The organism is Sphingobacterium sp. UBA3549 (genome assembly GCF_002376635.1).
Taxonomy (GTDB): domain Bacteria; phylum Bacteroidota; class Bacteroidia; order Sphingobacteriales; family Sphingobacteriaceae; genus Sphingobacterium.
In genome coordinates, this window is sequence record NZ_DFOE01000017.1 from 57,672 (window position 1) to 115,342 (window position 57,671).

The 57,671-nt window shown below is 39.5% G+C and carries 43 protein-coding genes (2 of these 43 cut by a window edge); 27 read left to right on the plus strand and 16 right to left on the minus strand.

What is annotated here, in order from left to right:
* The 13 genes from B2W36_RS08995 to B2W36_RS09055 all read left to right on the plus strand — a co-directional run.
* On the plus strand, nt 1–692 hold the 3' portion of the coding sequence (locus tag B2W36_RS08995) for a sensor histidine kinase (protein ID WP_293887539.1). Its footprint begins 625 nt before the window's first position; 692 of the gene's 1,317 nt are visible here — the last part of the coding sequence; the start codon falls outside the window, past its left edge; it ends in the stop codon at nt 690–692.
* Nucleotides 693–1,394 (plus strand): response regulator transcription factor, encoded by a 702-nt coding sequence (locus B2W36_RS09000; RefSeq protein WP_293887540.1) that lies wholly within the window; start codon nt 693–695, stop codon nt 1,392–1,394.
* A gap of 158 nt (nt 1,395–1,552) precedes the next feature.
* The gene (locus B2W36_RS09005) at nt 1,553–4,807 is read left to right on the plus strand and encodes a SusC/RagA family TonB-linked outer membrane protein (protein WP_293887541.1); all 3,255 of its coding nucleotides are present in this window, start codon (nt 1,553–1,555) and stop codon (nt 4,805–4,807) included.
* Nucleotides 4,808–4,825: 18 nt separating this feature from the next.
* Nucleotides 4,826–6,748, plus strand: a complete 1,923-nt coding sequence (locus tag B2W36_RS09010) for a RagB/SusD family nutrient uptake outer membrane protein (protein ID WP_293887542.1) — start codon at nt 4,826–4,828, stop codon at nt 6,746–6,748.
* Between the two features lie 157 nt (nt 6,749–6,905).
* Nucleotides 6,906–9,200, plus strand: a complete 2,295-nt coding sequence (locus B2W36_RS09015) for a GH92 family glycosyl hydrolase (protein ID WP_293887543.1) — start codon at nt 6,906–6,908, stop codon at nt 9,198–9,200.
* Between the two features lie 208 nt (nt 9,201–9,408).
* Nucleotides 9,409–9,771: a hypothetical protein gene (locus B2W36_RS09020; protein ID WP_209577455.1), complete on the plus strand. Its 363-nt coding sequence runs from the start codon at nt 9,409–9,411 to the stop codon at nt 9,769–9,771.
* Nucleotides 9,772–10,063: 292 nt separating this feature from the next.
* Nucleotides 10,064–11,170, plus strand: coding sequence for an efflux RND transporter periplasmic adaptor subunit (locus B2W36_RS09025; RefSeq protein ID WP_209577457.1), 1,107 nt, complete (start codon nt 10,064–10,066; stop codon nt 11,168–11,170).
* 13 nt (nt 11,171–11,183) lie between these two features.
* A complete protein-coding gene (locus B2W36_RS09030) occupies nt 11,184–15,734 on the plus strand; it encodes an efflux RND transporter permease subunit (RefSeq protein WP_293887544.1) in 4,551 nt (1,516 codons plus the stop codon).
* A 228-nt stretch (nt 15,735–15,962) separates the two neighbouring features.
* Entirely contained in the window at nt 15,963–17,609 is a 1,647-nt protein-coding gene (locus B2W36_RS09035) for a DUF6377 domain-containing protein (protein ID WP_293887545.1), read from the plus strand.
* A 254-nt stretch (nt 17,610–17,863) separates the two neighbouring features.
* Entirely contained in the window at nt 17,864–20,842 is a 2,979-nt protein-coding gene (locus tag B2W36_RS09040) for a SusC/RagA family TonB-linked outer membrane protein (protein WP_293882560.1), read from the plus strand.
* An 11-nt stretch (nt 20,843–20,853) separates the two neighbouring features.
* Entirely contained in the window at nt 20,854–22,371 is a 1,518-nt protein-coding gene (locus tag B2W36_RS09045; RefSeq protein WP_293882563.1) for a RagB/SusD family nutrient uptake outer membrane protein, read from the plus strand.
* A gap of 76 nt (nt 22,372–22,447) precedes the next feature.
* The gene (locus B2W36_RS09050) at nt 22,448–23,920 is read left to right on the plus strand and encodes a glycoside hydrolase family 30 protein (RefSeq protein ID WP_293882565.1); all 1,473 of its coding nucleotides are present in this window, start codon (nt 22,448–22,450) and stop codon (nt 23,918–23,920) included.
* A 57-nt stretch (nt 23,921–23,977) separates the two neighbouring features.
* The gene (locus B2W36_RS09055) at nt 23,978–25,315 is read left to right on the plus strand and encodes a DUF5125 domain-containing protein (protein WP_293882567.1); all 1,338 of its coding nucleotides are present in this window, start codon (nt 23,978–23,980) and stop codon (nt 25,313–25,315) included.
* Nucleotides 25,316–25,499: 184 nt separating this feature from the next.
* On the opposite strand, the gene folP is transcribed toward B2W36_RS09055, so the two are convergent.
* From folP to B2W36_RS09075, 4 genes are read right to left on the minus strand one after another with little or no spacing between them, the layout of a single operon-like run.
* Nucleotides 25,500–26,342 (minus strand): dihydropteroate synthase, encoded by an 843-nt coding sequence (gene folP, locus B2W36_RS09060; RefSeq protein ID WP_293882569.1) that lies wholly within the window; start codon nt 26,340–26,342, stop codon nt 25,500–25,502.
* Between the two features lie 31 nt (nt 26,343–26,373).
* Entirely contained in the window at nt 26,374–26,853 is a 480-nt protein-coding gene (locus tag B2W36_RS09065) for a DUF4920 domain-containing protein (RefSeq protein WP_293887546.1), read from the minus strand.
* A gap of 1 nt (nt 26,854) precedes the next feature.
* Entirely contained in the window at nt 26,855–27,433 is a 579-nt protein-coding gene (locus B2W36_RS09070; protein ID WP_293882574.1) for an L-threonylcarbamoyladenylate synthase, read from the minus strand.
* Nucleotides 27,434–27,460: 27 nt separating this feature from the next.
* Nucleotides 27,461–28,279, minus strand: a complete 819-nt coding sequence (locus tag B2W36_RS09075; RefSeq protein ID WP_293882576.1) for a 2,3,4,5-tetrahydropyridine-2,6-dicarboxylate N-succinyltransferase — start codon at nt 28,277–28,279, stop codon at nt 27,461–27,463.
* Nucleotides 28,280–28,641: 362 nt separating this feature from the next.
* Here B2W36_RS09075 and B2W36_RS09080 point away from each other — a divergent pair, with 362 nt between their 5' ends.
* Nucleotides 28,642–29,076, plus strand: coding sequence for an RNA-binding S4 domain-containing protein (locus B2W36_RS09080; RefSeq protein WP_293882578.1), 435 nt, complete (start codon nt 28,642–28,644; stop codon nt 29,074–29,076).
* 48 nt (nt 29,077–29,124) lie between these two features.
* Here the strand turns inward: B2W36_RS09080 and ytxJ are convergent, their stop codons facing one another.
* From ytxJ to B2W36_RS09105, 5 genes are all read right to left on the minus strand, one after another.
* Nucleotides 29,125–29,463, minus strand: coding sequence for a bacillithiol system redox-active protein YtxJ (gene ytxJ / locus B2W36_RS09085; RefSeq protein ID WP_293882580.1), 339 nt, complete (start codon nt 29,461–29,463; stop codon nt 29,125–29,127).
* Nucleotides 29,460–30,200 carry a hypothetical protein gene (locus B2W36_RS09090; protein ID WP_293882583.1) on the minus strand — a complete coding sequence of 247 codons (741 nt, stop codon included), beginning with the start codon at nt 30,198–30,200 and terminating at the stop codon, nt 29,460–29,462. The genes ytxJ and B2W36_RS09090 overlap by 4 nt, the downstream gene beginning before the upstream one ends.
* 289 nt (nt 30,201–30,489) lie before the next feature.
* On the minus strand, nt 30,490–30,978 hold the full coding sequence (gene ribH, locus B2W36_RS09095; protein ID WP_293882586.1) for a 6,7-dimethyl-8-ribityllumazine synthase: 489 nt from the start codon (nt 30,976–30,978) through the stop codon (nt 30,490–30,492).
* A gap of 82 nt (nt 30,979–31,060) precedes the next feature.
* Nucleotides 31,061–31,555 (minus strand): tetratricopeptide repeat protein, encoded by a 495-nt coding sequence (locus B2W36_RS09100; RefSeq protein ID WP_349676343.1) that lies wholly within the window; start codon nt 31,553–31,555, stop codon nt 31,061–31,063.
* A 260-nt stretch (nt 31,556–31,815) separates the two neighbouring features.
* Complete coding sequence (locus B2W36_RS09105) at nt 31,816–33,735, minus strand: polysaccharide biosynthesis protein (protein WP_293887547.1); 1,920 nt, start codon at nt 33,733–33,735, stop codon at nt 31,816–31,818.
* Between the two features lie 133 nt (nt 33,736–33,868).
* Here B2W36_RS09105 and B2W36_RS09110 point away from each other — a divergent pair, with 133 nt between their 5' ends.
* Together B2W36_RS09110 and B2W36_RS09115 are read left to right on the plus strand one after the other, a co-directional pair.
* Nucleotides 33,869–35,080, plus strand: a complete 1,212-nt coding sequence (locus B2W36_RS09110) for an alanine dehydrogenase (protein WP_293887548.1) — start codon at nt 33,869–33,871, stop codon at nt 35,078–35,080.
* 77 nt (nt 35,081–35,157) lie between these two features.
* Complete coding sequence (locus tag B2W36_RS09115; protein ID WP_293887549.1) at nt 35,158–36,009, plus strand: alpha/beta hydrolase; 852 nt, start codon at nt 35,158–35,160, stop codon at nt 36,007–36,009.
* 9 nt (nt 36,010–36,018) lie between these two features.
* Here the strand turns inward: B2W36_RS09115 and B2W36_RS09120 are convergent, their stop codons facing one another.
* From B2W36_RS09120 to B2W36_RS09130, 3 genes are read right to left on the minus strand one after another with little or no spacing between them, the layout of a single operon-like run.
* Nucleotides 36,019–37,065 carry an ABC transporter ATP-binding protein gene (locus tag B2W36_RS09120; RefSeq protein WP_293887550.1) on the minus strand — a complete coding sequence of 349 codons (1,047 nt, stop codon included), beginning with the start codon at nt 37,063–37,065 and terminating at the stop codon, nt 36,019–36,021.
* 23 nt (nt 37,066–37,088) lie between these two features.
* Complete coding sequence (gene tsaE / locus B2W36_RS09125) at nt 37,089–37,499, minus strand: tRNA (adenosine(37)-N6)-threonylcarbamoyltransferase complex ATPase subunit type 1 TsaE (RefSeq protein ID WP_293887551.1); 411 nt, start codon at nt 37,497–37,499, stop codon at nt 37,089–37,091.
* A gap of 12 nt (nt 37,500–37,511) precedes the next feature.
* Nucleotides 37,512–39,065: a PglZ domain-containing protein gene (locus tag B2W36_RS09130; RefSeq protein ID WP_293882606.1), complete on the minus strand. Its 1,554-nt coding sequence runs from the start codon at nt 39,063–39,065 to the stop codon at nt 37,512–37,514.
* A gap of 267 nt (nt 39,066–39,332) precedes the next feature.
* On the opposite strand from B2W36_RS09130, the gene B2W36_RS09135 reads away from it, so the two are divergent.
* From B2W36_RS09135 to B2W36_RS09175, 9 genes are all read left to right on the plus strand, one after another.
* Nucleotides 39,333–40,583, plus strand: coding sequence for an HD domain-containing protein (locus B2W36_RS09135; protein ID WP_293887552.1), 1,251 nt, complete (start codon nt 39,333–39,335; stop codon nt 40,581–40,583).
* A 33-nt stretch (nt 40,584–40,616) separates the two neighbouring features.
* Nucleotides 40,617–41,657: a UDP-3-O-(3-hydroxymyristoyl)glucosamine N-acyltransferase gene (gene lpxD / locus B2W36_RS09140; protein ID WP_293887553.1), complete on the plus strand. Its 1,041-nt coding sequence runs from the start codon at nt 40,617–40,619 to the stop codon at nt 41,655–41,657.
* 139 nt (nt 41,658–41,796) lie between these two features.
* Nucleotides 41,797–43,197, plus strand: coding sequence for a bifunctional UDP-3-O-[3-hydroxymyristoyl] N-acetylglucosamine deacetylase/3-hydroxyacyl-ACP dehydratase (locus B2W36_RS09145; RefSeq protein WP_209577816.1), 1,401 nt, complete (start codon nt 41,797–41,799; stop codon nt 43,195–43,197).
* Nucleotides 43,198–43,207: 10 nt separating this feature from the next.
* The gene (gene lpxA, locus B2W36_RS09150) at nt 43,208–43,996 is read left to right on the plus strand and encodes an acyl-ACP--UDP-N-acetylglucosamine O-acyltransferase (protein WP_293882618.1); all 789 of its coding nucleotides are present in this window, start codon (nt 43,208–43,210) and stop codon (nt 43,994–43,996) included.
* 17 nt (nt 43,997–44,013) lie between these two features.
* Nucleotides 44,014–44,643 (plus strand): ABC transporter ATP-binding protein, encoded by a 630-nt coding sequence (locus B2W36_RS09155; protein ID WP_313447683.1) that lies wholly within the window; start codon nt 44,014–44,016, stop codon nt 44,641–44,643.
* Between the two features lie 229 nt (nt 44,644–44,872).
* The gene (gene efp, locus B2W36_RS09160; RefSeq protein ID WP_209577505.1) at nt 44,873–45,433 is read left to right on the plus strand and encodes an elongation factor P; all 561 of its coding nucleotides are present in this window, start codon (nt 44,873–44,875) and stop codon (nt 45,431–45,433) included.
* A 252-nt stretch (nt 45,434–45,685) separates the two neighbouring features.
* Entirely contained in the window at nt 45,686–46,267 is a 582-nt protein-coding gene (locus B2W36_RS09165; protein WP_293887555.1) for a 5-formyltetrahydrofolate cyclo-ligase, read from the plus strand.
* A 174-nt stretch (nt 46,268–46,441) separates the two neighbouring features.
* A complete protein-coding gene (locus tag B2W36_RS09170) occupies nt 46,442–48,184 on the plus strand; it encodes a transcriptional regulator (RefSeq protein WP_293887556.1) in 1,743 nt (580 codons plus the stop codon).
* Between the two features lie 438 nt (nt 48,185–48,622).
* Nucleotides 48,623–49,357: a hypothetical protein gene (locus B2W36_RS09175; RefSeq protein WP_293887557.1), complete on the plus strand. Its 735-nt coding sequence runs from the start codon at nt 48,623–48,625 to the stop codon at nt 49,355–49,357.
* Nucleotides 49,358–49,500: 143 nt separating this feature from the next.
* Here B2W36_RS09175 and galE read toward each other — a convergent pair whose 3' ends face one another.
* Nucleotides 49,501–50,532, minus strand: coding sequence for a UDP-glucose 4-epimerase GalE (galE, locus tag B2W36_RS09180; protein ID WP_209577534.1), 1,032 nt, complete (start codon nt 50,530–50,532; stop codon nt 49,501–49,503).
* Between the two features lie 174 nt (nt 50,533–50,706).
* Between galE and B2W36_RS09185 the strand changes: the two genes are divergently transcribed.
* Nucleotides 50,707–51,951: a 3-deoxy-D-manno-octulosonic acid transferase gene (locus B2W36_RS09185; RefSeq protein ID WP_293887558.1), complete on the plus strand. Its 1,245-nt coding sequence runs from the start codon at nt 50,707–50,709 to the stop codon at nt 51,949–51,951.
* A 36-nt stretch (nt 51,952–51,987) separates the two neighbouring features.
* On the opposite strand, the gene B2W36_RS09190 is transcribed toward B2W36_RS09185, so the two are convergent.
* The 3 genes from B2W36_RS09190 to B2W36_RS09200 form a co-directional block, all read right to left on the minus strand.
* Nucleotides 51,988–53,436, minus strand: a complete 1,449-nt coding sequence (locus B2W36_RS09190; RefSeq protein WP_293887559.1) for a glyceraldehyde-3-phosphate dehydrogenase — start codon at nt 53,434–53,436, stop codon at nt 51,988–51,990.
* A gap of 137 nt (nt 53,437–53,573) precedes the next feature.
* Entirely contained in the window at nt 53,574–54,701 is a 1,128-nt protein-coding gene (gene hemW, locus B2W36_RS09195) for a radical SAM family heme chaperone HemW (RefSeq protein WP_293887560.1), read from the minus strand.
* A gap of 317 nt (nt 54,702–55,018) precedes the next feature.
* Nucleotides 55,019–56,896: a M1 family metallopeptidase gene (locus B2W36_RS09200; protein WP_293887561.1), complete on the minus strand. Its 1,878-nt coding sequence runs from the start codon at nt 56,894–56,896 to the stop codon at nt 55,019–55,021.
* A gap of 161 nt (nt 56,897–57,057) precedes the next feature.
* Here B2W36_RS09200 and B2W36_RS09205 point away from each other — a divergent pair, with 161 nt between their 5' ends.
* Nucleotides 57,058–57,671, plus strand: the 5' portion of a protein-coding gene (locus tag B2W36_RS09205) for a hypothetical protein (RefSeq protein ID WP_293887562.1). Its footprint extends 244 nt past the window's final position; the window shows 614 of its 858 coding nt (coding positions 1–614); the start codon lies at nt 57,058–57,060; the stop codon falls past the right edge of the window.

The following is a 57,671-nucleotide window of genomic DNA, read 5'->3' on the forward strand; positions in this document are numbered from 1 at the left end:
GGATGGCTGAAATGGCTTCCGACTTTATAAATAATGTTACTCACGAGTTTAACACTCCGTTAACAACCATCCGAATTGGTTTGTCGAATATAGCCGTGAAGGTTTCTAGCGATGATAAAATGAAAATATCAACCACTTTGGAAACCATGATGCGTCAAATAAAGCGTTTAGATAGGTTAGTTAATAAAGCGATTGATTTAAGTGTGTTTAATCAGGAAGAAGTAGTACTTGAAGAACATTTTTTGGCGGAACTGTTGGATCATTTGGAACGAGATCTGACAATTTTAGCTTCAGAAAGCATCGGAATTCAAACTTTTGTGGATGAAGAAGTAAAAGGGATTAAAGTACTTGTCAATCCATTTATGTTTGTTACAGCATTGAATAATATAGTAGATAATGGTCTTAAATATAATAATGAGTCCATAAAGCAGATTCGTATTCATGTAGGACTGTATGAAAACAATACAATCCTGATGACTATACGTGATAATGGAATAGGCATTTCAAATAACGAATTGCCACATATATTTACGAAGGGATACCGTGTTAAAAGAGACGCTTCTCCTAACGGTCTAGGACTTGGACTTTTTTTTGTTAAAGAAGTTATGCGGATTCACAATTGGAAAATTGATGTTAAATCAGATATTAACAAGGGGACGACATTTTTTATTTTGATACCAATGATAAAATAGATGATAGGAGAATATGGACATATATTGCTGATTGAGGATGACGTTGATCTAGCCTCGATGCTCATTGACTATCTTACAAATTTTGGTTTTGATGTTAGTCATGCATTATCTGCCGAAGAAGGAATTTTATATTACAAAATAAATAAGTATAATATTCTTATCGTCGATATACAACTTCCCAAATCGGATGGGTTTCAATTTGTCGAGTATATATCGAAATTAAATAAAAACCAATTTTTTCTTTTCCTTACGGCTAGGTTATCAAAAACAGACCGTTTGAAAGGGCTTCATCTGGGGGGGAACGATTATATCACAAAGCCTTTTGATGTGGAAGAACTCTCGCTGAAACTTCAAAATTATAGCATAAAGCAGAGCACAGTTTTACCAAGCCAGCTTAATATTGGAGATATTAAACTCAATCCTCATTTACTATCAATAGAATTTAGTGATAGATCAAAGCAGGTTGTTTCGCCACGGGAGTTTGAACTATGGGCTTTCTTAGCTAACAAACCAAACGTTGTGTTGAAGAGAGAAGAAATTTTATTAGCGCTATGGGGAGACAGTGACTATTTCTTAGGCCGGAGCCTCGATGTTTTTATATGCAAAATCAGAAAAATGCTTAAAAGATCACGCTTTGTTGAAATTAAAACTGTCTATAAAGTTGGCTTTATTTTAGAAGTCAATATCGATAATTGTCATTAACAATCGATTAACAACTTTCTTTTCTCTTTCTTTATAATTTTACTAAAACGAATTAGTTCTTAAGCTCGTTGTTGTTCCGTGACGCTTATTTTTGAAGCGAGCTACTAACTCATTGACGACCAATTGTTGATTTAGTAAACCAATAACTAATATTATTTATGAAAAGAAAGGTGATTCCATTATTTCTTACGATTTCTGTATGTGGTACTTTTAGTTCGCATATGGATTCAAAAGCTGCAGCTAGCTACACCAATTTCCAACAAGAAGGTATTATTGTAGAAGGAACAGTTGTAAACAGTTCGACAGGTAAAGTCTTGCAAGGTGTTACAATTATTGTTAAGGCAAGCGGGAAATCCACAAAAACCGACGCCGAGGGTCGATACCGAATTGAAATTCCTTATAAGGATGCTCTATTGACCTTTTCATACGTTGGATTTCAACCTCAACAAATTATTGCGGGAGGTAGGACAACTTTACAAGTTAGTCTTGTAGAGGATGTAAAAGCATTAGAAGATGTGGTTGTTGTCGGGTATACGACACAGAAGAAAAGAAATGTGGTCGGTGCTGTTGCAACGATCACGACCAAGGATCTCGTTCAAAGTCCTGCAGCAAATATTAACAACATGCTGGCCGGAAGATTGCCGGGCCTAGTTGTTAACCAATATGCAGGTGGCGAACCTGGTGTAGATCGTTCTGAACTGTTTATCCGGGGTAAGTCTACATATGGGAATCAATCCCCTATTGTGATAGTCGATGGAATTGAACGCGACATGAGTTATTTGGCGCCAGATGAAATTGAGACAGTTTCGATTTTGAAGGATGCAGCGGCTACTGCTCCGTACGGAATAAGGGGAGCAAATGGTGTTATCGTGGTTACGACAAAACGGGGGCAATCTGCTGATAAGGCAACTGTTGATTTTAAAGCTTCCTATGGTTTAAATACACCAGCACAGTTGCCGATGCTTTTGGGATCTGCTGATTATGCAACGCTTTATAATGAGGCTTTAACGAATGATGCAAGGTTATCGGGTGGAAATATTGATAATTTAAAATTATTTAGTCAGGAGGCGATAGATAAATTTAGAAGCGCAAAGGGGGATAATTCTGATGGTCGAGGTTATAATTGGGATTATTTTGATTATATCTTCAGAACAGCGCCTCAACATGAATACAATCTATCCATACGAGGCGGGAATGATGTGGCGAAATATTTCGTTATGGGTGGATATATGGGGCAGGAAAATAATTATGATCATGTTGATTTATCGAAATATAATGTATCTCCTAAATTTCAGCGCTATAATTTCAGATCCAATATTGACGTCAACATCACAAAAAACTTGTGGGTTAAACTCAATTTGGGTGCGCGAATTACCAATCGAACATCACCCGGAACTTCTGCTAGTAGATTAATGACACTGGCGATGACGCAGCCACCGTATTTGCCTATTGTTCTTGACGCCAATAGTCAGCCTTCTACGCAGGGCTATCTGTTGAATAATCCCTCTGGATTGCTGTTTGGCAATCAAATTTATCGGTTTAATGTTCTTGGTGAATTGACTAGGTCTGGATATCATACGGAGAAAAATACGTATCTGGAAGGGAGTTTTGCTGTTGGCTGGAATATGGATTTCATTACTAAAGGCCTTTCTGTCGATGGCATATTTTCTTATGATGCTCGTGAACAACAGTGGGTTCGACGTGAACTTGGGACGTATAGTGAAGGCTATAGGGTGTATCCTAACTACGCCACCTTTCAACCTACAGATGGTATAGATCTATTTATGAACCCACAATACTATGAAGGGACTTATAGAAATGGGAACAAGTATACAGTGGATCAAACTGTTGGGAACTCATTTACGCAAAGTAGTCCATTTAATAGAACGTTCATTCAAGGAAAAATCAATTACAACCGGCTATTTAATGATAAGCATAATGTGACGGGGATGTTGCTTTTCAATCGCTCAAGCCAGTCTGTCTATGATGCGACAAATTCAAGAGCAAGTGTTGATATTCGTTATCAAGGTATGACAGGACAGTTTACCTATAATTATCTCGAAAAATATTTAGCAGAATTTAACTTTGGTTACAATGGGTCTGAAAATTTTATCGAAGGAAAGCGTTATGGCTTTTTTCCTGCGGGAGCATTGGGTTGGGTAATTAGTAAAGAGAAGTTTATGTCCACTACGAAAGACTGGTTGAGCTTTTTGAAGCTTAGGGCATCTATGGGACTCGTTGGGAATGATAAAATGCCCGGTGATGCCCGATTTGGATACTTGGCATTTTTCCAGGGGGGGGATGGTTATAGCTTTGGCGAACAGAATTTTAATAATGGGCTAAGTGGTGTGCGTGAAGGGCGTTTGGCAAACGAAAATATAACATGGGAGAAATCTAGAAAAACGAATATCGGTCTTGATATGGGATTTTTAAAGAACAAAATTAATTTTAGCATGGATGTCTTTGAAGATTATCGTTATGACATTATTACCGAATTAGGATCGGATGATATTGGTTTTCCAGGTGTGGTTGGAAAAACATCACCATTGATCAATATTGGAAAAGTCCGAAATCGAGGTATTGATATTGAAATGAGTTATTCGGATATGATCGGGGATAATCTTCGACTTTCGGTGAAACCTAATTTTACCTTTTCGAGGAACAAGTTGATCTACCGACAAGAAGTTCCACGCCAGTATGAGTATAGGCAGGCAACAGGTAAGCGACTTTATGAAAATTTTGTCTATGTTTTTGATCATTTTGTTAAAGATCAAACAGAGGCGGATCAAATTAATCAGAGTAATTTTCAGCCTTGGGGAAAAGTGGGGCCAGGTGATGTTATCTATAAAGATTTGAATGGTGATGGTAAGATTACCGACTTAGGAGATCGCACTGTTATGGGGAATCCAAGGAGCCCGGAGATTCAATTTGGTTTACCCATCTCTTTACAATATAAGGGATTTGATTTTAGCCTTCTGTTTCAAGGTGCATTAAATTCCTCCATCTTATTAAAAGATGCTGCAGTGTGGGATTTTCCAACTTTTGATCAGGACAAACTCGGTTCTGTTCGACCAATTCATTTGGGACGCTGGACCCCAGAAACTGCTGCAACAGCTACCTATCCCGCATTACATATCGGTAACTCAGAGAATAACAAAAATAGCAATAGCAGTTTGTTTTTATATGACGCCAAATATTTGAGACTTAAAAATATAGAGATTGGCTATAATCTACCGAAGGATCTTATTAAAAAAATTGGTTTGAACCAATTGCGTGTTTACGCCCAAGGAATGAATTTATTTACTTGGTCAGGTCTTAAGGATTTAAGTATAGACCCAGAGATGGGGAATACAAGTGGTTACTGGTACCCGATTTTGAAAGTTTACAACTTTGGGCTAAATCTTAATTTCTAACCTTATGAATGTGTAAATATGAAAAGAATTCTTTTTTTTATGGCAGTTGTTGTACTTTCTTTAATCGTAGGCTGCAACAAATATTTAGATAAATTACCTGATGATCAAATCAGGGAAGATGAGGTTTTTACTCGTTATGAGAAAGTTAATCAGCTAGTTACAGATGTTTATGCTAAAGCTAAGGGCGTAAATCAGCCTATTTCTTGGTTCTATCATTTTTCGAGTGCTGCAATAACTGATGAGGCAGAGGGATCGACAGTAGAGGGAAATATAACAAACAGATATAACAATGGTGATTGGAATATCAACGAATTGCCAGGAGACAATGGACAGTTTTGGAATAGTATGTTTGACGGCATCCGTAGAACAAACATTATTTTGGAAGGGATCAAAAAGTATAGCACGCCCGACGACATTTTGGAGCCGGGGTCATTGCCTATGCGCGTAGGAGAGGTTTACTTTTTAAGAGCCTACTTTCATTTGATGGCTGTTCGTATATATGGTGAAATACCTTATATAGACCATGTCATCACGGCCACTGAAAATATGAATTTCGAAAGAGAGTCGGTACATAAAGTTATCGATAAAATTATTGCTGATGCGACAGTAGCATATAATGCTGTCCCCGAAAGATGGGAGGGACAGAATTTCGGGCGTATTGATAAAGGTGCATGTCTTGGGCTGATTGCGGAGGCCCGTTGGATGGCCGCTACACCACTTTGGAATGGAGCTGCGGCAAAAGGCTATAATGGGACACGTAAGTTTGAATCCGAATATGCCACATATGATCCGCAGCGTTGGGTGAAAGCTAAAGAGGCCGCTAAGGCGGTTCTGGACAGCAAGGTTGCTGGAGCAAAACGTTATAGTCTTTATCAAAAGTATTCAAATACCGATTTTGGCGATAGTGGGGGGCAAAATACTAGCAATTCAACGGTTTACACTCGTCTATGGCAAATGTTTTATGATATGGAGGCCTTCAAAAATGAGTATGTACTATTCTTTACCCGCTACAAGGGCGAAGGTTGGTTTGGAGATGTATACCCGCCAAGCCGCGGCGGGGGGGCTCGCCAAATGCCGGTGCAGGAGCAGGTCGATGAATATGAGTATCTCTCTCCTGATGGTTTTGGTTATCCTATTTATAGTGGCAAGGCGAAACAAGATGGTTATGATGATGGCAACCCATATACTTCGGTAAAAAGAGATCCACGTTTTTATCGTGATATTATATTCCATGGAGCTGCATTTCGAGGAGCTAACAATAATCCTTCTCAGACTAATATTGCCAGTGGTGCTGATCAGATTGGCGCTAATAATGCGACCCGAACAGGATATTATTTACGAAAATTTTTGCAGGAAGCTTGGAATAAGAATGGGAGTGTTATCATCAGTGCGCCTCCAGTATGGCGTTTACCAGACTTCATTTACATTTACGCCGAAGCAGTTAATGAAGTTGATGGACCAACACAGGAGATCTATGATTTAATTAATCAGGTACGAGCTAGGTCTTTTATGGCGCCCATGCCTTTGACAACACTTGCTGATAAAAATTTGATGCGTGAGTACATTTATCGTGAACGAAGGGTTGAATTCTTTTACGAGAACAAGAGAGCCTTTGATAGTCGTTTGTATCTAGAACCAAGTAGTTCGGCGGAGAAATCTAAATATCAAACCTTTACTGCATCAGGTAGTACGAATAACGAACGCAGTGTTAATTATTGGAAAAATGGTAATACAAGCTATCCGAAACTTCAGAATATGATTAATGGTATGCGGGCTGTCGAAGACGCAAATGGTAAAATTCAAATTGGAGATAAGCGTTATCGAATGGAGCGTTTCTTTGTAGAAAGTAGGGTCTTTACGGCGCCAACTCACTATCTGTTTCCTATATTAAATTCAGAGATCCAAAAGTCTCCCTCCTTGGGTCAGAATCCTGGATGGTAGTAGTTAAAATGAAAATCCCACATCATTTGATTGTGGGATTTTTTGTAACCATCTTGTGAAAAACAGCTGGTCAATCCGTTATATTTAAATTTCTTCCCTATATTTACTAATACGTTTTAGCTTTTTTCTTAATGACGTTCAACCCAAAAGCATAAATATGTTTAATATTAAAAAACTTACAGGTAGCATTCTTTTTCTATGCGCTATTCATGCAGCTATGGCGCAGCAGCCCTCACCGGTTGATTTTGTGAATCCTCTGATCGGTACCGAATCGAAGTATGAATTGTCTAACGGGAATACCTATCCTGCGATCGCAAGGCCATGGGGTATGAATTTCTGGACACCACAGACGGGCAAGATGGGAGACGGCTGGGTATATACTTACACTGCAGATAAAATCAAAGGGTTCAAGCAAACCCATCAACCAAGCCCTTGGAATAATGATTATGGGCAGTTTTCAATCATGCCTGTCACGGGAACTCCGCAATTTGATCAGGAGAAACGAGCAAGCTGGTTTTCACATAAAGCCGAAATTGCAAAACCTTACTATTATAGTGTTTATCTCGCAGATCACGATGTAACAACTGAATTGTCTCCGTCGCAACGAGCGGCAATCTTCCAGTTTACCTTTCCTAAAACAGATAGTGCTTATGTTATCGTCGATGCCTTTGATAAGGGCTCTTATATTAAAGTAATTCCTCAGGAAAATAAGATCATCGGTTATTCAACAAAGAATAGCGGCGGCGTTCCGGACAATTTTAAAAATTATTTCGTCGTTACTTTTGATAAACCTTTTTCCTACAAAGCTGCTGTTAAAAGCGGCGCGATAAGAACAGATGAATTGGAAATTCAGGATAATCACGCCGGAGCAGTCGTTGGCTTCCCTTCCCTAAAGAGAGGCGAGAAAGTCATTGCTCGGATCGCTTCCTCTTTTATAAGTTTTGAACAGGCAGAAATTAATTTGAAAGAAGTTGAGTCGAAGACATTTCAACAGGTTATTGACGAAGGTAAAGCACAGTGGAATGACGTTCTGGGACGTGTACAAGTTGAAGACCATAATATTGACAGGCTGCGTACATTTTATTCCTGTCTGTACCGATCAACACTTTTCCCTAGAGATTTTTCGGAGATCGACGCAAGGGGTAACCGTATTCACTATAGCCCCTACAATGGCCAGGTGTTACCTGGAGAAATGTTTACAGATACAGGTTTTTGGGACACATTCCGCAGTTTATTTCCGCTATTGAATTTATTATACCCTTCTATGAACGATCGTATGCAAGAAGGCTTGGTAAATGCTTATAAAGAGAGCGGTTATCTTCCTGAGTGGGCTTCGCCAGGACACCGCGCATCGATGATTGGAAACAATTCTGCGTCTATTGTCGCGGATGCGTTAATTACTGGTCGGAAGGGATATGATAAAGAGTTATTGTGGGAAGCATTGAAACATGGCGCCAATAATGCCTATCCCAAACACACATCTACTGGCCGTTTTGGTTATGAATACTATAACAAATTAGGCTATATACCCGCCGATGTAAAGGTCGACCAAAATGTAGCGCGTTCGCTGGAGTATGCGTATAACGACTGGTGTATCTATGAGTTTGGTAAAATGTTGGGTAAACCCCAGGCGGAAACAGCTATTTATGCCAAACGGGCAATGAACTATAGAAATCTGTTTGATCCAAGTACTAAACTGATGCGCGGAAAAAATGCCGACGGTTCATTCGTTCCCAATTTTGACCCGAGTGCTTGGTCAAGAGAATATACGGAAGGAAATGCTTGGCATTGGAGTTTTTGTGTATTCCACGATCCTCAAGGTTTAATTGATTTAATGGGTGGTAATAAGTCATTTGTATCCATGTTGGATACCGTATTTGTTATTCCGAGTTATGAGGGGATGAAGAGTCGCGGTATGATACACGAAATGCGTGAGATGCAGGTGATGAATATGGGGCAGTATGCGCATGGTAATCAGCCGATTCAACATATGCCCTACCTCTATAATTATGCTGCAGAGCCATGGAAAGCACAATATTGGGTACGCAAAATAATGGATAAACTCTATTTGCCCACACCGGATGGCTATTGTGGAGACGAAGACAATGGGCAGACCTCGGCGTGGTATGTTTTTTCTTCATTGGGATTTTATCCCGTCTCACCCGGATCAGGAGAATATGTGATCGGTTCTCCACAATTTGATAAGGTGACCCTAAGTCTTGAAAACGGTAAAAAAGTGCTGATTGAAGCGAAGCAAAAGGAGGGAAATCAGGTTTATGTGGACCAACTTTCCTGGAATGGAAAACCTTATGACAGGAATTATATCCGTTATAAAGACTTACTGCAGGGCGCCAACCTTCAGTTCAAAATGAGCGATGCCCCAAATAAAAATAGAGGTACAAAAAAAGAGGACGCTCCGTATTCCTTTAGTCGTGAAAAGATAAATAAGTGATAAAATTGCTACAGCAATAAGTTCGCTAATCCTTAATCTATACGAAAATTTAGCACTTCATTGAACGTTAAAAGTTCTTAACAATCGATGAAAATTGAGTTGTATTTGAAAACCATGATAGTTAATTTTGAGGCTGTCATGGTTTTTTTACATGAATACAATAATCTTGGGTATTTAAAATCATACCTTTGTGGTTCTTAATTAGAATATGTTAGGTAAAATATTTCATTTATTAATACTCTTTGCATACCTTAATTTGTTGACGTATGATTCTTTCTCGTCGGCAACGGGACAGGTTGTGCATGCGGGTGAGACTATTGTGGAGTATTTTTTAGATGATGTATTGGATTTGGATCCTATTCAATCTTCCCATGAGGAAAAAGTGCTGTTGCAGGACGATTATCGCATATTTGCCGTCAATAGTCAAGTGTTACCAATATTCATTTTTGTTTTCGGTATTGTTTTTACCGCTTTATGCTTTGCAAAGGATGACGAACATCCTTTTTACCGTTCTAAAACCATCTGTCGGCCGGGTTACTATCGGTTCCTATACCGGTTTCGACCGTTCTAACTATTTTCTATTTATCTTTTCATTTAAAGCTACATTTCATTAAAGTTGAAAAGTATGACAGTTTTTGTGCGTCATACGACCGAGGTTATAGCGTACAACTCAGACTTGATGAAGTTATCGTAGTCCCTTTGCTTACATGATCCCTTCAGTCATTGAAATTTAATGGCTAGCAAGAGAATTTAACATTTTACATTTTATTATCGTTTGAAATACCCATGTCTGGTAAACGCCTACATGGATGAAAATTAATTGGGTATTCCATAGTGACCACTAAAAAGAAGATTATTTCCCTATGAACAAATTACGGATACTGTGCCTTTTACTTGGTGCGGTTGGGATGCTGGCATCATGCCGCTCCTCTAATGCTAACGCTGATCAGAAAGAAGAACTCAAAAATATCCCTGTTGCATCTTTGATGGTGATGGACACCACTGTTTACCAGGAGTATATTGCTGATGTTCAAGCCTTAAAAAACGTCGAGATTCGCTCTAAACTGAATGGATTTTTGGATAAAATCTATGTTGATGAAGGCGTCTGGGTAAAGAAAGGACAGCTATTATTTAAATATAATAATGAGGAATACCGTTCAGAATTAGCCAAAGCCAAAGCACAGTATGATAATGCTATTGCCGAATCTCAAAAGATAAAACTGGAGATGGAACGAACTCAAAAATTGGTTGACAAGAATATTGTGAGCCCTTCGGAGTATAATCTATTAAAGATTCAGCTAAAAGCGTCCAATTCTAAAATAGAGGAAGCTCGTGCGTTGGTTAATCAGGCACAGACAAGATTGGATTATACGGTTATACGGGCTCCTTTTGACGGCCGTATAGACCGTATTTTACTACGTGAGGGATCTCTTTTGACCGAAGGAAGTTTGATAACAACAATCTCTGACCTCAGCAAAGTGAATGTTTATTTTGATATTTCTGAACGGGAGTATCTAGCACTTATGCGCGATAAGCTGAATGGCAAAGAAACGCAAAAGTCGGTGAAATTAATTTTAGCCAATGGTGAGCTTTATCCACATGAAGGAATTGCGCATCTTGTTGAAAGTGAGTTTGAAGCCAATACAGGATCGATTGCCCTTCGGGTCCAATTCCCAAATGCCGAACATATCCTAAAACACGGTGCAACTGGTAAGATCGCGGTACCTATGGAGACAGGAGAGCACACTTTTGTACATCAAAAATCAGTATTTGAGATTCAGGATAAGACCTATGTGTATACACTACAGGCAGATAGTACCGTTAAAATGACACCTTTTAGTGCAGGCCCCCGTGTGGGCCATTATTACATTGTGGACGGAGGTTTGGATTCCAATGCCAAAGTTGTTTATGAAGGAGTGCAAGGACTGCGGAGTGGAATGAAGATTAATCCAAAAATGAGGAAATTGTAGCGGAGGATAGATTATGTTTGAAACATTTATAAAACGGCCTATACTGTCGTTGGTTATTTCGGTGTTTATTACACTTTTGGGTCTGTTGGCCTTATTTACATTGCCCATTACACAATTTCCGGATATTGTTCCACCTTCTGTAGTCGTCAATGCCAATTACACAGGAGCTAACGCCGAAGTGAGTACAAATGCAGTTGCTATTCCTTTAGAAAAGGCAATTAACGGTGTTGCAGGGATGACTTACATGAACTCGGTGTCTACCAATAACGGGAGCACAGTGATTCAGATCTTTTTCGAAGTCGGCACGGATCCAGATATCGCTGCTGTAAACGTACAAAATCGCGTTACAACAGTATTGGATGAACTACCCGAGGAAGTAATTAAAGCAGGGGTTACTACAGAGAAAGAGGTCAATTCGATGTTGATGTATCTGAATGTTTTTACGGACGATGAAACGGCAGATGAAAGATTCATTTACAACTTCGCGGACATTAACATTCTAAAGGAACTTAAACGTATTGAGGGGGTTGGACTTGCTCAGATTATGGGGATGCGCGACTATGCGATGCGTGTTTGGGTTAAGCCTGACCGTATGGCAGCTTATAATATTTCTGCTGAGGAGGTGGTTGCTGCATTACGCAAACAGAATATAGAGGCCGCGCCAGGTCAAACAGGTATCAGCTCGGATAAAATGCGTAATATGCAACAATATGTTTTGCGTTATCCGGGTAAATTCACTGAAATTGAGGAATATGCTAACGTTCCTATTCGCGCCACGGCAAATGGCTCCATTATTCGTATAAAAGACGTTGCCGATGTTGAATTTGGCTCATTAGATTACGAAATGGTGTCAAAGACCGATGGTCGGCCCTCGGCTTCCATCATGTTAAAGCAATTGCCTGGATCAAACGCACAGGAGGTTATTCAGCGTGTGAAGGATCGGATGGCAGAGCTGAAACAGACCCAGTTCCCGACCGGCATGACCTATACGATGGGATATGATGTGTCGCGGTTTTTGGATGCTTCAATATCCTCTGTTATCAAAACCTTATTAGAGGCATTCCTTTTGGTTTTTATTGTGGTATTTATCTTTTTGCAAGATTTTAGAGCCACAATTATCCCTATTTTGGCCGTGCCCGTGTGTTTGATTGGCGCACTATTTTGTATGCAGATGCTCGGTTTCTCCATCAATCTGTTGACCTTATTTGCATTGGTATTGGCGATAGGAATTGTGGTAGATAATGGTATTGTTGTCGTGGAAGCTGTGTATGCCAAAATGGAAGAGGAACATCTCCAACCCATGGAGGCAACATTGGAAGCCATGAAAGAAGTTGGTGGTGCCGTTGTGGCCATCACCTTAGTTATGTCGGCTGTTTTTGTTCCAGTAGCCTTTCTTTCAGGACCGGTCGGAATATTTTATCGTCAATTTTCGCTGACACTCGCAGCAGCTATTGTTATTTCTGGAATCAACGCTTTAACATTGACTCCTGCGTTGTGTGCACTTTTCCTAAAATCGCCACACGACCGTAAACCAACGAATAACTGGTTGGACCGTTTCTTTAAAAAATTCAACCAAATCTATGATAAAACAGCCTTTGGCTATAAAGGTATTTTGGTAAAAACGAGTGCAAGGCGCGGACTGACACTTCTTTTGTTGGGAGGATTTTTTGTAGCAACTTGGGGCAGTAGTGCCATCTTACCCTCTGGATTTATTCCAACAGAAGATCAAGGGATGATCTATGTCGCGGTAACGACACCGCCGGGTGCAACTGTAGACCGCACAGAACGCGTTTTGGATAAAATTGACTCCGTATCAAGAAAGCTTGATATTGTTGAAACTGTTTCTACCTTGTCAGGATATAGTATTGGCACCGAAGTATCAGGAGCTTCCTACGGAATGGGTATGATTAACCTTAAGCCTTGGAAAGAGCGGGACCAGACTGTCGATGATGTCATTAAGGAGCTACGCGATAAAACCAAGGATTTTGCTGATGCACAGATTGATTTCTTTCCGCCGCCAACGGTGCCGGGATTTGGTAATTCGTCGGGTTTTGAGTTGCGACTTTTGGATCGAAGTGGTAATGAGGATCTCAATAAAACGGCGGAGGTGCTGCAGAAGTTTATGGACGATATGGAGAAAAGCGAGGTCCTTCAGGATATCAGCTCCAGCTTTGATGTGAACTTCCCGCAATATATGCTGAAGGTTGACTACGATATGGCTGCAAAAAAGGGGATATCAGTAGAAAATGCTATGAATACCCTGCAGACCTTGATGGGAAGTCTTTATGCAACAAACTTTATTCGCTATGGACAAATGTATAAAGTGATGGTTCAGGCTGGCCCCGAATATCGCCAACGGCCAGAAGATGTATTGCGCCTATATGTAAAGAATGAGACAGGTGAGATGGTACCTTACAATGCCTTTATTTCCATGGAAAGAATTTATGGGCCTGAACAAATAACGCGTTATAATATGTTTAGTTCAGCCATGATCACAGGGCAGTCTTCAGCAGGTTTCAGCTCAGGTCAAGCCATTGAAGAAGTGGAGAAAATTGCTTCTTCTTTGCCGCAAGGCTATAGTATTGAATGGTCGGGTATGACCCGTGAGCAAAAGATTTCTGGAAACCAGGCTTTGTATATTTTTGCCCTATGTCTTCTATTTGTCTACCTGTTGTTATGTGCGCAGTATGAAAGCTTTCTGTTGCCTTTACCGGTTCTCCTCTGTCTTCCGGCAGGGATCTTTGGTGCATTTATTTTCTTGAAAGTCTTCGGATTGGAAAACAATATTTATGCGCAGGTAGCATTGGTGATGCTGATTGGTTTGTTGGGTAAGAACGCTATCCTGATTGTGGAATATGCCAATTTGAAATATAAGCAGGGAATGGATATCGTGACAGCTTCAATTGAAGGAGCGGTAGCCCGTTTGCGTCCCATATTAATGACTTCCTTTGCATTTATAGCAGGTTTGATTCCTTTAATGATGGCCAGTGGAGCCGGAGCATTGGGCAATCGGAGTATTGGTACCGCTGCGGTAGGCGGGATGCTTATCGGAACCATACTTGGGATTCTTGTCATCCCTGGATTAGTGATTTTATTTTCAAAAAAGGATAATAAGAAACAAGTGGTCAAACAAGCGTCTTTAGTCATAGCCGCACTTATTTTATTGGGTAGTTGTTCGGTGCCTAAAAAGGCCCATCAGCCCGAGAAAGTAAATGTACCGACCTCATTTTCCAAAAACATTTCGCCGGATAGTTTAAATGTAGGCCGCAGGTCCTGGAAGGAAATCTTTAGGGATCCAAAATTAGTTTCTCTGATTGATTCTGCTTTGCTGAATAATATGGATATTCGTCAATCGATCTTGCGACTGGAATCTGCACAAGCTTATTTTAAACAGCGTAAGGCGGCATTAGGGCCAACCGTTGAAGCTGCAGTGGAAGGTGGAATACGGAAATATGGACATTATACAGAATCGGGAATAGGTAACTACGATTCAAATTTTTCGGAAAACCTGAAAAGTGATGAAAAATTGCCTGAGCCCTTTATTCCAGATTATTTTATAGGACTTCGCTCCTCCTGGGAGATTGACCTTTGGGGAAAGTTGAAGAGCCAAAAACAAGCAGCTTATTTTGGCTTTTTAGCTGAACAGGAAGGTAAGCGCCTTTTAGAAACAGAGCTGGTCTCCAATATTGCCACGGCTTATTATGAACTGATAGCGTTGGACCAAAAAATAAAGGTATACGATCGGAATATTGCCTTGCATAAAAATGCATTAGAAGTTGTTGAGGTAAAAAAGGATGCTGGTTATGCAACAGAATTATCTGTACAGCAATTTAAGGCTTTATTAGCCAACTCCAAAGCGGCCAAGGAGCAGTTACTTCAAGAGATAGCTTTGTGGGAACATCATATCAATGGATTACTGGGACGCTTTTATCAACCGATTGTAAGAAGTACCTATACCGAAAATGCAGATTTATATCATGCCATGCAATTTGGTACACCAGATGACCTCGTGAATCAACGTCCGGATATTAAAGCTGCCTATCTCAAGGTGATTGCATCGTCAAACAGCCAAGAAGCTTCACGTCTGGCATTTCTACCTTCTGTTGCAATAAGTCCATTTGTAGGATTACAGAGCTTTAGCTTTGGTAAGCTATTTAACTTGGATAGATCTATTGCTTATAATCTTTTTGGCGGTATCACACTTCCTTTATTTAATCAAAGACAGCTTAAAACGCAGTATGAGATTGCTAAAGCAGACTATGGAATAGCATTTGTGGACTATGAAAAAACGGTTTTAAATGCTTACAATGAGGTTTCTAATGTAATTATGACGCAAGAGGCAATCGTCAAACGACGTAATTTCGTAGATGAGCATGTTCAGGCATTGGAATTATCTATTGAAGCTGCCCAAGAGCTGTTTATTGCCGGGAGGGTGTCATCATTGGATGTTGTGACGGCTCAAAAAGAATCTTTGGAAGCCCAAGTTGGAAAAGTGGAGCTGGAGAAAGAGAGTACGTTAAACCAGATTCTACTCTATAAAGCCCTAGGAGGGGGCTGGCAATAAGATTTTTATTTCAATAGGAAAACTATTTTTCATGCGATAAAGAATTAACTTGTTAATTCTTGGACCCAAAAAGGTCAGGGAAAGAGGCCGTCGTGAGACGTCCTCTTTTTTTTCTGATAGTCCTTCATGTTAGAGGGTAGAAAGAACATTAAGTTTGTTGTCATTGCTAATGGTCGCTGCAAAGTCATGCATGTTTTGTAGTTATTTTTATGTAGTTTAGGCAACAGAATGTTGAACCGATTTAGTATGTTGCAGCGCATTTTTCTTTTCCTACTTTTCTTTCATTTTAGTATTTACCTATCTGCCCAAGTGACTTCGGATAGTATTGGCGTTTTACAACGTTTGGAATATTTAATGGACAACCAAAAGATTTACGTCAAAAATCGTGAAGATAAGCTGGAAAAACTGAAACAAGAAGCAAAAGCTCTCGAAAGTAATCCTGCTGAATTTTTGAAGAAAAACTACGAAATCTTTGAAAATTATAAGAAATTTGATTCTGACGCAGCACTTTCTTATATTTTACTGTGTCAAAAACTGGCTCCGCTAGATAATGATTCTTTACAGGCAGTGATTCATCTCGATTTGGCATGGGTATATTCCACTATCGGAAGATACATCGAAGCCGCACAATTATTGAAGCAAGTCGAGTCAGCTCATCTTGGCAGGGATCTCCTGGCAAAGTATTATGATACCTACAGCTCTTTCTATAGCCATTATGGTCAGAGCAATAATCGATCAGAGTATTATCAGGCAAGTGAAAAGTACCGTGATTCATTGTTGACGGTACTGCCAAAGTCTTCCTTGGAATATCGTACCACCATTGCCATAAAAACGTTGTTCAACGGTAATCGTGAGGATGCTAAAAGACAACTGTTAATGCTTTGGAATGAAAACAAGAAGGATGTTGAGCAGCGCGCCCTGATAGCGTATTTTATGGGACTCATATATAAGTATGAGAAGGATATAAAAAGTCAAATCTATTATCTTTCCATATCGGCGAGTGCTGATATTGAAATGGCTAATCGTGACAACGCATCTTTTCACGACCTCGCCCTAACATATTATGATCAGCAAGATTTTGACCGAGCTTTTCAGTTTATCGAAAAAGCAATTGACGATGCAATGTTATGTAAAGTCCGGTATCGGATTATCGAAGGTACCTCTTCATATCCTATCATCAATGCAGCCTATCAGCAGAAAATCAGTAGTCAAAATAAGCAGTTGGTTGGCTTAGTTGTTATCGTCAGTATTTTATTGATTGGTGTCATCATTGCACTCCTTATTATTTATAGACAGGTGCAACATTTGCGAAGAATACGATCACAGCTTTCAGCAACAAATCAGCAGCTTCGATCATTAAATAAAGAAATTAATCAGACTAACCTTAAATTATCGGAATCCAACCACATCAAAGAAGAGTATATTGCTCAATTTTTTGATATGTGCTCCAGCTATATCGATAAAATGGAAGATATTAGAAAGGTTTTATTAAAGAAAGCTACAAATCAACAATGGGATGCTCTTCGTGAGCAGTTGAAGTCAACACAAATGGAGGAACGGGAGGTAAAACAACTGTATGTTAATTTTGATCGTATTTTCTTAAACTTATATCCAACCTTTGTTGATGAATTCAATGCTTTGCTCCAGGAGGACGAGAAGATATACCCCAAAAAGACAGAGCTGTTAAATACCGAACTTCGCATCTTTGCCTTAATTCGATTGGGCATTGATGATTCGGTAAAGATTGCAAGCTTCCTGCGTTATTCTCTTCGGACTGTTTATAATTATAGAACAAAGGTACGTAATAAAGCTGCCGGAAATCGGGACGCCTTTGAAGCTGCTGTCTGCCAGATTGCGGTAATTGACCGTGCGTAGACGCAGTTTTCTATACCGAAAAACAGTTGATAATTCGATTCTTTCGCTTATTTAGGTACTTTTTAAAGCGCTCTGGTTTTTGTATTAATCTTATTATTAGGTTGTTGTGTTTTTTAACCGGTACTTTTTAAGTACTCGCTCTTTTTTCTGTATCAAGGCGACCTTAGTTTTGTTTTGAGCAATGAAGCAGGGGAAACTCATTGCCATTTTTGGAATAACCAAAAGATGAAACAATAACCAATTTTTTATTTCATATGATTTACTTTACACGAAAAGTTGCCTTTTCTATGGGGTTGGCTTTCCTGTTCACCTTGATGAATTTGGTGTTTGCCCAAGACCGGATCCAAATCAGTGGACGTGTCCTGGATGCCAATGATCAGAAACCACTTTCTGGGGTAACCATTACACAGAAGGGAAGTAGCAATGCAGTCTCCAGTAACGGAGATGGGCGTTTTCAAATGTCAGCTAGTACGGGCAGTACACTCCAATTTACATTTGTTGGATACGATACCAAAGAAGTGCCTGCCAATAGTACCATGGTGGTCCAATTAAACTCTTCTACCAATGTGCTTGAGGACGTCATTGTAATCGGTTATGGTAGTGTGAAAAGAAAAGACGTGACAACTGCAATTTCTTCTGTCTCTACCAAAGATCTAGAGAAGAGACCCGTTACTAATTTTGGCCAAGCTATTCAAGGCAAAGCGGCCGGGGTAACTGTTATTCAGCCGAGTGGTCAACCAGGTGCAGCACCTCAAATACAAATTCGCGGAATAACATCTTTTAATAGCAATACTACTCCTTTGTATGTCGTTGATGGGGTTCCTGTTGAGGATATTAAATTCTTGTCACCAAATGATATAGTGGATATCCAAATTCTAAAGGACGCTTCATCCGGCGCCATTTATGGTTCTCGCGGTTCGAATGGCGTTATTTTAGTAACGACCAAGTCCGGTAAAGCTGGTGAAGCAAAAATAACGCTTGGAACACAATGGACAGCCAATGTTGTCAATAACACTGTCCAGGTTTTAAATACCAGCCAATACAAAGATTTACAGGATGAGATCGGCCTAGTCAATCTTCCGGAAGGATTGTTGGATCAGACCGACTGGTTTAAAGAGACCTACAAAACAGGGATTCAGCAAAACCATCAAATATCAATTTCGGATGGTAATGAGAAAATCCGTTACTATCTGGGTGGCGGTTATTTGAATGAAAAAGGGACATTACAAGGCTCGTTCTTTAGACGGTATAATTTCCGTGCTAATATTGACAATCAGGTTCGAAAATGGTTAAAGGTCAATGCGAATATCAATTATTCGGATAACAATGATAATGGCATTACCTCGGGCTTGGGATCTAATCGTGGCGGTGTTGTTACCTCCGTGATTACAACACCCACTTATGCGCCGGTATGGGATCTAGCAAATCCGGATCGATTCTATAATAATTTCTATGGGATCAGCAACATCACCAGTCCTTTGGAAAACTTAGCGCGGACAAAAAATAATAATAACCGAGAAAATCGGATTGTCGCCACAGGAAGTGCATTGGTTTCTTTTATGCCCAACTTCACTTGGAAAACTTCGTTTTCATTCGATCGAAGATCGGGCATTATGACTACCTTCCTGGATCCTTGGACCACAGCATGGGGAAGAAATCAATTTGGCGAGGCCTCCGACATGCGTAATACAAACACCGTATTAACTTGGGATAATATCTTAACGTATAGCAAAAGCTTTGGTAAGCATAATCTGGAAGCAATGGGTGGTTCTTCCTGGACAGATTCTAAGTACGCTAGAAGTGAGATTTTTGGCTCAAACTATGCAAATGGCATCATTGAAACGCTGAATGCTGCCAATAAGATTTCTTGGGACAGGACAGGATCTACGGCATCAAACTGGGGAATTATGTCCTATTTTGCTCGCGCCATGTATAATTATGATGGCAAGTATTTAGTGACTGCGAATATGCGTGCAGACGGTTCGTCGAAGCTTAGCCCAGAACACCGTTGGGGATATTTTCCATCGGTTTCGGCTGCATGGAGAATTTCTTCGGAAGACTTTATGAAAGATATTGCCTGGATTAATGATTTTAAAATTCGCGGTGGATGGGGACAAACGGGTAACCAATACGGATTAGGCGATTATGCGTATCTGCAATTAAGCGGTATCCAGCGTCAACAGTGGTTTGTCGAAGGAAAAGAAAATTCATTGCCCAATATCAACAAACCAACAATCTTACGAGCGAAAGACCTGACTTGGGAAACAACAAGTACCACCAGCATAGGTTTTGATATCACCATGTTGAGCAATAGATTAACCGTCAGTGCAGATTATTACAACAAGGATACCAAAGATCTTTTAATGAATGCAAGTCTACCTGCAGGACAGCAAGCAAACACGATCCAGAGAAATGGCGGCCGTCTGAACAACCATGGTTTTGAATTTGCGGTGAATTCAAAGAATCTGACCGGGAATTTAACTTGGAACACAGATTTTAATATTTCTTTCAACAGAAATAAACTACAGCAATTGGATTTACAACAGGTGTATTATGATGTCAAGACAAACGATTATGTCAATGACTTCGTGGTAAAAAATGAGCCGGGGAGATCGCTTGCAGGATTCTACGGTTATCTATCAGATGGTGTAAATCCTGAAACGGGTGAACTCATGTATCGTGACCTGAATGACGATGGTAAGATTTCATCAAGCGACCGTACCTATATCGGTAATCCGCTTCCAAAGTTTGTGTACGGTATGACAAACAGCTTCTCTTATAAGAATTTCGATCTAAGTATATTCATTCAGGGGACTTATGGCAATGATATCTTCAATGCCAGTCGTATGGAAACAGAAGGAATGTATGACGGTCGCAATCAAACAACAGTGGTATTGGATCGTTGGCGGATACCTGGACAAATTACGCATGTTCCAAAAGCAGGTTTCGATATGAAAAACTCAAGCTATTTCGTCGAAGATGGCAGTTATCTGCGCATGAAAAATGTTTCTTTGGGTTATTCTATCACGCCTGAAAAACTGAAACGGATTGGTATCAACAAAATTCAGCCTTATCTATCCGTAAGTAATCTATTTACCTTGACCAAATATTCGGGCATGGATCCGGAAGTAAACCAATATTCTGGCGGATCCGATGCTAGAATCCAAGGTATTGATTGGGGAACCTATCCGCAGAATCGTTCATTTGTTTTAGGTCTTAATATTGAGTTTTAATTGTCTGTATCATGAAAAAATATATAAGTAATACGCTTTCTTTGCTAACGGGCTCTTTGTTTTTATTTTCCTGTTCGCTGAATCGTGATCCGCTTTCGGATTATTCGGATGTGAGTCAGGGTAAAACAGAGACAGGAACACAGGTTGTTTTTAAAAATAGGACCGAAGTGGAAACCTATTTGGCTGGAATATATCAACAGATGAAAGATCGACAAGAGCATTGGTACCTCGACCTGCTCTTGATTGGAGATTCGCACGCCGACAATTCCTATGCTGGAACGACCGGAGCGGAAGTTTTACCTTTTGAGAACAATTCTATTGAAGGTTCTAATTCTGTCGTTGACCGCGATTGGGGAAGATACCTGGAAGACGTTGGACGCGCAAATCGCTTGATCATTTATGTGGATAGTGTCGCCGATAAATCGCTGAGCGATACAGATATTAGAACGTATAAGGCACAAGCAAAACTATTCAGAGCATTGGCCATGTTTGATATGGTCCGTATATTCGGATCGATCCCTGTGATTACCACCATTGCCCCCGATATTACCGGAGATAATGTCAATGAAGTTTATCCACAGTATTTTCCAAAACAAGCTACCGAAGAAGAAGCTTATAAGCAGATTGAAAGGGATCTGCTAGATGGATTGGCTGATGCACCTACTAACAATAACGGCAATAAGACCTTATTTACTAAATCCGTAGCGCGTGCTATGTTGGCAAAGATCTATGCCGAAAAACCAATTCGGGATTATGGTAAAGTCGTTCAATTTGTTGATGCCCTGACTGCAGATGGCTTTGACCTAAATCCTAATTACTCAGATTTGTATGCGATGAACGCAAGCAATACGGATCTTGCACAACGTAATACGAAAGAATCTATTTTAGAAGCACAGTTTACAGCTGGAGGCGGTAATTGGGCCACCTGGATGTTTGGACGTGATTTGTCCAATTATGATAATAACTTTACCTGGGCAAAATGGGTAACTCCGTCTCGGGATTTGATACAGACCTATACGAATGAGGGAGATCAAATTCGTTTGGGCCAATCGATCGTTTATTATTCAACAACCTGGAGTAATTATTATCCTTCAAATAATTACCCATTCATGTTTAAGTTGCGGTCTGCATTTAATAGTATTGTTAAACTTCGTTACGCTGATCTATTGTTGTTGAAAGCAGAAGCATTAATTCAACAGGGATCAGATTTATCTGGAGCTGCCGACATTATAGACAAAATTCGTACGCGCGTTAAACTGCCTAAATTATCTGCAGCGGTACGTTCAAATAAGGATGCTTTATTGGATGCTTATTTGAAAGAGCGCCGACTAGAATTGGCTTTCGAAGGACAGCGTTGGTTTGATCTTGTGCGCTTAGACAAGGTAGAGCCAGTTATGAATGCTGTTTATGCAAAAGACGCAGGGAGAAAAGCTCAGGTATACCCTTTTACAAAAAACTCTTACCGCCTGCCGATCCCGCAACCAAAAATTGATCAGAACCCTAACCTCGTTCAGAATCCAGGCTATTAATTGATTTAACAATGGGAAGTCCCTTCCGATGGACGGGAAAAAAAACTAACAGATGAAACGCAATAATAAAAAAACTATGATATATACATTCTTGTTGTCCTGTCTCGTGACGGCAACATCTTGTAACCGTGACAGCTATACACCTTCACAAGGTGAAGATATTAAAAAAAGTGGTGATGTTACCATTTATACCACGACAGGCAGTCGGTCTTTGGATTTTGGAAAGCGCTTTGTTGATTTCAGCTCCAAATTTAATATGTCGCCCAATACAATTACGTTAGATCCAGCGAAGAAATTTCAGACTATGGATGGCTTCGGCGCAGCAATTACAGGTTCTACATGCTATAATCTAATGAAAATGAGTAAGGAAGATCGAACAAAATTTCTTACAGAGACTTTTTCCGATAAAGATGGGATGGGCATGAATTACATTCGTATTGCTATTGGATGCTCCGACTTTTCGTTGAGTGAATACACCTGCTGGGACAAGCAAGGGAAAGAAAATTTCGGCATGCAGATGGAAGAAACCCAATATATCATTCCGGTACTTAAAGAGATACTTGCTATCAATCCATCTATAAAGATCATGGGCTCACCTTGGACTCCACCGAAATGGATGAAAGTTAACAACCTGACTGATTTAAAGCCTTTTGATTCCTGGACTAGCGGACAGCTAAATCCAAAATATTACCAGGATTATGGTTGGTATTTCGTGCAATGGATCCAGGCAATGAAGAAAGAAGGCATTAATATTTATTCGATTACTGTTCAAAATGAGCCTTTGAATAGGAAGAATTCCGCGTCGCTTTATATGTCATGGCAAGAACAACAAGCTTTTGTAAAACAATCTTTAGGGCCACAATTAAAAGCAGCAAACCTGTCGACAAAAATCTATGCATTTGATCATAATTATAACTATGATGATATTGCTGATCAGACTGATTATCCTGTGAAGATTTATAACGATGCCGAAGCAGCCTCATTCTTTGCAGGAGCGGCGTACCACAACTATGGTGGTGATAAAGCAGAGCTAATAGATATCCATAATCAACGTCCGGATAAAGAACTGGTCTTTACAGAAACATCCATTGGGGAATGGAATGATGGCCGGAATCTTGAAAAACGTTTGATGGAAGATATGCGTGAAGTCGCCATTGGCACAGTTAACAATTGGAGTAAGGGTGTAATTGTCTGGAATCTGATGTTAGATACCGAAAAAGGACCGAATCGGGAGGGCGGCTGTCAGACATGTTATGGAGCTGTAGATATCAGTAAGGCGAATTATAAAAATATAACACGCAATTCGCACTATTATATTGTTGGTCATCTTTCTGCGGTGGTCAAATCAGGAGCGATACGGATTGGCACTTCTGGGTATACTGCGGAAGGCTTGGTTTATACGGCGTTTCAAAATACAGATGGAACCTATGCTGTCGTTTTATTAAATGACTCAGGCGATAGCCGCAAAATCACATTGGCTGACGGTAAAAATCATTTTAGCTATGATGTGCCAGCAAAGGCGGTTGTTTCTTACCGCTGGACTTATTAATTGGAGGACGATAAACCCTAAGCGCTATCTTGCCGATAGCGCATAAATTATGAATAAATGAAAAGATACTTCATCAATCTACTCTTGGCAACTGCTGCTCTTGCCGCAGTAAGTTCCTGTAAAAAGGATGAAAAATATACCTATCAGGTAGGGGATCCTAAAATCGAATTGAAATCACCTATCTCATCCGCAAATTTTGGTGATAGCCTAGAATTCCAAGTACACGTTTCCGATAACGAAGTTGCACTCTCTACGGTTAAAGCCCAGTTGTATTTTACAGATGACAAGGTAACAGAGACCGTGATCCGTACCAAAGAAAACGGAGACTACGCTGGAAAGATTTATGTTCCATTCCTGAAAGGTATTCCCGACGGAAAAGCAACATTAAAATTTGTTTTGCAGAATATAAGCCAGAAAACGAGCGAACAGTCTTTTGACCTAAGCCTCAGCAGACCTGACTTTCCGTATTTAACCTTGGTCACCGAATCCAAGTCCTATCGAATGGAAAAGGTAGGACGTAATCAATATGCAGCAAAAGAAAACTTTCCTGCAGAAGTAAAAGGCTATATCCAAGCGCCAAAAGTTGGTTCACAAGGAAATGCAATGAATTTTGGTTGGGTCAATAATGTTATTAATTTAGGTTCTACTGCCGAAATTCCATTCTCGAATTCGACTTCTGGTGTATATCCGATTCAATTTAATACATTGACCTTTCAGGCTTCTCCGTTTATTGTTGTTCTACTCAATGGATCGCAGTTTAGCCGACTAGATGATAAGCATTCCAAAGTTGAAATCGAGCTCGCGCAAGGAAAAGCGACAACCTTCGAAGGGATTGCGGATCTGCAAAATTGGTGGATTGATCCAGATTACTTTGCTCAAGCGGCCGATGGAACTCTTTCGTTTAAAGGAGCAACCGGGAAATACCGTGTTACCGCAGACTTTAACTTAAAATACTTTGTGGTTGAGGCGATGACAGGTAATGATTTGGCAAAACTACAAGATGACGGAACTGGTGCCATCTGGATTATTGGCGAAGGAATTGGAAAACCTAAGGTATCCAGTAATCAGGTAGGCTGGAATACGGATAAAGCGCTTTGTTTGGTTCCATTAGGTAATAAGAAATATCAGATAACGGTTAAGGCCGGAGAGTCCATAAATTCTGATAACATCAACTTCAAATTTTTCCATCAAAAAGGATGGGGAGGTGAATTTGGAGGTGCGGACATCACAACTACAAGTGATATTGTATTTGTGGGGGATGGCAATAATGGACGTGACTCGGGTAATCTTGGTATAAAAACCGGTAAAGTATTAGAATCAGGTAAGACTTATATTTTCACGCTGGATTTGACTGCCGGGAATAAGAAGGCTGTGTTGACCGTAGCAGCGAAATAAAATAAAACGAGTTTTGGAATTCCTGGGCAGTTTTTTTGCCCAGGAATTTTTATCTAAGCTTAACTTATTTGATAGATTTTAAGTCTTTCGGACCATTCCTATATAACAGTTGGACGATAGCAAGGAAAGTCCGTATCACACTGTGAAAATCCGATGATATGCTTTTTAGGAAAATAGAGCTAATCTATGAATAGAAGAGATCAACTAACTGTTTCGCTTCTTTTACATCATGTACACGTAGAATTTGTACGCCTCTTTCGAGCAGTAATGTATTCAAAGCGGTAGTACCGTTTAACGCTTCCTGGGCTGTGATCCCGATTTTTTTATAGATCATGGATTTGCGGGATATTCCGCCCAAAATTGGTAATTCGAAGTAGTGAAGTTCATTGACACGATAAAGCAACTCATAGTTCTGTTCGGCTGTCTTGGCAAAGCCAAAGCCTGGATCAAGAATAATGTCTTTCACCCCCATACTTCTTAGCACGGCGATGCGCTCACCCAAAAACGTGGCAACATCCGTTACAATATCTGTGTAGTCTGTTTTTTCCTGCATATTTTCGGGAATACCGCGCATATGCATAAGAATGTAAGGAACCTGGTATTTGGCTACTGTAGCAAACATATTATCGTCGAGTGTACCACCAGATACATCATTAATGATGTGAACGCCTGCTTCAACCGCTGCAGCTGCAACGTCGGCCCTGAAGGTATCAATCGATAAAATGGCGTCAGGAAACGCCGCTTTAATTGCTCGAATTGGGGGTAGAGCTCGATCCATTTCCTCCTGTGATGAAATTAATGGTGCGCCTGGACGTGAAGAATAGGCGCCAATATCGAGAATTTGAGCTCCCTCAAGCAATAACTCCTTTGCTTTCCCTACCGCACGTTCAACGGTCGTATTATCGCCACCATCGTAAAAAGAATCCGGAGTCACATTGAGTATGCCCATAATAATGGGCGTATCGAAGGTCATTAAGGTGCCATCGACTAGTATGGATTGACAGGGTGATGTTTGAAATCTTTTCATCGGAACAACGACAGCGTAAGCGTATACAACTTTATTTTACAACCAAAACACCATCAGCAATAATGCTTATGTCTTTTTTGGGTTGTGTAATTTGATCTATTTCAGCCTGTGATTTGCCAAGATCCTTTGCGGCATTTTGTAAAGATGCGACGGAAACTTCTTTTTTCTTTGCGCTCCCCTCCACGACAACCGTCTTACCGACAATGTTCGATGGCATAAAAAAACCATAGTCTTTAAAACGCACGGTAATAGGCTCTTGTCCGTCACGTTGTAAGGTCATGAAACAACCCTTTTTCTTACACACTTCTACCACCTTACCCGTTATCTTTCCATGGAAAGCATTCTTTTGTGTAAGCTCCTTTTCAAGCTTTGCCACTGAAATCGCATTGGAAGCAGAAATTTCTTTCCCATATTTTACTCCGGGCTTGGCTGCTGGAATATCCTTTTGTTGCCCGAATGAAAAGCGAGTGACGACAATGGCCAAAACAAGAAATAAAAAGATCTTTTTCATATTATTTTCTAATAAATTCGAATTTACCACTTGGGTCTAGTTTCATAACGGTAGATGATTTTCCATCTGTTGCTACATTCCTGTCGTAAGCGACAATATAGTCGACTCCAGCTTTAATGGTGTCAGCGATTTCATCAAAATCTTTTGCTGTAGGTTCACCGCTGATATTGGCCGAAGTGGAGATTATGGGTTTGCGAAAGCGTTGTAACAGCTGCTCACAAAAAGGATGTTTGACAATTCGAATGCCAATAGATCCGTCTTCCGCTATTGCATTGGGAGCAAGATTTTTGGCATTCGAATAAACAATTGTCAAAGGCTTTTCTGTGTATTCAATAAGTTGATAAGCGACTTCGGGAATCTCATTGACATAACTCGCCAGTTGATTGTCATTATGTAATAAGACTATCAGACTTTTAGATTTGTCTCTTCCTTTCAGTTGAAAGACTTTTTCTACCGCTTCAGGATTGGTAGCATCGCAGCCTATTCCCCAAATTGTATCCGTTGGGTAAAGGATCAGTCCACCATTTTTTAGCGTTTCCAAAGCCTTATTCAAATCTTCTCGATCTACGAATCCACTCATCTTTAATTTTCTATGCTAATTTTAATTTTAAACCGCAACATTGTGTTCACGTAAAGCGTCGTTTAATGAAGTCTTTTTGTCCGTAGACTCTTTGCGTTGTCCAATAATCAGGGCACAAGGAACCTGATATTCTCCAGCTGCAAATTTTTTCGTATACGATCCTGGAATAACAACAGAGCGGGCAGGCACATAACCTTTATATTCTACTGGCTCAGATCCAGTCACATCAATAATTTTTGTCGAGGCTGTTAGTACAACATTGGCACCTAATACGGCTTCCTTTTCTACGCGAATACCTTCGACTACAATCGCTCTTGATCCGATGAAAACATTGTCTTCAATAATAACCGGAGCTGCTTGTACAGGTTCCAATACACCACCAATGCCAACGCCACCACTCAAATGTACATGTTTGCCGATCTGAGCGCAAGAGCCGACAGTTGCCCATGTGTCCACCATCGTACCTTCGTCTACATAAGCACCAATATTAACATAAGAAGGCATCATAATAACCCCTTTAGCCAAATAAGCACCTAAACGAGCCGATGCCCCGGGTACAACACGCACGCCCGTATGCTTATAGTCTGTTTTGAGTTTCATCTTATCATGAAATACAAAAGGCCCAGCAGTCATTTCACGCATGTCATTAATAGGAAAGTACAAAATAACAGCTTTCTTGATCCAATCGTTCACGTGCCATCTGGTGCCAATCATTTCGGCGACGCGAATTTCACCGCTATCTAATTTCATGATGACCGTACGAATCGCTTCCGTATATTCTTTATATTCTAATAATTGCCTATCTTCCCAAGCTTCCTCAATCAGTTTTTTAAGTGGCTCTACCATATTATTTTTTTGCTTATTTGAATTAGTTTATTTTGATGTACAAACTTAGATAAAGTTGGACTTAAAAGCAACTTTATCCATTGTTCCTTGCGTTATACTTTCCAGATACCAACAGCGTACCAATTTATGATCAGCTCTTCACCGTACCCACAGTGTGCGCGCAGCGAGTTCACGTTGAATCCACCTGTTGAAGGTGCATTCACCATGCAATGCTCGTTTTAACAGTCCGCTTGCAATGAGGAGTTGACGTTTGGTTGGTGAGCGATTGAATAGGAGAAGGTTGATAATTGAACTCAGGTGTATGGATATTTTCTATAATTTCTTTTGGTTGTAATGGTTCTAAAAATAGCTATTTTTGTACTATGGCTGGAACATCAGAAAAATTAAGAATTGATAAATATTTGTGGTCAATTCGTTTATTTAAAACCAGAACCTTGGCGACCGAGGCGTGCAAGGCTGGAAGAGTTAAATTAAAAGGACAGAATATAAAACCATCTTACGAAGTAAAGTTAGGCGATGTATATCACGTTCAAAAAGGTATTGAGCGTAAAATCGTGCTTGTGACCGGCCTGCTGGACCGTCGTGTGGATGCAAAGACTGCTGTGCAATTCTACGAGGATCAAACTCCTGTTGAAGAGACGGTTGGATATAAATCTATGTTTCACGCTCCTGTCCTCAAAAGAGATCGTGGTACCGGTCGGCCTACTAAAAAGGACCGTCGGGAAATCGATGATCTGCAATCTTCAGAATGGTGGGAAAAGGACGATGAAATAAAAAATCCAGAACCAAAAAAATAGCTGTTTATTTTGATGGAATCCAAAAAGAATCCGACATGGACTATACTATTAGATTGCCACTAAGTATTTTTCGATCTCATCAAATTGGATATCGCCATGTGAAGCATCGTATATACTGTCTTTTCCTTTAATAATCAATATTTGAGGAGATTGATGTTCTACATTCCAGCGTTGAGCAATCTCATTCGAAAGAGAACGGTAGCGCAATAGGTCTAAGAGATAAATCGTATAATCGTGGTCTGATAGCGCAGACATTCGTTCAAGACTGCGTTTAGCCATATTACTGATACCACATGTTGTGCTATGTTTAAAAATAGCTGCAACTTTATCCGATTGATATAGTTCTTGTAGCTGTTCTTCTGTGTTTAATGCTATCCAATTGATCATAATTCTGTGAATTTTTTTTGTTCTACTTGTACAAAAGATGAAATAGAGGAGAATAGACAACTTCTCTGTTCGTTCGTTGTGCAATTGAATAGGCTTGGTAAACGTATACCGTCGCCGATCTCCTTATAATTGCTCACTTCATATGTAATTTTTTCTCCCTTATCTGTGTATTCATAACGCGCGATTTCCCCTGTATTTTGATCGATGTAAAGCAATCCGGCAATCCTGGTCCCAAAAATGGGGGTTGAAGAAAGGATATTGGATATCGTTAATTTTTGTCCTGCGCTAAAGCTTTCTTTCTGGTTTTTGAGCTGCACATTCTTCTGTCCAATGAGGGTGGGTAAAAGGAGCAAATTAAAATCCAAAAAGAGTTGGCTTTTGATTGATTTCTTAAGCTCTGCCTCGTCTGTGGATAAATTTCCGCCAATAAAGAGCTTATCACCCCCAGGGTTTTTAAAATTAAATAGGTAAGTCACTTGGTCTGTTCCTGTATACCCATCAAATCGACACGCTCCCGTTGTCCGATTGAACAAGAATTTTCGTTCCTCGTTAGCTAATTGGTCTGAAATGTTATTCCCTTTTGCAGAGAATGCTAAATACTGTAACGAATCCCACTTTTCTTGACCGCCAATACTTTGCCAAATCTGTTTATGTAGACTATCCTCTTGCGCTATTAAATTCAACTGACAGAACAAGGTCAGGATAACGATACTGAATACGTTCGATAATATTTTCATAACCCTATTTTTTTAAGAAACAATCATCAAGTGGACTATGCAAAAATTAAAGATACTCCACTTCATCATTGCATTATTTTCTGTGAGACTGGCGATTGTTCCGCTTACTTTATCCATGTGAGCCCATCAACGACAATTTATTCTGATGAAAAATAAAAATCGATTAATAAGATAATAGCATATTTTATTAATCGATTGATCACAAATGGAAGTACCTTACTTTAAACTATGTTCAATAAATACTTTCATCATTGACGTGTAAGTATAAGTAGGCAAAATTGATACCAAATTAGAATTTTTTGGCAATATGAGCCATTTGTATCGCTGTAATAGCAGCTTCTTCACCTTTATTCCCGTGCTTTCCACCTGCACGATCCAATGCCTGTTGGAGGTTGTCTGTTGTTAATACACCAAAAATTGCTGGCTTATTATATTTGAGCCCTACATTAGCAATGCCATTTGCAACTGCATCGCAGATGAAATCAAAATGTCTTGTTTCGCCCTGGATGACGCAACCTAAACAAATAACTGCGTCAAAACCCTGATTTCTCATTGCCAGATCCGCTCCTGAAATTAATTCAAAACTTCCAGGTACCTCTATAATTTGGATATTTTCTTCTTCAGCGCCATGCTCCTCCAGGCCCTTTATTGCACCATTCAATAATGCACCTGTAATTTCTGCATTCCATTGTGCAACAACGATTGCGAATTTGAATGGACTTGCATCCGCGACTTGGATATGCGAGAAGTCTGATAAATTTTTAATGCTACTTGCCATAATAGGAGCAAAGATAGTGTTTTAGATGGTCACAAAAAAAGAGGCTATCAAATAGCCTCTTTTTTTTGTGACATTGTATCGCTTATAAATGTGCCTGTACGCGACCTAATAAGCCGTCAATGGTAGCGGCCTCTTGGCTTTCAGGGAAATCTGTCTTAATCTTTTTGTAGGCAGTCTCTGCACCTTTGTAATCATTTTGTGCTTCATAAACAAGGCCTAATTTTTTTAAAAAGAGCGGTGTTGTGTAAGAATTGCTCGATTTTTCGGAAGCCTGTTTATAGTAATCAGCAGCTTTTTTGTAGTCTTTTAACTCTGAATATGCATCACCTGTTAAACCAATTACCAAAGGGTCAAGAATTTGGCTTCCAGTAGGAGAATATTTTTCAAGAGCTTTTACAGCCTCTTCGAATTTACCTTGGCGCAAATACAATCCCCCTAAATAAGCATTCGCTATATTTGCCGATTTTGTATTCGAATATTCATCCGCAATTTGTTTAAATCCAAGAAATGCACCATCCCCCATGATTGCTTTATTTTGCAAAGAATCAATTGTGGCAAGCTGTTCAGCTTTATACATACGGTTCGAAGCTTCCTCTGCTCTCGGATCTAGATACAGCTTTTGATATCCAAAATAAAGTAAGATCAATACAACGATACCACCTAAAATGAACACTACGCTTTTTTGGTTATCTTGGAAAAACGATCCTTTTGAAGGTTTGAAACCTTGATTTGTATTATTTGTGTTTTTAGACATTACTAATCAGTAAAATATGGATTGCAAAAATACACTTTTCGAGCAAAAATACAAGTTTTTTGCAATTTTAAAGTGAATTAAGTTTAGTTTTCTGACTTATTTGATAATTCGATTTCTCGATCCAGTTGCTCGTAGATCGAATTTTTGCTTTTGAATTCGGGTACAATGATTTTCATTTGGTACACCACTTCGTTTTTGTTTTGCGTTGCCAATCGTTGCTGCAGCTCTTCTATCTTCATGAGCACGATGTCGTAATTATTTTCTCTCACCTTAGCAATCATAATTTTTTCATGATGAGTCGGTAGGGTATTTTCTAGATCATTTAATAATTCCTCATACAACTTTTCTCCGGGACGCAATCCCGTAAACTTTATTTCAATATCTTCATTTGGCTTAAATCCTGAAAGACGAATCATTTTTTTAGCTAACTCGACTATTTTTACAGATTTTCCCATATCGAAGACAAAGATTTCGCCACCTTGTCCCATTGTTCCAGCCTCAAGAACCAATCGGCATGCTTCGGGAATGGTCATAAAATATCGTGTAATTTCTGGATGAGTAACCGTTACAGGGCCACCTTTTTGAATTTGATCTCTGAATCGTGGAATTACAGAACCATTTGAACCCAGTACGTTTCCAAAGCGTGTCGTAATAAATTTAGTATGGATACTTTCTTGCAATGATGCTTCCAAATGATTGTTCAACGACTGGACGTAAATTTCAGCAATTCGTTTCGTTGCCCCCATAATATTGGTGGGATTGACCGCTTTGTCTGTAGAGACGAAAACAAATTTTTCAACTTGAAATTCAACAGCTAAATCAGCAAGATTTTTTGTTCCCATCACATTCGTTTGTACCGCTTCCAATGGATGGTTTTCCATCATCGGCACATGTTTATAGGCTGCTGCGTGATAGACATAGTGTGGTTTGAACGTTTCAAAAAGTAATTGCATTCTTTTTGTACTTCGGACATCGGCTATGTACGTATGATATACTTGATTTGGAAATTCATCTTGAAGATCGAGTTGGAGATTATGTAAGGGGGACTCCGCCTGGTCACACAGTATAATCATCTGCGGTTCGTATCTTCCCAATTGGGTTGCGATCTCACTTCCTATAGAGCCTGCAGCACCAGTGACTAATATCCTTTTGCCTTTCGTTTGACTAAGGATGTGATCATCGTTGATCTTTATAGGTGCCCTTTCCAATAAATCTTCAATTTTTATTTTTTGGATCTGATTGGGATTAAGGTCGCCATTCATAATTTTCTTAACTGGGGGCAGCGTTAAAATATTAACATTTTTTTCCAGCGCGACGTCAGTGATTTCATTTTTGCGGTCCGAAGGAATATTATGGGAAGCAATAATGACCTCCTCGACATTTAACGTTTTGATCAGGTGGCTGAACTTCTGCGAAGAATATATCTTCGTTCCATCAATGACCTTATTTATTTTTTGTTCATTATCATCTAAAAATCCGACAATGGCATTTTTGGATCTTACATCATGGTCTAATGTTCTTTTTACAGCAATTCCCAAGTCGCCTGCTCCATAGATCAGCGTTTTTTTTCTGGAGCCACTAGCTTTTTTTGTGTATAGGAAAAAAATCTTAATAATCGTTCTATAGACTGTTAAGATTAGAAATGAAAAGAGTGCAAAGAAAATAATGAGGGCAGTTGGGATATTACGCTCGATCTCATTTGCTTGGATTATTATTTTTATAACAAGGAGAATGAAAACACTAAATGTTATCGTCGATAATATACGTATGGAATCGATCGCACTTGTGTAACGAACTATTCCGGTATACATTTTAAAAAGGTAGAATGAAAAAGAGCATACACCTATAAATAAAATATAACGTATACTAAAATCAATGTCAAGCAAAAAAGCGAAGTCAAAATCATAGTAAATGACATTTGCGAGCAGATAGGCGATGGATACGCTAAAGATGTCCAATAAAAAAATGATCCACCGCGGCACTATATTTACTTTACTGAGCATGGTATTATATCTGATTAATTTAGACAAATGTAGATAAATTTGTTTCATTCCAAAGGTGTGCCAAACCAAATTTATCTTCGTTTGATAAGATTGATTATTTATTGTAATTTTAGCTAACGATCAATTTGACAAGATGAATGAGTTAGGGAAGCTTGCTAGTCAAGCTATGATTTCTCCAAAAGAGATGCTTTTTGAAAAGAAAAAGAATGCAAAAAGTTTATTTATAGGTATTCCAAAAGAGATCTCGCTCCAGGAAAAGCGGATATGTTTGACACCATTAGCGGTTGCATTGCTGGTAGAGAATGGGCACGACGTTATCATTGAGACGGGGGCAGGCAGTGGAGCCAACTTTTTAGACCATCATTATAGTGAACAGGGGGCTCGGATCGTATCTTCCCGCGAAGAAGTATACCAAGCGGATTTGATTATCAAGGTCGGTAGCCCTACTGCGTCAGAAGTAAAGTTGATGAAAGAACGCCAACTTTTATTGTCTTCTCAGCAACCCTCACTCATGAGCTTAGATGTCTTAAAGGCATTAATGCATAAAAAGATTACAGCAATTTCTTATGAGTATTTAAGAGACGAGGGTGGGTGTTTAGCGGTCGTTAGGGCCATGAGCGAAATTGTGGGAGCAACGGCAACCCTGATTGCTGGCGAATATCTGAGCAATGCGTTTGGCGGAAAGGGGCTGATGTTAGGCGGTGTGACCGGGGTAGCCTCGACGGAAGTTGTTATTATCGGCGCTGGTACCGTTGGTGAACAAGCCGCCCGAACAGCTTTAGCTTTAGGCGCACAGGTAAAGGTTTTTGATAATTCAATATATAAACTTAGGCGTTTACAGAACAATCTTGGCAGCCGTGTTTTTACATCTGTTATACAGCCAATTATTTTAAATAAGGCTGTTATCAGTTCAGATGTCGTGATTGGTGCTTTGCGGGCACGCAATGGAAGGTCTTCTTGTTTGATTTCGGAAGAAACGGTATCTAAAATGAAGCCCAATTCCGTTGTTATAGATGTAAGTATCGATCAGGGCGGGAATTTTGAAACTTCAGAAGTGACCTCACATGATCAACCCGTTTTCCGAAAATTTGATGTTATTCATTACTGTGTCCCCAATATCGCTTCTCGTGTGGCACGAACAGCAACCTATGCCATGAGTAATATTTTTACTTCAATTTTGCTCGATTTTGCTGAGCTTGGAGGATTGAAAAACGCAATTTGGAAAAATCCCGGAATCCGAAGTTCCATTTATTTGTATCAAGGTAATCTTACAAATGCTGATATGGCATCAAGGTTCAATATGACTGCCAAAGATTTGGATCTTTTAGTCGTTTCGTCTTTATAGATGATGTGTCTAAAGCGGATCTCGGAAGTGTACCTCTGGGAAACAATTGTTCGAATTATTTTTAAATTATTAGGCTAATGAAAAGAATTTTTATGATTTTATGTTCGTTGATTTCACTCGTTAAGGCGCAGGAAACAATCAATCTTTATGCAGATTCCATTCCAAATTCCACGGATAAAGAGCAAGTGAAGTTAGAAAAAAATGTTCCTAGGTTATTTGCTTATCCGGCAGATAAAAGTAGTGCTAAGAATATCGCTGTACTGGTGATTCCGGGAGGTGGGTATTCTCATATCGCTATGGATCATGAAGGGCATGCTGTTGCAAAAGAGCTTGTAAAAAATGGTTATTCGGCTTTTGTTTTACAATACCGTTTACCTTCGCCAAATATTATGCGTAACAAATCAATAGGGCCTCTTCAAGATGCTCAGCGAGCGGTCCAATTGATCAGAACGTTGCACCCTGAACTTCGCAGGGTTGGCGTTATTGGCTTCTCTGCAGGCGGGCATTTGGCCTCTACTTTAATTACCCAATTCAAGAAGGACTATATAGCGAATTCTCAGCATGTATCCCTAAGACCTGATTTTGCTGGATTAATTTATCCGGTCATCTCCATGGAGAATGATATCACACACAAAGGATCAAGAATTAATCTGATCGGAGAAAATCCATCAGAAGATCTGGTCAGATCATTTTCTTCTGAATTACAGGTCTCTCGGGAAGTTTGTCCGGTTTTCTTTGTACATGCCAAAGACGATATGGCGGTGCCGATAGAAAACAGTTATCGAATGATTGCTGCTTTGGACAAAGCAAAAGTGCCCAATAAGCTTTATGTCTTCGAGCAGGGGGGGCATGGTTTTGGGTTAATTAACAAAACTTCGGATAAATTGTGGTTTGACGCATTTTTGTCCTGGCTAGCTACACTGGATTAGCACATCAAATTAATGGTCAAAAGAAATCCAATGGGATATCGTCAGATCGACTGCTTGTTGTCTTGGCGGAATGATTTGAGACGTTGTAATGGTATGTAAGTTAATCGCATTATTCCCGACAACGATTTCATAATAAAATCCTCTAAATCGCACATCTTTTACAAAAAAAGTAGACTCTTGTGAAGGACTTATAGCAATCCATTCTTGATGGATTGCTATAGGTTTTTCGGTTGTTATACCTAAATTTTGAGCTTGCTGGATAGTTAAGATATTGCTTTTCGCCAACAATTGGGCGGTATAAGGGTGTGAAGGGGTGTCATAGAGTTGATGTGGGTTGTTTTGATCTAGGATTTTACCTTCTTTCATCACGATAAGATTATCCGCTAAAGCAAGTACTTCGGTCGGATCGTGAGAAACGAGTATAACAGTTAACCCGGTTTCTTTGACTATATCTTTTATGTCTTGTTGGAGCGTATCGCGAAATGAGGCATCAACCTGATTAAAGGGTTCATCCATAAGTAGAACTTCAGGCTCATTGATGAGGGCACGGCAGATTGCAACGCGTTGCTTTTCGCCGCCACTGATGTCTGCTACTCTTTTTCGCCCAAGGTGGTCTATCCGCAGACGTTGCAGTATTTCCGCAGTTTTATCTTGTTTACGTTTGATATTTGTATTCGGCAATTGTGAAGCAACATTGTCCCACACGTTGGCATATGTATTTAAATCGTCAAAACCCTGCGAGACTAATTTCATCGCATCGTGACCGGGAATTAACTTATCCTTTCGTGTTGGTACCTGCCAGCCTTTATAGCGCACCACACCTTCTGTTGGTTCCAATAATCCATATATCAGTCTCAATAAGGTGCTTTTCCCGCTCCCGGACTCACCTATAATAGCTGTTATTTTTCCTTCTTCAATGTCGAAGGAACTGTTTTCAACAGCAAATTGCATGCTGTTCTCATGAAAGGAAAAGCTAAGATTTTCGGCGTGTATAGCAGATAATCCGGGCACATGAATATCAGATGGAATATATTGACAAGAGGATGATTGAGCCATATTGGGAAGTCGAAAAAGGTAAGTTAATGAATAGAGATTTGACGTGTTGTTGCATCTATGATGCTGATATGTATTTCCTTTGCTTCTTCAGGAAGTAAATTTGGAATTTTCTCTGGCCACTCAACAAAGCAGTATGCTCCAGAATAAAAGTATTCCTCATAGCCAAAATCAAATGCCTCCTGTTCCTCCTTGATACGGTAAAAATCGAAGTGATATACGGGGCCACTGGCAGATTCGTATTCATTTACGATGGAGAATGTCGGGCTAGATGTGCTGTCTTGGACATTTAATTGTTTGCAGAGGTATTTCACAAAAGTTGTTTTCCCGGCCCCCATTGGACCATATAGCAGAAAAATTCGGACCTCTGGAAAACTAGTTAAAAGTGTCTGAGCTGCTTGCGATAAATCTGCGGTCGAATTTACAATAATTTCCATGGTGCAAAATTACTATTTCGGCAAGTATGTCGCAAAGGGGATAATCATTTCTTCCAAAGAGATTCCGCCATGTTGAAACGTTCCATTAAAGTAATTTACAAATTGGTTGTAGTTGTTGGGGTACACAAAATAGGTGTCCTCCTTGGCGAATACGTATGTTGAGCTCACGTGAAGTTTGGGCAATTGTGCCTCATGTGGGTTTTTGATAGCGAAGACGTCTTTGTCGATATAATTCAAATTTTTCCCTTGCTTATATCTTAAATTTGTATTTGTATTTCGATCTCCCACAATTTTACTTGGCTTTTTTACACGGATCGTGCCATGGTCAGTGGTGATAATTACGCGAACCTTTTTTTGGGAAAGCCATTTGATAGCCTCCAATAAGGGGGAATGCTCAAACCATGACAAGGTGAGGGAACGGTATGCTGCCTCGTCGTTTGCTAATTCCCGAATCATAGAGCTATCTGTACGTGCATGAGATAGCATATCCACAAAATTATACACTAATGCATTGAGCTGATTGTGCATTAAATTTCCGAGATTGTCTACAACGTCTTTTCCTTGTTCCAGCGTCAGAATTTTTGTGTAGGAGTGTTTTATGGGCTTCCGATAAAGGCGCTTAATCTGATCCTCCAAAAATTTATCCTCGTATAGATTTTTACCACCTTCGTCTTCATCATTTTGCCATAATTTCGGAAAACGTTTTTCCATTTCTAAGGGAGTTAGTCCACTAAAAATGGCATTTCTAGCATATTGTGTTGCCGTTGGCAAAATACTGAAATAGTTTATTTCCTCTTCCAGTCTAAAATAGTCGGTAATAACCTCATTAATGATCTTCCATTGGTCAAACCGCAAATTGTCTATTAAGAAGAAAAATGTAGGTACATCATCTTCCAGCGTAGGGAACACTTTCTTCTTAAACAATTGATGGGACAGTATGGGGCCATTTTCGGGACGATTAATCCAATGGATATAGTTGTTCTCTATGAATTTTGAGAACTGCATGTTAGCCTCAGATTTTTGCATGGTCAGAATTTCATGCATATTGTTATCTTCAAGCTTTTCTAGAGATAACTCCCAGTACACAAGTTTTTTATATACTTCCGACCATTGGTCATAATCTAGGTTTTCGTTGAGGATCATCCCTAAATTACGGAAGTCCTGCTGGTAGGCCATGGATGTTTTTTCATTGACGAGGCGCTTGTTTTCAGTCAATTTCTTTATCGTCATCAAGATTTGTTTGGGATTGACCGGCTTGATCAGATAATCATCTATTTTAGAGCCTATCGCATCTTCCATGACATGTTCTTCTTCATTTTTAGTCACCAGCACAATAGGGACAGAAGGATTGATAGACTTCAGTATACCGAGTGTTTCAAGTCCGGTTAAACCGGGCATATTCTCGTCTAAAAAAACGAGATGGAAAAAACCATTTTTAAAGGCTTCAACAGCATCATTTCCATTATTGACGGTGTCAACTTTATATCCTTTGCTTTCTAAAAATAGGATATGTGGTTTTAGAAAGTCAATTTCATCGTCAGCCCAGAGAATATGTGTTTTTTGCATCTGCTATATATGTGTTTAATTACTAGAGGAGGACCGTGTTTCTATGAATGAAATAGTGTAAAAGAACAACTCTTACCTATTTAACGGATTTTTGATCTCATGCTAACTTAAGCAAATATCGTGCTTTAGATTTTATTTTTAACATTTCTTAACGATGAACTAACTATCTTTGTTTTAAGTTTATACTGATGTTAACCCAGCGTTCGGGATTTAAGAGCCAGGTTTCATAATTTATAGTGTTGATGATCGCATTAATTTGTCGCCGCCTTGAACAAAAATAAAATTATAAATGATCCGGTATACGGGTTTGTTTCGATCCCCACAGGATTGGTCTTTGATTTGGTACAGCATCCTTATTTTCAGCGACTCCGCTATATCAAGCAGGTGAGTATGACACATCTCGTCTATCCAGGTGCATTACATACTCGTTTTCAGCACGCCATTGGATCGATGCATTTGATGGCGATGGCTTTGGAAACCTTAAGAAGCAAGGGTGTATTCATTTCGGACACGGAAGAGGAAGCAGCTCTTTCAGCTATTTTACTCCATGATATTGGGCATGGCCCCTTTTCCCACTCATTAGAACATAGTTTAATTGAAGGCGTTTCGCATGAGTTGTTGTCTTCGTTGTTAATGGATCGAATCAATCAGGATTTAGACGGAAGGTTGAGCCTTGCAATTACCATTTTTAATAACAAATACGAGCGGAAATTTCTTCACCAATTGGTGTCGAGCCAGTTGGATGTTGATCGGATGGACTATCTCAATAGGGATAGCTTTTTTACTGGAGTATCTGAGGGAGTGATCTCATTTGATCGTATCATAAAAATGCTCAATGTGGTAGCGGATGAAATTGTTGTGGATTATAAAGGGCTATATTCAGTAGAGAAATTTCTGATAGCACGGCGACTGATGTATTGGCAAGTATATCTGCACAAAACCGTTATTGGTGCTGAGCAGTTACTGATTAAAATTCTGCAGCGGGCAAAATATTTGACGGCTGCTGGCTATGAACTCTTTTCTACTCCAGCTTTTCATTGGTTTTTAAGCCAGCAAATCAATAAAAGTAATTTTTTGGACAACCCGTTGCATTTAGACTGGTTTACTCGTTTGGATGATACAGATATTATGTCTGCCATAAAAACATGGGAGTGTCATGAGGATCATATTTTAAGTACAATGTGTCAACGGGTAATGAAGCGTGATTTATATCGCTCTGTATTGAGCAACAAACCTTTTTCGCGCGAATATATTGATTTGGTGAAAGCAAAAGTACAGGCGGAAATCGGCGTGGCGATGGAGGATATTCACTATTATGTATTTACTCAGGAAATTCAGAATCGCGCGTATAATTCATCCCAGGATCAAATAAAAATTTTGTTAAAATCGGGCGAACTTGTCGATATAACGGAGGCTTCTGATCTGGGGAATTTAGAAGCACTGTCGAAAAATGTCGCTAAATATGCTTTGTGTTATCCAAAAGAGGTGAGATATGTTGCAATTCCTTCCACCAAGTAGTTATTTTTTAATAAAAAAACATAGATTTGTACCATGCAATTTACTGCTCAACAAATAGCGACATTATTAGAAGGACGGATTGAAGGAAATCCAGCGGTTGCGGTAGGTAACCTTGCCAAAATTGAGGAAGGTAAAAAAGGTGATCTTTCTTTTTTGTCGAATCCAAAATATGAGCATTTCATATATACTACTGATGCCTCGATTGTTATTGTTAATGAAGATTTGCAATTGACACATTCGACTAAACCTACATTGACGATTATACGGGTTAAGAATGCCTATGCTGCTTTCTCTACTGTCCTAAATATGTATAATGAGTTTCGCCTTGACAAAAGTGGACGAGAGGAACCTCATTTTATACACGACGAAGCTGAAATCGGCCAAGGGGGGTACATCGGTGCTTTTGTATATATTGGCAGAGGAGCATCGATCGGTGATCATGTGAAAATTTACCCACAGGTTTATATTGGAGATAAAGTTACGATTGGAGATAATACAACGCTCTACCCAGGAGTGAAGATTTATCATGATTGTAAGATCGGTAAAAATGTGGTGGTACATTCAGGTGTTGTCATCGGATCAGATGGATTTGGATTTGCACCACAAGAAGACGGAACATATAAAAAAGTTCCTCAGATTGGCCATGTTCAAATAGAGGATAATGTTGAGATTGGCGCAAATACGGTAATTGACAGAGCAACCATGGGAGCTACCATTGTGCGTGATGGCGTGAAGTTGGATAATTTGATCCAGATTGCCCATAATGTTGATATTGGAAAGAATACTGTCGTCGCGGCGCAGACTGGTATTTCCGGTAGTTCAAAAATCGGAGAGCATGTGGTATTGGGCGGTCAGGTTGGTGTAGTTGGGCATATTGTTATTGCTAAGGGATCCCAAATTCAGGCCCAATCCGGAGTGAATAGATCGATCAAAGAAGAGGGTAAGAAGTGGGGCGGTACACCGTTGATGCCTTATCAGCCACAATTGAGATCCAATGTAATTTTTGCTCGTCTTCCTGAATTGGAAAAGCGAATCCAGGAATTAGAAAAATTAGTAGAAAAAAAATTAAAATAATTATTTTTCATTGAAAATAAGCTGTTCTTTAATTGTGATGAAACAGTAGTTTATCGTAGCACTATATCATTAAAGGGTATAGCACAATCAATAAATGTTTTGTCAAAAGAAGTTTTGATTTAAAAATATGTTATTAGAAATGAATGTAAAACAGCGAACCATCAAAAACGAGGTTGAGATTTCGGGGGTAGGTCTTCATACAGGGAAAATTGTATCGATGACCATTAAACCAGCTCCGGAAAATCACTGGTTTAAGTTCAGACGTGTAGACTTGGAGGGGCAGCCAGAAATTTTGGTTGATGCAGATAACGTGACAGACACTTCGAGGGGGACGACAATTACTCAGAATGGTGCAAGTGTTAGTACAATTGAACATTTGATGGCGTCGTTAATTGGTTTACAAATTGATAACGTCCTGATTGATATAGATGGTCCCGAGATACCTATCTTAGATGGAAGTTCAGCTATTTTTGTAAAGCTGCTTGAAGAGGCAGGGTTTGAGGAGCAGGATGCTGACAGAGATTATTATGAGATTTCCAATAATATCCATTATGCAGAGCCTGATCGTAAAGTCGAGATATTGGGGATGCCGATGGATGGCTATAGGATGACCTGCATGATCGATTTTAACTCGCCGGTGTTGGGAAGCCAACATGCTGCGATTACTTCAATTGACGATTTTAAATCCGAAATTTCATCTTCACGTACCTTTTGCTTTTTGCATGAGTTAGAAATGTTGGTGGATCATGGGCTTATTAAAGGCGGTGACCTAAGTAATGCCATTGTTATTGTGGATAAGGAGACTTCACCTGAAGAATTACAGAAATTAGCTCATCTTTTTCATAAAGAAACCGTAGCAGTTGCCAAAGAAGGAATATTAAACAATAATCAATTACGCTACCAAAATGAACCTGCCCGACATAAACTGTTGGATATGGTTGGAGATTTGGCACTCGTTGGGCGACCGCTGAAAGGCCATATTATGGCTGCTCGGCCGGGGCATGCCGCCAATGTTGCCTTTGCGAAAAAGATAAAGGAGCAGATTAAGAAAGATAAAACACGTAAAAAAATTAAAGTTTACGATCCTAATATGCCAGCATTATACGATACGGTAGAAATTATGAAGATTTTGCCGCATCGTCAACCTATGCTTATGGTGGATAAGATTCTTGAATTGACCGAAACACATGTGGTGGGCTTGAAGAATGTTACCATGAACGAAGATTTATTTATGGGACATTTTCCTGGAGCGCCATTATTTCCAGGCGTATTGCAAGTAGAGGCTATGGCGCAGACAGGAGGAATTTTGGTTCTTAAAACAGTTCCTGATCCGGAAAATTGGCTGACTTTATTTCTGAAAATTGAAAATGCCCGTTTTAAAGCGCAGGTAACCCCCGGAGATTCTGTTATTTTTAGATGCGATTTGATGGAGCCGATTCGAAGAGGTATCGCAAAAATGAAAGGTGTGGCCATGGTAGGAGAGAAGATCGTATGTGAAGCCGAGCTTATGGCTCAGATCGTAAGAGTAAATAACAACTAAAGTAGTATAGATGATACAGCCATTAGCTTATATTCATCCTGAAGCAAAAATTGCTAAAAATGTGGTCATCGAACCATTTGTAACCATTTATAAAGACGTCATCATTGGTGAAGGCACTTGGATAGGCTCAAATGTGACGATTATGGATGGAGCACGAATAGGAAAAAATTGTAAAATATATCCCGGTGCCGTAATTTCTGGAGAGCCTCAAGATTTAAAATTTGATGGTGAGATTACAACAGCGGAAATTGGTGATAATACGACCATACGGGAGTGTGTAACAATCAATAGAGGCACCAAAGATAGATATAAAACAGTCATTGGGAAAAATTGTCTAATTCAAGCATATAGTCATGTTGCGCATGATTGTGAAGTAGGTGATAATTGTGTTTTCTCAAATAACAGTACGCTTGCAGGACATATTACCGTGGGTGATTATGTCGTACTGGCTGGGATGGTAGCTGTTCATCAATTTGTCAAAATTGGTTCGCATGCATTTGTTACCGGTGGTTCATTGGTACGTAAGGATATCCCCCCCTTTGTTAAAGCGGCGCGCGAACCTATTTCTTATGCAGGGATTAATTCGGTTGGATTAAGAAGAAGAGGATTTTCGGAAGATCAGATCGCCGAAATTCAGAACCTCTATCGAATTCTTTTTGTCCAAAATAGAAATTTAGCGAAGGCTATAGAAATTATAGAGGCTGAATATCAAGCAACAGAAATTCGGGACGAAATTTTGGATTTTATTCGGAATTCGGGCCGAGGTATCATGAAAGGATTCAATAATAGAGCGATGTAATCGCATTATCGGTTCTTGTGAATTTGAAAATTACATTAAAGGATATTGGTAGGAGGTATAATAATGAATGGATTTTTAGGCATATAAACTATACCTTTGAGTCCGGAAAGAGTTATGCCATCCTCGGTCATAATGGCTCGGGAAAATCTACTTTTCTGAAAGTGCTTTCGAGTAGTTTGACACCTTCTGAAGGTGAATTGGTCTATAACTATGGAGACGAAGTCTTAGGTGTGGATCAAGTATATCAGCAACTTTCTCTTGCAGCTCCATACGTTGAATTGATAGAGGAATTTACTTTAATGGAGCTGATTGATTTCCATTTTAAATTTAAAAGCTATCTTCCTTCTTTTGATAAAGAAACTGTTATCAGCTTATTGGGACTGGAACATGCGCTTGACAGAGAGATACGTTTTTTTTCATCCGGTATGCGACAGCGGGTAAAGTTGGTACTAGCATGTTGTTCCGCATCTTCGTTGGTCATGTTGGACGAACCTACAAGTAATTTGGATAGTTCCGGTGAAGAGTGGTACTTAACTTTAATCGATCGCACGAAGTTAAAATCTAGAATTCTTGTCGTCTGTTCGAATCAGAAAAAAGAATATGCGTTTTGTGATGAACATATTTCAATTCTGGACTTTAAAATCTAATTATTACGGGTTTCCATAACCCTTTCCTTCACCTCGATCGCTGTGTACATAAACCCTAAAAAAATGCATTTTTAGTGTATTTACCTTCCGAACGCTAACGCTGATTTTTCTTCCTATTGAAAATAGCTTTTTCCATAAAAAGTAGTGAAGGAAATTTTTATAACACAATTAGTTTTTGTATTTTTGACGACTCAATAATGAGATAACCGTTTAAAGTTCAATTCAAAGAATGGCTAAGGCATCAGAGGTAAAATCAGGAAATATTTTAAGATTTAACGGAGAATTAGTTTCCGTGGAAGAATATATACACCGTACACCAGGCAATTTGCGCGCGTTTTATCAAGCTAGAATGCGCAATGTTAAAACGGGTAAATTAGTTGAGTATCGTTTTAGAGTTGACGAATCTGTGGAAATTGCACGCGTAGAAACAAACGATTATCAGTATTTATATGAAGATGGTGAATTCTTCGTTGTAATGGATAATAGTACCTACGAGCAATTTAATATTCCTAAGTTTTTGTTTGGTGATTCAGCCCGTTTCTTGAAAGAGGGAATGACTGTCATTATTGCTTTTGAAAGTGATGAACCTATCATGGCAGAAGCACCGAAAAGTGTTGAATTGGAAATTACATATACCGAACCGGCAGTAAAGGGAGATACGTCTACAAATGCATTAAAAAAGGCAACTGTAGAGACAGGTGTCGAGATTATGGTGCCGTTGTTCATTAATCAAGGTGAGAAAGTAAGAGTTGATACGCAAACTGGTAACTATATCGAGCGCGTAAAATAACATAAAGATTTTAGGTTTAGGTTGATTATTCGGTCTTGTTAGCGCTCGCTACAAGGCCGTTTTTTTATCCTTATAAAGTTCAATAAAGTAGACCATTGGACTTTTTAGTCTTTGGGGAGGTTCGACTTGATCTTATAGCTTATGTGAATGCAATGGATGATGGGGTATCTTTGTTTATGGTTGAATGAGCCCAATGGAATGCCATCTTTAAGTTATCGATAGGAGTTGTTTTGTCATGAAAAAATTATTTAGATGAAATCGAAGAATGAGCTTAGGCATACATACAGAGCGAAGAGATGTCAATTGTCTATCGCTAGAGAGACAGCCCTCAATAGCATGCTTCTGAACCAATTTATGAAAATTGATCTCTCCAAAGTAAATCTTTTACATGTTTTTATTCCTATTGAAAAATATCACGAGCCAAATACGTATGCTATCATAAATTACGTTCAAGAATTTCATCCTCAGATAAAAATCGCTGTTTCAAGATCTAATTTTGAAGACTATTCGATGAAGCATTATCTATTTGATAAGCAAATGAGATTTGAAAAGAATGCATGGGGAATATCAGAACCAACTGCAGGTGCTGAAGTTGCTCCGTCGGATATCGATATGGTTCTTGTGCCCTTGTTGATCTTTGATCTTTTTGGCTATAGAGTGGGATATGGAAAAGGCTTTTATGACCGTTTCTTTTCTCAATGTAAAGTTGATGTTCAGCGTATTGGATTGTCTTTTTTTGAGCCGATTGACGTTATTACGGATCGAAACGAACATGATGTTCAGTTAACTCAGGCGGTAACACCCTATCATATCTATCATTTTGTCAATGAATAGGATTTAGTTGAAATAATCAGGCCCTATCCTGCGCATATCACTAGTATACGATCTGTTTTCTATAATAGCCTACGGTAGGTGGATCATCCTCCAATTTTGGTTTGATTTGGCCCCATGGTGATTTAATTAAAATTATTTTTTATTTTTAATGCGATTTTCAATGCCTGCGCCAATATGTCTAGATTTTTTCTAATTGTTTTTTTGTTAGCGATTATACCGTTTCACATTGCTCGTGGAATGGGGCTGATGAGTTCAAACTCCTCGATGGAAGAAAAAAATTTTTATGAAACAATCATAAAAGAATCCACGAAACATCAATCTTCCAATTTGGCGTTGAGTAAATATCTAGCACCGTATTTTAGCCAAGCTGTACGAAAAAATGATAAGGCGCTTCTTGCAATCTATTATTGTTTGCTGGCCGACCAGTCTTTTAATGATGAAGGAAAGCGAAATAGCTTTAGCGATAAATACTATCTTAAAGCATTGGATCTAGATGGGGGATACAGTTATCAAAATGTGAAAACTTGGGTGAAAGTCATGTATGGCTTTTATCTTTATAGATGTTTAAAAGCATCTGAAGCTTTGCCATTTATTCTTGAAGGCGAAAAAGGCCTTGAAGATATACCGAAAGAACTGGTGTTGGATATCATACAGACCTATAAAAAGCTTGGTTATTTTTTTGGGACCTTGGGTGATTATACGTCTGGAATCAAGTACTTGACCTTAGGCCAACAACAGGAAACAATTCCGCCTAGATTGAGGGCCGAAATTCTAGACAATTTAGGGATGTTGACGCTTAAAAGTGGGGGGGATACAGTGCAGGCCATGAAAAATTTTGAGCTCGCTCAATCCTTGGCTCTTGCGGAGAATGATTCATTGCGCTACGCGAAGATTTTGGGCAATCAGGCCGCTGTCTTCGAAGGTATGAAAGACTATCGTAAGGCCTTATCACTGTTGGAGAAGGATCTTGAAATTTCTAGATCAATAGGTGATAAACGAAATACGATTTTTGCCTTAATGATGCAGATTAGACTAAATATTGCCAGACAAGAAATAACTGATGTTCCTCACATGATTAGCGAGGCCGAGTTGCTTTTATCAGGTTCAGATGATAAGAAGACAATATTGGAACTTGAAATTCATAAATTACATTTGGCCATTCATAATCGGGAAATTGGGCATGAATTAGATGCACGTAGGAGGATTGAACGCCTGCAGGACTCGTTACGATTTCTCGATGGAGATCCTGTATTATCCCAATTGAAATTTATGGCAGATAAACAGAAATATGCGGATAAATTATCTTTAGCGCAGGCGGTAATTAAGAAAAAGCAAGCCGAAAGAAGATTATGGCTCATATTAAGTTTATTGGTGTTGGTGTTATTTTTCTTTGTTTACAACGCCGTTCGCTATCGGGCAAGAAAACGTATTCGCGATTATGAATATCAGCTACTCAACCTGAAGTATACAAAGGCTGAATTAGATAGGGAACTAATGAGTTCAAAAAGTCAGGTTGAAGAATATGTGGCTTATCTTAAGCGAAACAATGAACAGATCAATGTGCTCTCAGCATTACTAGCGGAAAAGGGCAACAATGTTGAAAGAGATCGCGAGGAGCTTAAAATCTTATTGCAGTCGCACTTGATTACAGAGGAAAAATGGCAGGAATTTAAGCTGCTGATTATGAAAGAATTTCCTAATCTATTACAAGAAATACAATCTAAATTTTCCGATATCACCGAATCCAATTTACGTGTAATTGTACTGATGAAACTGGGACTTAATAATAAGGAAGTCGCCAATGTTTTAGGGGTTACTCCAGATGCGATCAAAAAATCGATGCAGCGTTTGAAAAAGAAACTTGGAGATCAGGCTGGGGTGCTTATGGAATACATTTCCGACAAAGAATTTGTTTAAATGGGCGCGATCACTAGTGGAGGAGTTTAAATTAATTCGCTTCTTGATGAATCATATGAATACAGATGACTCAACTATGGGATCTCTCAAAAAGCTATAGTATAGCGTAGTTGGGGCACTCTAGTTTCGGCCTTCGGATGACAGAGCCGTTTGATAGGGGGCAAGTTAAGACCATGTTATTGCCAAGTTCGCCCTGTAAGCAGCTTGAGTGTACAGTGAGTCCACCTTGAGTCCACCTTTTAAGGTGCTTTCACTGTGCCTGCATGTTTTTTACTACTCGGGAGCAGGGCGAGCACGGGGCGAAGTTGTCCATACGCTATTCACAACAAAGTCCCCTGAAAATTACAAGATTTACAATTGTCATTTTACTCAAATTTGGAAATCCTTAAAAATCAACAAGATGCTTGACAACAGGGCTTTACTGTGGTATCTTTAGGTATGGGAATAAATGATAATGGATTTATCAGGGGCCTGGTCGGTCCGCTGGTGAATAGAAAAGTTGGCAATAAAAACTACCTGCAGAGCAGACCACATCGTGTCAAACAGACTGATGATACCAAAAGAGCTAGTAAAGATTTTGGAAATGTAAGTCGTGCTGGCGCACTGATCCGGATGTGTTTCGGCGAAATACATCAAGGGCTTCATGATGGGCAGATGGGCAATCGGCTAAATAGGCAGATCTACCGGGCAATAAAAACAAATCATGATTGCGAAAAGGGAAGCCGCACACCGAGCAACAGCATATTGGATAGATTGGTGAATTTTCAGTTCAATGAAAACTGTCACATGCAGGATTATTTTTTTATCGATCCGGTAGTTTCCCTGAACAAGAAGAAAGATCTTAAAATATCATTCCCGGAGTTTGATATCAAAAGAGCGCTGGCCCTTCCTGACAAATGCAATGCGGTGGTATTCAAATTTCATGCCTTCTCATTTGATTTTGATGAGTTTGAGCCCACAGAGATAAAAGAGGTAGAGTGGGAATACGATATTAAGTATAGAGAGAATGTGATACCGGCAAAAAACTTGATCATTAAATGTGGCGATTTTGTCGGTAGTTCAATATTTGTTGGGTTTACGATGCTCTATCTGGAAAAAGGGAGCTATCGGTCAAATGTACTCAATGAAGTAAATTTTAATCCAGCTTCTATTATGGCTGCTTTTCAGCTTTGAGACGGATAAGATGAGCTGCGGATCGGGGAGTTTTTTCTGCAAAAAGAGAAAGGAGCCAAACAATCCAATTTACTATGACCAAAAATATGACCGTCTCAGTGCCCTGGACGGTCATATTAAATGTAGAGCTCAATGGGGCCTATTTAATCCAGTGGATTTTCTTTCAGATTTTTTTCCCAAGCCCAAGCAGAAGCCATCATTTCATCAATTCCCAGTTCGGCTTTCCAATGCAGTTGTTCCGCAGATTTGGTCACATCACCATAAACCTTGATGACATCACCATCCCGGCGTGGGCCAATTTCATAATTCAATTTTTGACCGGATGCTTTTTCAAACGCTTTGATGGCTTCGAGTACTGAATACCCCTTGCCGGTACCCACATTGAATACATCATATTTCCCGTTCGGATTTCCTTTGTCCAATAAGTTGATTGCTGCAACGTGTGCTTTTGCCAAATCAACCACATGGATATAATCCCTTACGCACGAGCCATCTATGGTGTCGTAATCGTCACCGAAAACTGTTAGTTTTTCTCTTTTACCGATTGCGGTCTGTGTAATGAATGGTAATAAATTCTGAGGCACACCGTTTGGCAATTCGCCTATCAGTGCGGACTCATGTGCTCCAACGGGATTGAAGTAGCGCAATGCAATAATATTATAGTTATCGTATGCAGTAGCTGTTTCTTCGAGAATTTCCTCCGCAATTTGTTTGGTATTACCATAAGGGGAAGTCGCTCTTTTGACAGGTGCACTTTCATTGACAGGAAGTGTATCTGGTTCGCCATATACAGTACAGCTTGAAGAGAAAACAAAATTAATCGGCTTATTTTGATAAGCTTCTAACAAATTGATTAATGAGAAAAAATTGTTGTGGTAATATTTTAAAGGTTTTTTGACAGATTCGCCTACAGCCTTTGACGCGGCAAAGTGGATAATCCCTGATATATCCGTATTTTCTTTAACAAATTCGTTCACACGGTTTGTATCACACAGGTCAAATTGGTGAAATTCGGGTTTAACCCCGATAATCTTCTCAATCTGATCCAAAATCTTGATGTTTGAATTGGATAGATCGTCTATGATGACAGGTATGTATCCTGCTTGATGTAGTTCGACTACGGTATGCGAACCGATGTAACCCGTTCCTCCTGTGACTAATATTTTTTTGTTCATTATTGTTGATTATAGTAAGTAAAGTCTTTCTGTCTTGCAGGTAAGGCAAAATATAAGATATTGTTCCCTATGCTTCGGCACGCGGATAATTTTGATTTTTATTTTCCACTCATGGCTTCCTTTTAATGAAATGGGTTTAATATCTTTGACTAAGATAAACATTATTTTAAAAACATGCGTTTGCTTTATTCAATTGGAATCGTTCTTTATGGACTCTTACTGCGTATTTTAGCTCCTTTTCATGGTAAGGCCAGGCTCATGGTAACAGGGCGGAAAGACTGGTATCAAAGGATGAAACAAACGGTTGATTCTACCCAAAAACATATCTGGTTTCATTTTGCTTCGTTGGGAGAATTTGAGCAAGGAAGACCTGTTTTGGAGTCTGTAAGAAATACGTATTCTGATCATAAAATAATTGTAACATTTTACTCTCCCTCGGGCTTTGAGATCCGAAAAAATACGGCTTTGGCCGATTATGTGTTTTATCTTCCCTATGATACGGCGCAGAATGCGCGACTTTTTCTTGACCTCATCAACCCAAGCTTCACCGTATTCACGAAATATGAATATTGGTATTATTTCTTTGAGGGTCTGTATAGACGGGGCATTCCTTTGTTTTTGATCTCAGCAATATTTAGACCCGATCAGATCTTTTTTCAGACATATGGTAACTTTTTTCTTAAGATTTTAGGCTATGTGACTTACTTTTTTGTGCAAAATGAAGAAAGTGTCCGTCTTTTAAAAGAATTTGGGATACGCAACGCCGGGCTTGCAGGAGATACCCGATTTGATCGGGTAGTAGACCTCCCTAAAAGTAAGAAAATGATTCCTGAGGTCATCCAATTTATTGGTGAACATCCAACTTTGGTGGCTGGAAGTACCTGGCCACAAGATGAACAAATGCTAAGAGAATTGTTTGCGGATTATCCGGCCTATAAACTCATCTTGGCTCCGCACGAGATTCATGAGTCACATTTGGCGAGTATTTTCGCTCTTTGGCCAAATGCGCTCCGCTTTTCGAATATGGCTAGTTATGATGCTGTTACAATAGCAGACGCTCGTGTATTGGTTATCGACAACATTGGTATGCTTGCTTCGTTGTATGGTTATGGCCAAATAGCCTATATTGGTGGTGGATTTGGGGTGGGAATACATAATACGCTGGAGGCCGCAACTTATGGCATACCGGTTCTATTTGGTCCAAATTTCAAAAAGTTTCAGGAGGCGAAGGATCTTGTACAGAATGGTGCAGGTTTTTCTATTGAAAGTGGTAAAGAACTCCATAAAGCTTTTGCTGCTCTTCAAGATTGCGGTTTCCGCCAGGAAGCGGGAAAGTTGGCCCGTGAATATGTGCTGCAAAACGCTGGAGCAACGCCGATTATTATGAAATACCTTAAAAGTAATCTTGTTAAAGTATAAGCGGCGGCTATACAGCTACCGCTTATGTTTTACAGTTTAATAGTAAGTATATCTTCTTACACCGGTTATATGGCGGGATAAGCGCATTACCTGATGTGAGTATCCATATTCATTATCGTACCAGATATACAGAACAATATTTTTGCCGTCCGCAGAAACTATTGTTGCTGGAGCATCGACTATAGCAGCGGCACTGGTGCCAATGATATCCGATGAAACAAGTTCATTGTTTTTGGAAAACATAATCTGTTCAACAAGGTTACCCTGCAGCGATGCCTTTTTTAAAAGGGCATTGATTTCGTTGACCGTAGTTTTGGATTTGATTTGAAGATTTAATATCGCCAATGACCCATTTGGGACGGGAACACGAATAGCGTTTGAAGTCAGTTTGCCCGTTAGCGAAGGCAACACTTTTGCAACGGCGTCCCCTGCTCCAGTTTCGGTGATGACCATATTGAGTGCGGCGGCCCGGCCCCGCCTGGATTTCTTGTGCATATTGTCGACAAGATTCTGGTCGTTGGTATAGGAGTGTATGGTTTCAATATGCCCTCTATCTATTCCTATTGTATTTTCAAGTACAGCTAAAATGGGAGATATCGCATTAGTGGTACAAGAGGCCGCGGAAAAGATCTTATGTTTTTGCAAATCGCTATCATTTTCGTTGACCGCATATACGATATTTGGGACCCCTTTCCCGGGAGCTGTTAATAATACTTGTTCGGCGCCTTTGGATTTCAGGTGGCGACTAAGTTCCTGCGCATCGCGAAAAGCCCCTGTATTGTCGATGATTAAAGCATTTTCTATACCATAGATTGTGTAATCAATATCCTCGGGTTGTTTTGCGGAGATCAGATGGACGGTAATTCCATTGATGACGAGTGCCGGATTTGCTATATCGGCCTGCACATCGCCTTCGAATGCATCGTGTATGGAATCCGTTTTTAATAGTGCCGCTCTTTTCAGAATCGATTTGCTATCATTGACGTCGCGAGTTACAATGGCGCGGAGACGAAGCTGCTGTCCCGCACCGGTGTTAAGCATAAGTTCACGGGCCAGTAAGCGACCGATACGACCAAAGCCATAAAGCACCACATCACGTGGCTTTAATTTCTCCTGTTGATGCATGTCCTGTAACTCCGCAGTAATGAAATTGTGTAGGTCATTAGCGGAAAAGGTTTTTTTCTTGGCCTGTAAAGTGAGTTTCCCAAGGTCAATACGAGCGGGAGAAAGTGGCGATTTTTCCAATAGCTGTGCGATTTGCAGTGTGTCAAGAATGTCGACCGGCTCGTCGGTAAGCAGGGCACTTTCCTGAATCAGGTTTAGGATAGCACTCGGTTTTGCATCAAAGAGTCGATTTCGAAAGAATACGAGCTCTACGGCGTGGTTATACCACAGGTTGCTGACAATTTGAATTAAGTTTACGGCAGCATTATGTTGCTCTCTGTAACTTTTGATCTCTAAGTCAAAAGATGGCTTGTGTGACATAATAATTTTATAATAGATTATGTTACAAACATAGGACAAAGTAGGTAGAAAACTGTCTTAAATTTCCATTTTCACAATTTTTAGCGCTAAATCGCTTTTTGTATTAATGATTTTATAAAATATAATATCTTTATTTGCTAATCTTCTATTATAAATAAATCAGACATGATGCGATCGGCCATTAATTTACCCGCATCTGTTAAACGTAAGTTGTTTGGCTCCAAAATAAGATTCTTCGCTGCTATAAATGGTTCAGCTTCTTTTAAGACGCGATCTTTAACGGATCGTCCAAACTTACTTTCCAGTGCAATTAGATCTAGTCCCCACATGGTTCGCAACGATGTCATGATATTTTCATTGATCTGGTCAAGCGTGGAAAGCTCCTCAATTTCCAGGGGAAGTTGGTCTAAATTAATGGATGTCATATATTTAGCATTATTAGAAACATTCCATGACCTTGAAGTTCCATTGAATGAATGAGCTGAAGGGCCGATGCCAAGATAATGTTTGCCTTTCCAATAATTTGTATTGTGACGAGCATAACAGCCGTTTTTTGCAAAATTGGAAATTTCGTACTGCTCATATCCCGCGGATTTCAAGGTATGAATAAGAAGACTCATCTGATCAGCTGCCTGATCAGAATCTATGGCTGGAGTTATCCCTTTATTTATAAAGTGATCTAATGCTGTTTTCTTTTCCACAGTCATGGAGTAGGAAGAAATATGAGGAATTTCAAAGTCAATCAGTTGTTGCATATTATGACGCCATTTTTCCGTTGTCAATAACGGATAGCCATAAATAAGGTCACAGGTAATATTTTCAAAGCCTGCATCTTGCACACGCATTATCGATGCGACTGCTTCCTGTTGATTATGCGCTCTGTTCATCCATTTGAGATCTTCCTCAAAGAATGATTGTATACCTATGCTGAATCGATTGATTGCTGTATTCCGCAGACTGTTTACTTTGGCGGCATTTAGATCGTCTGGATTGGCTTCTAGTGTAATTTCAGCGTGATCTGCAATATCAAAATGCTTCGCGATCGTCTCGATGATCCGCGCGATCTCATCCGCTTCCAATAAGGACGGTGTGCCGCCGCCAAAATAGATAGACTCGATCTTTTTGTCTTCCAAATACACTGCTCTAAGCGCAATTTCCCGTTTTATAGCATTGATCATCTCGCTTTTGTACTGAAGTGAAGTGCTAAAATGGAAATCGCAATAATGGCAAGCCTGTTTACAGAATGGGATATGGACATAAATCATAGGTACAAATATACCAAGACCTAATCAACTTGGCTCTTTATTCGTATGATTTCTTCTCCTATAGGCTCTTGTCGGCGCAATACGTGTTGTATTTCACTGGATAGCCCTTAAAAGTAGCCATCCATGTATTGGCTTTAGCATAGGATGAATATTTTATGACTTCCATCACGGGCAGCCAAGCAAGAGGGATTTGCGATAATGGGTATCCAATTTGCGACGAAAGTGTCCAAAATAAAAAAATAGCTTCCAAACCGTATTGAATATACTTGGATTGGAAGCTGTTTTTTGTCCTTTATGCTGCGATAGCCTGTGTTTCGTTATTTGCTAAAGGTGTTATTTGACGATTCTACATCTGCCAAGCGCAGTGAAGGATCAATTGTTACTGCTTTTGGTGTCTTTGATAGCGGAATGGTATAATCGGGTTTAGTCCAGAACCAGTCTTCGAGCACGGTTCTTTTAACACCTTTGTAAATGTCAAAATGTTCTTCCGGTTTTTCTCCACGCATTTCACGCAAAGGGATATAAAAGAGTTCCTTGCTTCCATCGGTGTATTCTACGAGAACATCCAGTGGCATGGCGAAATTAGACTTGTTAGCCAAAAGAATTTCTTTATCTGTTACTTTTTCAATGGCGTAATCGATTTGACGGGTGGTATTGATAAACAGGTTGAAATACCATTTCAGGTTGATCCCCGAAACTTCTTCAGCAACGCGTTTGAAATCATTAGGGGTCGGATGTTTAAACTTCCAGAGATCATAAAATTTCAGAAAGGTTTTCTCTAAGTTTTCCTGTCCAATAATATAACCCAGCTGCTCTGCAAGTACAGCACCTTTGTTGTATGCTTCGTTGCTGTATCCATAATTGGTGTTATAATAATCGGCCAATAAGCTCATCGGTTCTTCTTTACCAGAAAGCGCTAATTTGTAATAACCACGGTAAGCTGCAATTTGCGGGTTGGATGCTATGGCTCCTCTTTTTTCAAAGATATGCTGCATGGCAAGCTCTTCGACATAGGAGGTAAAGCCTTCATCAAACCACTCATCTACAGTTTCGTTGATTCCAAATAATTGCTGGTACCAAGAGTGTGCTGATTCGTGGAATATTACACCAACAAGGCTTTTTAGATTGCGTCCACCGGTGATCAGCGTAGCGGTACCATACTCCATTCCCCCATCGCCACCTTGAATAATGGTATATGTTGGCCAAGGGTATTTTCCAAACTTTGCACTACAGAAATCGAAGAATTCGGTGGATAGACCTATCGCTGTTTTCCAATTGGATATCACTTCTTTGTCGGTTGGCAAAAATACGGTATACACTTTTATTCCGTTTTTACTTGAAGCTGAATCTACGACAAACTTGGGATCCGCGGCCCATACAAAGTCATGGATATTTTGGGCCTTATAATGCCAGGTAGCTTTATTGCCGTCTAGTTTTATCTTTGCTTTCGGTTGATAACCTTTTACTTCTGCTGGGTTCTGAAGAACACCTGATGCACCGACTACATAATTTTTGTTGAGCCGTATGGTCACATCGAAATTACCAAAGGGAGCAATGAATTCACGGCCTGTATATTCATCTAAATGCCAGCCGAATTCATCAAATTGAGCCATTTTTGGATACCATTGCGCCATAGAGAGTGCTACTCCTTCGGCAGAATTTCGGCCAGTTCTTCGGATTTGTTCTGGCACTTGAGCGGTCCACTCCATGTCAAAACGGACTGTTTCGCCATCTTGTATAACCGACGGTAGAGTGACCTCCAAGATGGTCCCATCAATTTTAAATGAGGTATGAGCCCCATTCATTGTTAAGCTTTTGATTTTTTGATAACCTATTTGATTGGTTTGGAGCTCTCCGATACGGCTTTGATATATTGGTTTTTCTTTCGTACCTACATTAATCACCATGCGCTTGTCGGGATCACTGATGTTTTTTAAGCGATAATCCATCATCGATCCTGGTTGAAAAGCATTGAAGTATAGATGGAAATAGACCTTTTTTAGGGACTGACCTGAATTATTGCTATACTTCAAGATCATTTTTCCATCGTATTGATATGCTTTTTCATCCACGTTGACGTCCATTTTGTAGTCAACTTTCTGTTGCCAGAATCCTTTCCTTTGGGCCTTCACTACTGCCCCCCAAATATTGAATACACATGCAAGTGTAAAAAAGGATATAATTTTAATTTTCATGTCTCAAACTTACAAAATTGTCTCAATAAATGGCGCTTATAGGTGCTTGATGACGCTAATGTCATCAAATCTTGACGAAAATCTACCATTGGATGTGGAATTGGCTTGGTTTTGGTTATGGGATTTATTTATTGAGTTAAAATCAATTTTACTTTTTATTTATGGATAATCTATATTATAAACCCTCTGGAAAGTCTCCTGCGTTGGCTATTATTGGCTCCCTGATACTAGGTACTTTGGGTGCCATTGTATTGGCTATTGTTTACATTGCTTTACAATGGTTTATACCCATTATTTACTTTAATGTATTTATTACCTTAGGTTTTGGTGCTGGAATATTCTATGTGCTGAATTTTTGTTTCAAACAATGGAAATTAAGGAATAGGGGGGTAGCCATTTTGATCACATTATTGGTCGCCATTTTAGCCTTTTATGCACAGTGGGCTCTGTTTGTATCATTAATGTACAATGCGGAAGGAACAATGGGCGGAGATACCTGGGTAAAATCGTCTTTTAATCTTGAAGGTTTTAAAGCTTTTTTCTTACACCCGACATTTATTTGGGAAGCGATGCAAGGTTTAAATGAAGTAGGTACGTTTACCCTGAAAAAGAGCCCGGTTTCGGGCGGTATGTTGTGGGCCGTGTGGGCTATTGAAATGGGTATTATTTTGATTACTCCAATCATTATGGCTTTCCGCGGCATCACTATCTATCCATTTTCTGAAAAAGACGAAGTATGGATGAATAAACGCGCTTTGCCGGGAAGGTTAAAGTA

Excerpts from the sequence above, each read along its gene's own strand:
- B2W36_RS09000 (WP_293887540.1), top strand. The coding sequence starts at position 693 with ATGATAGGAGAATATGGACATATATTGCTGATTGAGGATGACGTTGAT.
- B2W36_RS09005 (WP_293887541.1), top strand. The coding sequence starts at position 1,553 with ATGAAAAGAAAGGTGATTCCATTATTTCTTACGATTTCTGTATGTGGT.
- B2W36_RS09010 (WP_293887542.1), top strand. The coding sequence starts at position 4,826 with ATGAAAAGAATTCTTTTTTTTATGGCAGTTGTTGTACTTTCTTTAATC.
- B2W36_RS09015 (WP_293887543.1), top strand. The coding sequence starts at position 6,906 with ATGTTTAATATTAAAAAACTTACAGGTAGCATTCTTTTTCTATGCGCT.
- B2W36_RS09020 (WP_209577455.1), top strand. The coding sequence starts at position 9,409 with ATGTTAGGTAAAATATTTCATTTATTAATACTCTTTGCATACCTTAAT.
- B2W36_RS09025 (WP_209577457.1), top strand. The coding sequence starts at position 10,064 with ATGAACAAATTACGGATACTGTGCCTTTTACTTGGTGCGGTTGGGATG.
- B2W36_RS09030 (WP_293887544.1), top strand. The coding sequence starts at position 11,184 with ATGTTTGAAACATTTATAAAACGGCCTATACTGTCGTTGGTTATTTCG.
- B2W36_RS09035 (WP_293887545.1), top strand. The coding sequence starts at position 15,963 with ATGTTGAACCGATTTAGTATGTTGCAGCGCATTTTTCTTTTCCTACTT.
- B2W36_RS09040 (WP_293882560.1), top strand. The coding sequence starts at position 17,864 with ATGATTTACTTTACACGAAAAGTTGCCTTTTCTATGGGGTTGGCTTTC.
- B2W36_RS09045 (WP_293882563.1), top strand. The coding sequence starts at position 20,854 with ATGAAAAAATATATAAGTAATACGCTTTCTTTGCTAACGGGCTCTTTG.
- B2W36_RS09050 (WP_293882565.1), top strand. The coding sequence starts at position 22,448 with ATGATATATACATTCTTGTTGTCCTGTCTCGTGACGGCAACATCTTGT.
- B2W36_RS09055 (WP_293882567.1), top strand. The coding sequence starts at position 23,978 with ATGAAAAGATACTTCATCAATCTACTCTTGGCAACTGCTGCTCTTGCC.
- folP (WP_293882569.1), bottom strand. The coding sequence starts at position 26,342 with ATGAAAAGATTTCAAACATCACCCTGTCAATCCATACTAGTCGATGGC.
- B2W36_RS09065 (WP_293887546.1), bottom strand. The coding sequence starts at position 26,853 with ATGAAAAAGATCTTTTTATTTCTTGTTTTGGCCATTGTCGTCACTCGC.
- B2W36_RS09070 (WP_293882574.1), bottom strand. The coding sequence starts at position 27,433 with ATGAGTGGATTCGTAGATCGAGAAGATTTGAATAAGGCTTTGGAAACG.
- B2W36_RS09075 (WP_293882576.1), bottom strand. The coding sequence starts at position 28,279 with ATGGTAGAGCCACTTAAAAAACTGATTGAGGAAGCTTGGGAAGATAGG.
- B2W36_RS09080 (WP_293882578.1), top strand. The coding sequence starts at position 28,642 with ATGGCTGGAACATCAGAAAAATTAAGAATTGATAAATATTTGTGGTCA.
- ytxJ (WP_293882580.1), bottom strand. The coding sequence starts at position 29,463 with ATGATCAATTGGATAGCATTAAACACAGAAGAACAGCTACAAGAACTA.
- B2W36_RS09090 (WP_293882583.1), bottom strand. The coding sequence starts at position 30,200 with ATGAAAATATTATCGAACGTATTCAGTATCGTTATCCTGACCTTGTTC.
- ribH (WP_293882586.1), bottom strand. The coding sequence starts at position 30,978 with ATGGCAAGTAGCATTAAAAATTTATCAGACTTCTCGCATATCCAAGTC.
- B2W36_RS09100 (WP_349676343.1), bottom strand. The coding sequence starts at position 31,555 with ATGTATAAAGCTGAACAGCTTGCCACAATTGATTCTTTGCAAAATAAA.
- B2W36_RS09105 (WP_293887547.1), bottom strand. The coding sequence starts at position 33,735 with ATGCTCAGTAAAGTAAATATAGTGCCGCGGTGGATCATTTTTTTATTG.
- B2W36_RS09110 (WP_293887548.1), top strand. The coding sequence starts at position 33,869 with ATGAATGAGTTAGGGAAGCTTGCTAGTCAAGCTATGATTTCTCCAAAA.
- B2W36_RS09115 (WP_293887549.1), top strand. The coding sequence starts at position 35,158 with ATGAAAAGAATTTTTATGATTTTATGTTCGTTGATTTCACTCGTTAAG.
- B2W36_RS09120 (WP_293887550.1), bottom strand. The coding sequence starts at position 37,065 with ATGGCTCAATCATCCTCTTGTCAATATATTCCATCTGATATTCATGTG.
- tsaE (WP_293887551.1), bottom strand. The coding sequence starts at position 37,499 with ATGGAAATTATTGTAAATTCGACCGCAGATTTATCGCAAGCAGCTCAG.
- B2W36_RS09130 (WP_293882606.1), bottom strand. The coding sequence starts at position 39,065 with ATGCAAAAAACACATATTCTCTGGGCTGACGATGAAATTGACTTTCTA.
- lpxD (WP_293887553.1), top strand. The coding sequence starts at position 40,617 with ATGCAATTTACTGCTCAACAAATAGCGACATTATTAGAAGGACGGATT.
- B2W36_RS09145 (WP_209577816.1), top strand. The coding sequence starts at position 41,797 with ATGAATGTAAAACAGCGAACCATCAAAAACGAGGTTGAGATTTCGGGG.
- lpxA (WP_293882618.1), top strand. The coding sequence starts at position 43,208 with ATGATACAGCCATTAGCTTATATTCATCCTGAAGCAAAAATTGCTAAA.
- efp (WP_209577505.1), top strand. The coding sequence starts at position 44,873 with ATGGCTAAGGCATCAGAGGTAAAATCAGGAAATATTTTAAGATTTAAC.
- B2W36_RS09165 (WP_293887555.1), top strand. The coding sequence starts at position 45,686 with ATGAAATCGAAGAATGAGCTTAGGCATACATACAGAGCGAAGAGATGT.
- B2W36_RS09170 (WP_293887556.1), top strand. The coding sequence starts at position 46,442 with ATGTCTAGATTTTTTCTAATTGTTTTTTTGTTAGCGATTATACCGTTT.
- B2W36_RS09175 (WP_293887557.1), top strand. The coding sequence starts at position 48,623 with ATGGGAATAAATGATAATGGATTTATCAGGGGCCTGGTCGGTCCGCTG.
- galE (WP_209577534.1), bottom strand. The coding sequence starts at position 50,532 with ATGAACAAAAAAATATTAGTCACAGGAGGAACGGGTTACATCGGTTCG.
- B2W36_RS09185 (WP_293887558.1), top strand. The coding sequence starts at position 50,707 with ATGCGTTTGCTTTATTCAATTGGAATCGTTCTTTATGGACTCTTACTG.
- B2W36_RS09190 (WP_293887559.1), bottom strand. The coding sequence starts at position 53,436 with ATGTCACACAAGCCATCTTTTGACTTAGAGATCAAAAGTTACAGAGAG.
- hemW (WP_293887560.1), bottom strand. The coding sequence starts at position 54,701 with ATGATTTATGTCCATATCCCATTCTGTAAACAGGCTTGCCATTATTGC.
- B2W36_RS09200 (WP_293887561.1), bottom strand. The coding sequence starts at position 56,896 with ATGAAAATTAAAATTATATCCTTTTTTACACTTGCATGTGTATTCAAT.